This is a genomic window from Microcoleus sp. D3_18_C4, assembly GCF_036702355.1.
Lineage (GTDB): Bacteria > Cyanobacteriota > Cyanobacteriia > Cyanobacteriales > Microcoleaceae > Microcoleus.
Genome location: NZ_JAUBTF010000019.1, coordinates 57672 through 105251, shown reverse-complemented (window position 1 = coordinate 105251; position 47580 = coordinate 57672). Strand labels below are relative to the sequence as shown.

46 protein-coding genes (1 of these 46 cut by a window edge) are annotated in these 47580 nt (G+C 45.3%); 27 read left to right on the top strand and 19 right to left on the bottom strand.

The genetic code is table 11. From position 1 onward, the window contains the following. Nucleotides 1–250 precede the first annotated feature (250 nt). Nucleotides 251–625 carry a hypothetical protein gene (locus tag QUA90_RS12405; RefSeq protein WP_333322675.1) on the top strand — a complete coding sequence of 125 codons (375 nt, stop codon included), beginning with the start codon at nucleotides 251–253 and terminating at the stop codon, nucleotides 623–625. 279 nt (nucleotides 626–904) lie between these two features. After that, a complete protein-coding gene (locus tag QUA90_RS12400; RefSeq protein WP_333445736.1) occupies nucleotides 905–1090 on the top strand; it encodes a hypothetical protein in 186 nt (61 codons plus the stop codon). A gap of 130 nt (nucleotides 1091–1220) precedes the next feature. Here the strand turns inward: QUA90_RS12400 and QUA90_RS12395 are convergent, their stop codons facing one another. Then, entirely contained in the window at nucleotides 1221–1547 is a 327-nt protein-coding gene (locus tag QUA90_RS12395; RefSeq protein ID WP_333445734.1) for a tetratricopeptide repeat protein, read from the bottom strand. 17 nt (nucleotides 1548–1564) lie between these two features. Between QUA90_RS12395 and QUA90_RS12390 the strand changes: the two genes are divergently transcribed. The 3 genes from QUA90_RS12390 (at nucleotide 1565) to QUA90_RS12380 (ending at nucleotide 2781) form a co-directional block, all read left to right on the top strand. Then, nucleotides 1565–1846: a hypothetical protein gene (locus tag QUA90_RS12390; protein ID WP_333322669.1), complete on the top strand. Its 282-nt coding sequence runs from the start codon at nucleotides 1565–1567 to the stop codon at nucleotides 1844–1846. Between the two features lie 393 nt (nucleotides 1847–2239). After that, nucleotides 2240–2461: a hypothetical protein gene (locus tag QUA90_RS12385; RefSeq protein WP_333445732.1), complete on the top strand. Its 222-nt coding sequence runs from the start codon at nucleotides 2240–2242 to the stop codon at nucleotides 2459–2461. Beyond that, nucleotides 2419–2781, top strand: coding sequence for a type II toxin-antitoxin system PemK/MazF family toxin (locus tag QUA90_RS12380; protein WP_333389218.1), 363 nt, complete (start codon nucleotides 2419–2421; stop codon nucleotides 2779–2781). The genes QUA90_RS12385 and QUA90_RS12380 overlap by 43 nt, the downstream gene beginning before the upstream one ends. Before the next feature lie 147 nt (nucleotides 2782–2928). Here the strand turns inward: QUA90_RS12380 and QUA90_RS12375 are convergent, their stop codons facing one another. From QUA90_RS12375 to QUA90_RS12365, 3 genes are all read right to left on the bottom strand, one after another. Beyond that, nucleotides 2929–3273 (bottom strand): type II toxin-antitoxin system PemK/MazF family toxin, encoded by a 345-nt coding sequence (locus QUA90_RS12375; RefSeq protein WP_333445731.1) that lies wholly within the window; start codon nucleotides 3271–3273, stop codon nucleotides 2929–2931. Continuing rightward, nucleotides 3260–3469 (bottom strand): toxin-antitoxin system, antitoxin component, Xre family protein, encoded by a 210-nt coding sequence (locus tag QUA90_RS12370; protein ID WP_333388913.1) that lies wholly within the window; start codon nucleotides 3467–3469, stop codon nucleotides 3260–3262. Before QUA90_RS12370 ends, QUA90_RS12375 begins: the two co-directional genes overlap by 14 nt. 138 nt (nucleotides 3470–3607) lie before the next feature. Continuing rightward, on the bottom strand, nucleotides 3608–3769 hold the full coding sequence (locus tag QUA90_RS12365; RefSeq protein ID WP_333388914.1) for a hypothetical protein: 162 nt from the start codon (nucleotides 3767–3769) through the stop codon (nucleotides 3608–3610). 140 nt (nucleotides 3770–3909) lie between these two features. On the opposite strand from QUA90_RS12365, the gene QUA90_RS12360 reads away from it, so the two are divergent. The 3 genes from QUA90_RS12360 to QUA90_RS12350 all read left to right on the top strand — a co-directional run bounded on the left by QUA90_RS12360 (nucleotide 3910) and on the right by QUA90_RS12350 (nucleotide 6113). Next, nucleotides 3910–4407, top strand: a complete 498-nt coding sequence (locus tag QUA90_RS12360) for a TIGR00725 family protein (RefSeq protein ID WP_333322657.1) — start codon at nucleotides 3910–3912, stop codon at nucleotides 4405–4407. Nucleotides 4408–4415: 8 nt separating this feature from the next. Beyond that, the gene (locus QUA90_RS12355; RefSeq protein WP_333322655.1) at nucleotides 4416–4937 is read left to right on the top strand and encodes a hypothetical protein; all 522 of its coding nucleotides are present in this window, start codon (nucleotides 4416–4418) and stop codon (nucleotides 4935–4937) included. A 288-nt stretch (nucleotides 4938–5225) separates the two neighbouring features. Beyond that, the gene (locus QUA90_RS12350) at nucleotides 5226–6113 is read left to right on the top strand and encodes a TPM domain-containing protein (RefSeq protein WP_333445729.1); all 888 of its coding nucleotides are present in this window, start codon (nucleotides 5226–5228) and stop codon (nucleotides 6111–6113) included. Nucleotides 6114–6222: 109 nt separating this feature from the next. Here the strand turns inward: QUA90_RS12350 and wecB are convergent, their stop codons facing one another. Beyond that, entirely contained in the window at nucleotides 6223–7335 is a 1113-nt protein-coding gene (gene wecB / locus QUA90_RS12345) for a non-hydrolyzing UDP-N-acetylglucosamine 2-epimerase (protein WP_333445727.1), read from the bottom strand. A 213-nt stretch (nucleotides 7336–7548) separates the two neighbouring features. Here wecB and QUA90_RS12340 point away from each other — a divergent pair, with 213 nt between their 5' ends. Beyond that, nucleotides 7549–8118, top strand: coding sequence for a pseudouridine synthase (locus QUA90_RS12340; protein WP_006631347.1), 570 nt, complete (start codon nucleotides 7549–7551; stop codon nucleotides 8116–8118). A 75-nt stretch (nucleotides 8119–8193) separates the two neighbouring features. Here QUA90_RS12340 and QUA90_RS12335 read toward each other — a convergent pair whose 3' ends face one another. Continuing rightward, nucleotides 8194–9039 (bottom strand): hypothetical protein, encoded by an 846-nt coding sequence (locus QUA90_RS12335; protein ID WP_333445726.1) that lies wholly within the window; start codon nucleotides 9037–9039, stop codon nucleotides 8194–8196. A 196-nt stretch (nucleotides 9040–9235) separates the two neighbouring features. On the opposite strand from QUA90_RS12335, the gene ctpB reads away from it, so the two are divergent. Beyond that, nucleotides 9236–10555, top strand: a complete 1320-nt coding sequence (gene ctpB / locus QUA90_RS12330) for a carboxyl-terminal processing protease CtpB (RefSeq protein WP_333322647.1) — start codon at nucleotides 9236–9238, stop codon at nucleotides 10553–10555. Between the two features lie 313 nt (nucleotides 10556–10868). Here the strand turns inward: ctpB and QUA90_RS12325 are convergent, their stop codons facing one another. Together QUA90_RS12325 and QUA90_RS12320 are read right to left on the bottom strand one after the other, a co-directional pair. Next, nucleotides 10869–11306, bottom strand: coding sequence for a VOC family protein (locus tag QUA90_RS12325; protein WP_333445724.1), 438 nt, complete (start codon nucleotides 11304–11306; stop codon nucleotides 10869–10871). Between the two features lie 224 nt (nucleotides 11307–11530). Continuing rightward, nucleotides 11531–12040, bottom strand: a complete 510-nt coding sequence (locus QUA90_RS12320; protein ID WP_333211502.1) for a TIGR02652 family protein — start codon at nucleotides 12038–12040, stop codon at nucleotides 11531–11533. Nucleotides 12041–12146: 106 nt separating this feature from the next. On the opposite strand from QUA90_RS12320, the gene QUA90_RS12315 reads away from it, so the two are divergent. The 3 genes from QUA90_RS12315 to QUA90_RS12305 all read left to right on the top strand — a co-directional run bounded on the left by QUA90_RS12315 (nucleotide 12147) and on the right by QUA90_RS12305 (nucleotide 17273). After that, nucleotides 12147–12704, top strand: a complete 558-nt coding sequence (locus tag QUA90_RS12315; RefSeq protein WP_333445722.1) for a gamma carbonic anhydrase family protein — start codon at nucleotides 12147–12149, stop codon at nucleotides 12702–12704. 333 nt (nucleotides 12705–13037) lie between these two features. After that, a complete protein-coding gene (locus QUA90_RS12310) occupies nucleotides 13038–15560 on the top strand; it encodes a GH116 family glycosyl hydrolase (RefSeq protein ID WP_333445720.1) in 2523 nt (840 codons plus the stop codon). Between the two features lie 285 nt (nucleotides 15561–15845). Further along, the gene (locus tag QUA90_RS12305) at nucleotides 15846–17273 is read left to right on the top strand and encodes a protein adenylyltransferase SelO family protein (RefSeq protein WP_333445718.1); all 1428 of its coding nucleotides are present in this window, start codon (nucleotides 15846–15848) and stop codon (nucleotides 17271–17273) included. Between the two features lie 87 nt (nucleotides 17274–17360). Here the strand turns inward: QUA90_RS12305 and QUA90_RS12300 are convergent, their stop codons facing one another. Next, complete coding sequence (locus QUA90_RS12300) at nucleotides 17361–19775, bottom strand: tetratricopeptide repeat protein (RefSeq protein WP_333307813.1); 2415 nt, start codon at nucleotides 19773–19775, stop codon at nucleotides 17361–17363. Continuing rightward, nucleotides 19732–21930, bottom strand: coding sequence for a tetratricopeptide repeat protein (locus QUA90_RS12295; protein WP_333445716.1), 2199 nt, complete (start codon nucleotides 21928–21930; stop codon nucleotides 19732–19734). The genes QUA90_RS12300 and QUA90_RS12295 overlap by 44 nt, the downstream gene beginning before the upstream one ends. A gap of 473 nt (nucleotides 21931–22403) precedes the next feature. On the opposite strand from QUA90_RS12295, the gene QUA90_RS12290 reads away from it, so the two are divergent. Together QUA90_RS12290 and mnmE are read left to right on the top strand one after the other, a co-directional pair. Next, nucleotides 22404–22649, top strand: a complete 246-nt coding sequence (locus QUA90_RS12290; protein ID WP_333322636.1) for a hypothetical protein — start codon at nucleotides 22404–22406, stop codon at nucleotides 22647–22649. 50 nt (nucleotides 22650–22699) lie between these two features. Then, complete coding sequence (mnmE, locus tag QUA90_RS12285; protein WP_333445714.1) at nucleotides 22700–24085, top strand: tRNA uridine-5-carboxymethylaminomethyl(34) synthesis GTPase MnmE; 1386 nt, start codon at nucleotides 22700–22702, stop codon at nucleotides 24083–24085. A 251-nt stretch (nucleotides 24086–24336) separates the two neighbouring features. Here the strand turns inward: mnmE and QUA90_RS12280 are convergent, their stop codons facing one another. Next, nucleotides 24337–25875 carry a SagB/ThcOx family dehydrogenase gene (locus QUA90_RS12280; RefSeq protein ID WP_333445712.1) on the bottom strand — a complete coding sequence of 513 codons (1539 nt, stop codon included), beginning with the start codon at nucleotides 25873–25875 and terminating at the stop codon, nucleotides 24337–24339. Nucleotides 25876–26102: 227 nt separating this feature from the next. Between QUA90_RS12280 and QUA90_RS12275 the strand changes: the two genes are divergently transcribed. The 4 genes from QUA90_RS12275 to QUA90_RS12260 all read left to right on the top strand — a co-directional run bounded on the left by QUA90_RS12275 (nucleotide 26103) and on the right by QUA90_RS12260 (nucleotide 30948). After that, nucleotides 26103–26624 (top strand): pentapeptide repeat-containing protein, encoded by a 522-nt coding sequence (locus QUA90_RS12275; protein ID WP_333322630.1) that lies wholly within the window; start codon nucleotides 26103–26105, stop codon nucleotides 26622–26624. A gap of 182 nt (nucleotides 26625–26806) precedes the next feature. Next, nucleotides 26807–27139 (top strand): hypothetical protein, encoded by a 333-nt coding sequence (locus tag QUA90_RS12270; protein ID WP_333211487.1) that lies wholly within the window; start codon nucleotides 26807–26809, stop codon nucleotides 27137–27139. 33 nt (nucleotides 27140–27172) lie between these two features. Next, nucleotides 27173–29251: a dynamin family protein gene (locus QUA90_RS12265; RefSeq protein WP_333445710.1), complete on the top strand. Its 2079-nt coding sequence runs from the start codon at nucleotides 27173–27175 to the stop codon at nucleotides 29249–29251. 14 nt (nucleotides 29252–29265) lie between these two features. Then, a complete protein-coding gene (locus QUA90_RS12260; RefSeq protein WP_333445708.1) occupies nucleotides 29266–30948 on the top strand; it encodes a dynamin family protein in 1683 nt (560 codons plus the stop codon). On the opposite strand, the gene QUA90_RS12255 is transcribed toward QUA90_RS12260, so the two are convergent. Together QUA90_RS12255 and gloA2 are read right to left on the bottom strand one after the other, a co-directional pair. Beyond that, nucleotides 30915–32207 (bottom strand): endonuclease/exonuclease/phosphatase family protein, encoded by a 1293-nt coding sequence (locus QUA90_RS12255; protein WP_333445706.1) that lies wholly within the window; start codon nucleotides 32205–32207, stop codon nucleotides 30915–30917. The two genes, QUA90_RS12260 and QUA90_RS12255, sit on opposite strands and share 34 nt — an antisense overlap. 109 nt (nucleotides 32208–32316) lie before the next feature. Beyond that, complete coding sequence (gene gloA2 / locus QUA90_RS12250) at nucleotides 32317–32703, bottom strand: SMU1112c/YaeR family gloxylase I-like metalloprotein (protein ID WP_333259973.1); 387 nt, start codon at nucleotides 32701–32703, stop codon at nucleotides 32317–32319. A 69-nt stretch (nucleotides 32704–32772) separates the two neighbouring features. Between gloA2 and QUA90_RS12245 the strand changes: the two genes are divergently transcribed. Then, a complete protein-coding gene (locus QUA90_RS12245) occupies nucleotides 32773–32949 on the top strand; it encodes a hypothetical protein (protein WP_333445704.1) in 177 nt (58 codons plus the stop codon). Between the two features lie 35 nt (nucleotides 32950–32984). Then, on the top strand, nucleotides 32985–34034 hold the full coding sequence (gene ilvC / locus QUA90_RS12240; protein ID WP_333043995.1) for a ketol-acid reductoisomerase: 1050 nt from the start codon (nucleotides 32985–32987) through the stop codon (nucleotides 34032–34034). A gap of 850 nt (nucleotides 34035–34884) precedes the next feature. On the opposite strand, the gene QUA90_RS12235 is transcribed toward ilvC, so the two are convergent. Continuing rightward, a complete protein-coding gene (locus QUA90_RS12235; protein ID WP_333445702.1) occupies nucleotides 34885–36543 on the bottom strand; it encodes an alpha/beta hydrolase in 1659 nt (552 codons plus the stop codon). Nucleotides 36544–36618: 75 nt separating this feature from the next. Here QUA90_RS12235 and QUA90_RS12230 point away from each other — a divergent pair, with 75 nt between their 5' ends. Beyond that, the gene (locus QUA90_RS12230; RefSeq protein ID WP_333322618.1) at nucleotides 36619–36810 is read left to right on the top strand and encodes a hypothetical protein; all 192 of its coding nucleotides are present in this window, start codon (nucleotides 36619–36621) and stop codon (nucleotides 36808–36810) included. A 366-nt stretch (nucleotides 36811–37176) separates the two neighbouring features. Here QUA90_RS12230 and QUA90_RS12225 read toward each other — a convergent pair whose 3' ends face one another. After that, a complete protein-coding gene (locus QUA90_RS12225; RefSeq protein WP_333445700.1) occupies nucleotides 37177–39120 on the bottom strand; it encodes a cation:proton antiporter domain-containing protein in 1944 nt (647 codons plus the stop codon). On the opposite strand from QUA90_RS12225, the gene QUA90_RS12220 reads away from it, so the two are divergent. Continuing rightward, the gene (locus tag QUA90_RS12220; RefSeq protein ID WP_333388932.1) at nucleotides 39119–39325 is read left to right on the top strand and encodes a hypothetical protein; all 207 of its coding nucleotides are present in this window, start codon (nucleotides 39119–39121) and stop codon (nucleotides 39323–39325) included. The genes QUA90_RS12225 and QUA90_RS12220 overlap by 2 nt on opposite strands. A 122-nt stretch (nucleotides 39326–39447) precedes the next feature. On the opposite strand, the gene QUA90_RS12215 is transcribed toward QUA90_RS12220, so the two are convergent. Then, entirely contained in the window at nucleotides 39448–40845 is a 1398-nt protein-coding gene (locus tag QUA90_RS12215; RefSeq protein ID WP_333211474.1) for an amidase, read from the bottom strand. A 305-nt stretch (nucleotides 40846–41150) separates the two neighbouring features. On the opposite strand from QUA90_RS12215, the gene QUA90_RS12210 reads away from it, so the two are divergent. Next, complete coding sequence (locus QUA90_RS12210; protein ID WP_333322612.1) at nucleotides 41151–42422, top strand: type IV pilus twitching motility protein PilT; 1272 nt, start codon at nucleotides 41151–41153, stop codon at nucleotides 42420–42422. Nucleotides 42423–42490: 68 nt separating this feature from the next. Then, nucleotides 42491–43291: a circadian clock KaiB family protein gene (locus QUA90_RS12205; protein ID WP_333445698.1), complete on the top strand. Its 801-nt coding sequence runs from the start codon at nucleotides 42491–42493 to the stop codon at nucleotides 43289–43291. A 339-nt stretch (nucleotides 43292–43630) separates the two neighbouring features. Here the strand turns inward: QUA90_RS12205 and QUA90_RS12200 are convergent, their stop codons facing one another. Next, nucleotides 43631–45271 (bottom strand): thioredoxin-like domain-containing protein, encoded by a 1641-nt coding sequence (locus tag QUA90_RS12200; protein ID WP_333445696.1) that lies wholly within the window; start codon nucleotides 45269–45271, stop codon nucleotides 43631–43633. A gap of 294 nt (nucleotides 45272–45565) precedes the next feature. On the opposite strand from QUA90_RS12200, the gene QUA90_RS12195 reads away from it, so the two are divergent. Continuing rightward, on the top strand, nucleotides 45566–46252 hold the full coding sequence (locus tag QUA90_RS12195) for a hypothetical protein (RefSeq protein ID WP_333445694.1): 687 nt from the start codon (nucleotides 45566–45568) through the stop codon (nucleotides 46250–46252). Beyond that, nucleotides 46252–46731, top strand: coding sequence for a DUF2726 domain-containing protein (locus tag QUA90_RS12190; RefSeq protein ID WP_333445692.1), 480 nt, complete (start codon nucleotides 46252–46254; stop codon nucleotides 46729–46731). The genes QUA90_RS12195 and QUA90_RS12190 overlap by 1 nt, the downstream gene beginning before the upstream one ends. 39 nt (nucleotides 46732–46770) lie before the next feature. On the opposite strand, the gene QUA90_RS12185 is transcribed toward QUA90_RS12190, so the two are convergent. Both QUA90_RS12185 and rppB read right to left on the bottom strand, forming a co-directional pair. Continuing rightward, nucleotides 46771–46992: a hypothetical protein gene (locus tag QUA90_RS12185; RefSeq protein WP_333445690.1), complete on the bottom strand. Its 222-nt coding sequence runs from the start codon at nucleotides 46990–46992 to the stop codon at nucleotides 46771–46773. Beyond that, nucleotides 46989–47580, bottom strand: partial view of a two-component system sensor histidine kinase RppB gene (rppB, locus tag QUA90_RS12180; RefSeq protein ID WP_333445688.1) — the 3' end only. Its footprint extends 740 nt past the window's final position; only the last 592 of its 1332 coding nucleotides appear in the window; its start codon lies off the right edge, out of view; its stop codon occupies nucleotides 46989–46991. The genes QUA90_RS12185 and rppB overlap by 4 nt, the downstream gene beginning before the upstream one ends.

Here is a 47580-nt window from a genome sequence, read left to right as displayed (position 1 = left end):
TAGAGTCGAACTCATGCACTGGCTAATTTCATAAAGTCCTTTTTTTGTCAACTCCTAATACTGAACCGACGCTCTAGGTGAGTGGAGGATGATTTCTTCCCACCCGGAAATTTTTTGTTCTACTAATTTGATTGCTTTTTCTAGATTATTTTACTTTGGCTAAAGGCGATTAGTAGTTGGTGTCGAGGCAGTTAGTGTCATAATTATATCAGTATATCAAACTGTTAATGTCAGCGAATGAGGTATAATTATGAGCCTGCTTTCACACTTTACTGGAACAATCAAGGATAAGCCAGTAAAATCTGTGAATCAGTGGCAAATTATAGCAATCTCACTGCTACTAACTTGCATCTTAAACGGTTTAGCGCGAGAAACACCAGAACATTTTTCAGCAGCATCTCCTGTTATCTCCGAACCAGTTAACCAGCAAGTTTCCGAAATTGCTAATCTTGTCACAGTCAGAATTTTATCTGATTCTGTCTCCGGTTGCGGCGTAATTCTTCAGCGTCAAGGACAAATTTATACTGTTTTGACTAACAATCATGTGGTAGCTGATAATCAGGACAAAACTTATCAAGTATTGACAGCAGACGGACGGACGCATATTGCTAAATGGCTGCGTTAATCTCAGTTTGGTAACGTAGATTTAGCTTTAGTGCAGTTTACCACTTCTCAATCCTATCGAGTTGCGGAAATCGGAAACTCAAATAAGCTATCGGTGGGAGATGGGGTTTATGCTGCGGGTTTTCCCAATTGGCATTGGATTAATTCAGAGTCTATAGAGAAGACTCGGAATTGAGGGCTAAAATCTTTTAAGTTAACGAGTGGGAAAGTGAGAATATTGCCGGCTCAATCCCTTGAGAGTGGATACCAACTTGGTTAGACTAATGATATTGCCGAGGGTATGAGTAGCGGGCCTGTATTGGATAGTTATGGTAAGTTGGTGGGGATTAATGGTAAATCGAAATATCCTTTGGGGGGAATTGATGTGTTTAAGTTGGCGGATGGGAGTGTGCCTTCTCAGGCTGTTTTTCGGCATATGGAAGCTTTGAGTTGGGCGATTCCGATTGATATTTTCAGGAGTGGGTGAGTCATTTGAAGGCATGATTATTCTCAGTTATTCGCTACTGTTCGGATAGTTTTTTTACTTGGTTGACAGCATATTGCTCATCACTTGTTTTTCCTTGTTGCTTATACAAATCAGCGGCTTTTTGGTAATTTTAGATTGCACTCTGTTTGTCGTCAAGAGTAGATTTGAGATTACCCCGATTGTTGTAGGCATCAGCATAGTTGGGATTAAGTTGAATAGCCCGATCGTAATCTGCGATCGCCTCTTGGTTTCTCCCTAGGGCATATTTGGCATTACCCCGATTGTAGTAGGCTATAGCATGGTTAGAATCAAGCTTAATAGCCCGATCGTAATCTGCGATTGCCTCTTGGTTTCTCCCTAGGGCATATTGGGCAACACCTCGACCGAAGTAGGCTATAGCATGGTTAGAATCAAGCTTAATAGCCCGATCGTAATCTGCGATCAATTTTGTAGTCATTGCCTTTATTGCAGTTATTGAGTTTTAATGAAGCTGCTTCTCCGACGGTTTATAGAAGTACGCCGAATCCGATCCGAGTGTGTGATAATTATCAAAAATATTATCACAACAAAATGATTATTGGCAAAACTATTGGCGGACATTACTACATAATCAGCTCATTGGGTAAAGGTGGATTTGGCGAAACCTACTTAGCACAGGACGAATATCTACTCGACAAGCCCCCGCGCGTGGTTAAGAGATTCAAGCCCCAGTCCAATGATCCCTTCTTGCTGCAAGAAGCCAAACGCCTGTTTTAAAGCGAACCTTAACACCTGTACAAGTTAGGTGGCCACGATCGCATTCCGCAGCTATTCGCCCACTTCGATGAAAATCAAGAATTCTATCTCGTCGTCCACAAGAGATTTTGCAGCGCTATCTGGAATTATAGCGATCGTCCTTTCTAATAATTCAGAAAGGCTCTCGCCCATCATTCATCAATCATGGCGAGCTCCCTTCTTACATCCGCGTTAATCTGCGTCCATCTGCGGTAAAAAAAGAGCGAGATCCCTTTCTCAGCCAAATGCAGAAAAGATCTCACTCATGATTCATCAAAAGAGCGAGATCCCTTATTGTTGCATTCAACTAACAAAAAATTGTCATTTCAGTCAATTGTTGCTAAAATAATTACCAAAAACTATTCTGATTAGCCAATGAGCGACATCTCTATCAGCTTGCCAGATGACTTACTCACATACGTCAATCAAAAATCGCCCAACCCCAGTGCTTTGATAGAATCTCTCTTAAAAAAATGGCGAAAACAACAAGAAAACCAAGCTTTAGCAGAAGCTTGCAAGCTAATTGACGAATTAGATTTAGGATGGGATGAGGAATGGCAAGCTCAAGCGATTACCGACTGGGAAGCATCCCGATAGCTAGATTCGATCCCTCAGTAGGAACAGAAATACGCAAAACGCGGCCTGCGTTAGTCATTTCTGGTACGCTGTTCAACGAGCGACGCAGCAAAGTGACTGTTTTGCCATTTACATCCGCTCGTCCTCACGATCCTCGGATTTCTGCTGCTGTGATATTAGTACCCGCATCTCCACAAAATGGTTTAGATGCAGATAGTTTGCTAGTCTGTGTCGATCCCATGACTTTCGACAAAACAAGATTAGTACAACAAGTCGGCCAATTGGAATCCGAGCTATTTTCCCAAAGTCAAGAGATTTTGCAGCGCTATCTGGAATTATAGCGATCGTCCTTTCTAATAATTCAGAAAGGCTCTCGCCCATCATTCATCAATCATGGCGAGATCCCTTCTTACATCCGCGTTAATCTGCGTCCATCTGCGGTAAAAAAAGAGCGATCGTCCTTTCTAATAATTCAGAAGGGCGATCACTTAACTATTACCTATAATTCCAATCAATCCCTCTTTCAAAGACTGAATATCTACATCTTGAAGCCTTCCCAATTTTTTGAGTATCAGTTGCTTCTCAATTGTCGTAATAACAGGCTTAATCATAGAAGCTTTTAAAAGCCCAGCCGATCGCCAATCTGTTATGATAATATCACCGACTTTCGGCCTACTGCTAACTTGGCTAGTTATACCCATAAGAATGCGATCGGGATATTCTGCATTATAAACGTCAGAACTAATCACAACTGCTGGACGTTTTTTATTGGTACTTTGCTCTGTAAAAGGAAACGGAACTAAAACCACATCACCAAAATTATAACTCGTCATACTCCCCGTCTTCTGGGTTATCCCAAATTTTAGCAAAAGCTGCTTCTGAGAGTTTAGTTGCAGTATAAACGAGCAGACGATCTTCACTTCGCGTTAAAAGGAAATCGATAAAATCTTCTAATAGCGTAATTTTATCGGGCGGTAAACTACGGATTTTTTCCATCAGCTTTGTTTCCGGGTTTTGGGCGACACTCATGTTATCTCTCACTTGTTAATTTTAACTTAGCCTACATTTTATACTCTCTCAATTTAATTGAATTTATTCCTTCGGTCATTCTTCTAAACCTAATTCCGCCAATTCATGTAACTCTGTCTCTTCTGCATAGACTTCCGCCTAGAGCATCGCCGATTCTTTCAACTGCTCGGTTTCTAAGGCTAATTCCCACCGTTGAATCGCTATTATAACCAATTCACTAGAATTTTTCAATCCATAGTTTTGACAGTGTTCTAAAAATTTTATCTGAGATTCATCTAGTTTAAATGTTTGCTCTTTCATAGTAAAAATACTAGGAAGCTTCAGGAAGTTAGTTGTGTCAAAAACTGTTTTTATCAAGCCACTATTTATATGATAACATACATTCGTATATAGTGCAAAAAACTCGCAAGTATTAATAACACCATATTCACCCCAAAACTATGAAAAAAATCGTCATTGGCATCATGGGCCCCGGCGAAAGTGCCACATCAACAGACTTAGAAAACGCCTATCAACTCGGACAACTCATCGCCGAAGCAGGATGGATATTGCTAACTGGCGGCAGAAATGTCGGCGTCATGGATGCCGCCAACAAAGGAGCAAAATCAGCTAACGGTTTAACAGTCGGCATCCTTCCGGGGAATGACACTCGTGGCATTTCTGAAGCTGTAGATATTGCCATTGTCACCGATATGGGCAACGCCAGAAATAACATTAACATTCTTTCTTCAGACGTAATAATTGCCTGCGGTATGGGCACAGGCACAGCTTCGGAAATAGCACTCGCTCTGAAAGCTAACAAACAAGTTATATTGTTAAATCACAGTGGCGAAAGTCAACTTTTTTTTCAAGGTTTAGCACAATTTAACATCTTTGTGGTAAACAATGCTGTAGAGGCTATGAATCAAGCTCGCGAAATCCTAGTAAATTCAAGATGAAATCCAAGATGAGAGTAAGCAAATTCAATTTTTGTGCGATCGGCATTTTCCTGACTTTGGGGATTTTCGTCAGTACCAAAGCAGACGGAAGAATTGCACAGTTCAGTTTCAGCAACAAATCCACTCAAAAATTAGCACAAACCCTCCCTCCTCCTCCCCCTTTCGCACAGCCTGTTACCGAACAAGAAGCCCCACCTATTCGCAGCGAATCCGTGCCGGATCAAATAGCTTTAGCAACCCATTTGCAGACCATCAAAGCTAGAATGTACGGTGCTTACTGGTGTCCTCACTGTCACACGCAACAAGAACTTTTCGGCAAAGAAGCATTTACCGCAATTACTTACATTGAGTGCGATCCCAGAGGCAAAGATGCTCAACCGGATTTGTGCAAAGCTGCCAATATTAAAGCTTATCCCACTTGGGAAATTCGGGGAAAATATTACACGGGCAGGCAATCTTTGGAAAAACTGGCTATTTTATCCGGTTATAAAGGCAGCAGCAATTTTATGCCACCAGTTCCCTCTCCTTAAAAATATCTAAATTAGTTCGCACTCGCACTCGCCCACTAAGAAACCGGGTTTTTGAACCCAGATTAACGGTTTTCAGCAATTATTTTGGTTAAAAACCCGGTTTCTCGCCACCCCTGCCTCCAGGACTATAAATGTAAAGTGTTGATGGCGCACCTAAAATTATGATTTTTATGAACCCAACTTCTGAATAATATGAATTGACATCACCGCGAGCTGGTTATTTAATTGTAATTAGGCGGACAGATATATGTCATTTTCAGACTAGCAGTTATTCAGGAGACTGAAGCAATGCAGTTACAATTTAGCAACAAACAAATAATCTGGAGCAGTTTGCTGTGCTTTTCGGCAATTGCATTTCCCCTAACAAGCCAAGCTATAACATTACAAGAAGTACCGAATCCCCGTCAGCTAAATAATACTTGGGTAACGGACAAGGCAAACATTCTCAGCGACAGCACCGAAACTCAACTCAATCAAATGATTTCGGATTTAGAGGCAAAAAATGGCTCAGAAATCGCTGTTGTGACAGTGCCTGATACTAAACCATCTGCGACACCAAAAGCATTTGCTACAGAATTATTTAACTTTTGGGGGATTGGCAAAAAAGGTAAAAATAACGGAGTTTTATTGTTGATTTCGTCGGGTGAACGCCGCGTTCAAATTGAAACAGGTTCTGGCATTCAAAGCATTTTACCCGATGCACAGGTAGTGGGAATTATTAAAACCGAAATTACGCCCAGATTTAAACAGCAAGACTTTGACGGGGGCACATTAGCCGGGACAAAGGCGTTAGTAAATGTTTTACAAACTCCGACGGTAAATGCTAAATCTCAAACCACACTGCCTTTGGCTCCAATCGTACAATCTCAAGGGGTGAAACCGTCACCAATACCTAGTCAATCGCCAGTTATTAGCAATAGTACATCTATAGGTGAAGATTCATCGAATTTAATCTATGGCTTACTAGGGTTGTTATTCATAGCATTCATAGCATTTATACCTTGTTTCATTATCTTCAGGATATTTCGCAGCTTATTTTCTCGGATATCTCGTTACCGCCACCGCCGTTATCCGCGCAATTACAGCAGTAACAATCGCAATTACGGCAGTCACACTCCCAATTACAGCAGTAGCAGTAGTGACTCTAGTAGTGGGGGTGGCGGTGGGGATTGGTAATTCGGGAAGGGAGGCAAAAACCGAATTTTTTTAACAGGAATTAGTCCCTCTCTGCGGGGACTTTGTTTGTTTAATTGCGGTTTCAACCGCCCAACTCGCGATGGAGTAGTTAACTAAAATACTCCTCAACAATTTTCAAAATCCGCGAAGCCGCCAAACCGTCACCAAAGGGATTAATTGCCATTGCCATTGCGTTGTATGCTTCGGAATTGCTGAGCAATTCTGCCGCTGCTGAGAAAATTGTATCAGAATTAGTACCGACAAGTTTAGCAGTACCCGCAGAAATTGCTTCGGGTCTTTCTGTGGTTTCTCGTAATACCAAAACAGGCTTGCCCAAACTAGGTGCTTCTTCTTGCAAGCCGCCGGAATCTGTTAAAATTAAATGACATCTTTGAATGGCTCCTACTAATTCTGCGTAATCTAAAGGTTCAGTTAAAAAGACTCTCGGATGGTCGCCTAAAAGAGCTTGCAAAGGTTCTCTGACTGTGGGATTTCGGTGTAGAGGTAAGAGCAAGGCTGTATCGGGAAATTTATCTAAGATTTGGAGAAATGCGTGAGCAATTCCTTGTAAGGGTTCTCCCCAATTTTCGCGGCGGTGAACTGTTGCTAAGATAGTGCGATATTTGCTCCAATCTAAATTGGGAATATTGCATTCTGGTTCGCGTTTGGCGACAGAAAGCAAAGCATCGATTACTGTGTTGCCTGTACGGTGAATTTCTCCCAAAACGCCAGATCGCCCTAAATTCTCTTCGGCCAGTGCTGTCGGGGCAAAATGCAGCCGTGTGAGCTGAGAAATCAACCGTCGGTTAGCCTCTTCGGGGTAAGGATTGAACACGTCGTCTGTCCGCAATCCGGCTTCTACGTGACCTACGGGTATTTTCTGGTAAAATGCAGCCAAAGTAGCGGCAAACGCTGTCGTTGTATCGCCCTGAACTAAGACGATGTGGGGCTGCAATTCTTTAAACAATGCTTCCAAACCCTGCAAACTCCGGGATGTAATATCTGTCAAGGTTTGCTGGTGCTGCATAATTGCTAAATCCCGATCGGCTTTTAGATCGAACATTTGCATTACTTGTTCGACCATTTCTCGGTGCTGACCGGTTAAAATTACTTGGGTGTCAAAGGTTGGAGAACTTTTGAACAGTTGAATGACTGGGGCTAGTTTAATCGCTTCTGGGCGAGTTCCTAAGACGATGCAAACGCGGTGTGTGGCTTCGGGCATGGTAAAATTGGGTAGTTGAGATTTGTGAGGGTTTTAAAGGCTCAATATTTTATAGCAGGTTTGAATCTTTGGTTAATAAGATTTATTTTTTTAGGAACCGCAGAGGGCGCAGAGGGCGCAGAGGAGGGAGAAAAGATAGAGAGGAAGGGGTTTATTGAGGGTGTTATATAGTTTTATCTCGCACTGTTGGTACATTTTTATTGTTTAATTGTCATGCCTTATCGCTACATTCTATTTTATAAACCCTACGATGTTTTAACTCAATTCACTGACAACTCCAGCGAAACTAAACGCAGCACTCTCAAAGACTATATTCCTATTCCTAACATTTATGCAGTAGGAAGGCTCGATCGCGATAGTGAAGGTTTGTTGCTGCTAACCGATGATGGACAAATGCAGCACCGCCTCAGTGACCCGAAATTCGCTCATCCCCGCACTTACTGGGTGCAAGTGGAACGAATTCCCGATGCAAGTGCGATCGCCGCTTTGCAGACAGGTGTCACAATTCAAGATTATCGGACTCGATCGGCAAAAGTGCAATTATTGTTAGAAGAACCACCTTTGCCGCCCCGCGAACCGCCGATTAGATTTCGCAAAAACGTGCCGACAGCTTGGCTGGAAATGACTCTCACAGAAGGCCGCAACCGCCAAGTCCGCCGGATGACCGCAGCAGTAGGGTTTCCGACGCTGCGGTTAGTCAGATGCGCGATCGGGCATTTGCGTCTCGAAGGCCTCAAACCCGGTGAATGGCGCGAACTAACTCAAGCTGATTTTAGATTTTAGATTTTAGATTTTAGATTGGGGAATTACAGTAAACAGTCAACTGTCAACAGTCAACCGTTAACAATCAATAATCAACTACTTTCGAGGGGGCAAAATAAAACTCTCCTTTCCATCCTGATCTTTTTGCACCTGAGCTCCCAACTTGACAAGAGCTTGTCTCGCCCTTTGACGCACCAACTTATCAGTTGTTTGAGCATAAACCGTGCTCCAAGCATTAAACCGCACCGGGACGCTATCGGGATCTCGGCGCAAATACTCTGCAGTTGCTCTAAACATCGGCGCCAATTTCTGCCATTCCGGGTTTTTTTCCACCCAATCAGCGGCCATTTCGTGGGAGCGAATTGACTCGGGAATATCCCCCAACAGCAGCAACTCATCAATACCTTTAGTTCGCCACACTATCCAGGATTGGGAATGAAGTTGCGGCGAAAGGGAAAGAGCGCTAGTACCCCGCTCTATAAAGTTAACAGCAGTTTCAGGCTTTCCTTGATAAAAAGAAATAGCTGTGGAAAGAAACAGGTAGATGTCAGCCCACCGCGGGTCGCGCTGCGTAACTATGTCAAAATAATCTTGGCTCATATTGTAGCCCGTCACATCTCGCGCTTCGTCGTCGCCAAAATACTGCAAAAATTTGAGAAATGTCCAATCTGCAATTAAATTGTCAAACCCAAAACTAGGGATAGTTTTGAGCATTTTCAGCCGTAGGGCTTCTTGCTGCGCTTCTTGCTGTGCGGCTTGCTTGAAACTGGCAGCAGACATTGCAGAGGGCGACTTTTGCCCCTGAACACGAACTGGGGACATTCCGCCCAACTGCCCGCTAGACTGCATGGCGACGACCCCCGCCAGCGCTGCTATACCTATAGCTCCATTAACGAGCAGGCTCAACCACTTACGCGAAAATTGTTCGATTTTAGCTTCCACGGCACTTTATAAATCCAAGTTTTAAATTAAGTTTATTGAAAGAGAGTAATAATTGGTTGGCGATCGACAATAAATCTCGTTAAACTGTCCAAAGGGATGGTGGAGCCTCCACACAATAGTTTAAGTAGTAGTGTGAGATTTTTTAGCAATATAAAATCTCAAATCAAAAATCTAAAATCGAATTGAGCCAAATTCAATGAATCAAGCCCGCAGACGCTTTTCTAAATTACAGGCAGCCCTGTTCAGTGGGGCGATGGCAACAACCGCTTCGATATCTTTACTCGTTCCCGGCCTGAGTCAATCAGTCCGCGCCGAGCTTCAAGATAGCCCCAAAGCTGTCTTAGACGAAGCTTGGCAAATTGTGAACCGAGACTATGTTGATGGCAGCTTTAACAAGACTGACTGGCAAGTGACCCGCCAAGAGCTGCTGAGCAAAAATTATACCTCTCGCGAAGCTGCCTACACCGCCCTCCGCAAAGCTCTAGAGAAATTAAACGACCCCTACACGCGCTTCATGGACCCGAAGCAGTACGAAGCGCTGACGAATCAAACCTCTGGGGAACTGACAGGGGTGGGGATGAGGCTGGAAGAAAACGAGAAAACCAAAGCGATTACCGTAGTCGAGCCGATGGAAAATTCCCCGGCCCTGAAGGCAGGGATTCAAGCGGGCGATACGATTCTGGTGATTGACGGCAAAACTACCAAAGGCATGACTGTCTCGGATGCGGCTCAGATAATTCGGGGCGAGGAAGGCACGAAAGTCACGCTGCGGATTGCTCGTGAGGGCAAAAGCGAGTTTGATATCACTCTGACGAGGGCGAGAATTGAGGTAGCAGCGGTTCGCTACAGCCTCAAGAATGAAGGCGGTAAGAATGTCGGTTACATCCGTTTGCAAGAGTTTAGCTCCCACGCGGGCGAACAAATGGAGGCGGCAATTAAAAAGCTCTCGGCTCAGAAAGCTGACGCTTTTGTTTTGGATTTGCGGGGGAATCCCGGCGGGTTGCTGCGAGTGAGCATTGATATCGCTCGGATGTGGATGGATACAGGGGCGATCGTCCGCACAGTCGATCGCGCGGGCGATTCTCAGGAAATGAAGGCAAATCGCACTGCGCTCACTGACAAGCCTTTGGTGGTGCTCGTGGACGACAACTCGGCCAGCGCCAGCGAGATTTTGGCCGGTGCTCTGAAGGATAATAAGCGCGCAACTGTGATGGGCGGCCAAACTTTTGGCAAAGCTTTGGTGCAGTCGGTGCATTCTTTGGCTGACGGTTCGGGATTGGCGGTGACGATCGCTCACTACTATACTCCTAACGGTACGGATATCAGCCACAAGGGGGTTACTCCTGATGTTAAGGTGGAAATCACCGACGAACAAAAGCTGAAATTAGCTAACAAACCGATGTTGGTTGCGACTAAGGATGATCCTTGCTACGCGCAGGCGATCGCACTTTTGAAAACTACTACTTCCTCGGCGCGTCCCGTGGCCGCTAATGAGGTTCTTGTTCCTAAAAAGTAAGTAGTTGAAACAGTAATTTATTAACAATAAGCATGAAGATGAAACCCGCTGGTGCGGGTTTTATTTTTATTGATTAGTTATTGGTAATTAAGTAAATCTCCTTAATCCAAACGAAAGATGCAGATGGCTAAAAAGTTGGCTATATGAGCATTATTCCTGCTTCCTGTTTCGTTTTTTTTCTATTTAGTTATTGGTTAATTGATATCCGGATTAAAGCAGATTAGTCGGATTGGGATTTTTTAACCGCAGATATCAACTTCGGAACACAGATGGAGGCTGATGGGATTTCTGAAGTGTTTCAACTCTGACTTAATTAGCTATTCATCCGTCGGATAAATTCTAAGGGCAAACCGTCGGTATCGGCAATAAAAGCTACTTCGTAAACATTTTGCCCGATCGCCTGTTGAGTCGGTTCTAACAAAACTTTCAAAGGTTGAAACTGATTGGGTTGCTCTTTAACTGCTTCCTCAAACCGCTGTTTCAGAGACTCCAACCAGCTAGGCAAGTCAGTTGTCGCCTCAGTTAAATCGAAAGATAAATGATAATATCCAACATAATGCTCGTCTCCGAAAGCATCCGGTGCGGGTTTTGGTTCCGGGATTTGAATTAGTTCGATGCGTCCGTTGAGACCTTCCATCCAACAGGCTAGGGTGTAACCTGTGGTAAAGCGATCGCTCACAGTAAATCCCAACTGTTCGTAAAAGGCGATCGCCCGGTGTATGTTAGCAGTGCGAATCGAGGCGTGGTGCATTAGATTTTGGCAGTTGGCAGTTGATAGTTGGCAGTTGATAATTGTCAGTTGATAGTTGTCAGTTGATAGTTGTTATTAATCGGCTTTATGATTTGTTAATCATTAGTTACTTTATTTACTTATTACTGATAATTCCAGACTCAGGAATAAATTTAGTCAGTTAATTTCCTAATGACAACGGACAACTGCCAACTGTCAACGGACAACTGCCAACTGTCAACTGACTATTCAAACAATCGAAAATAGGGATATCTAATCGGCTGTCCCGGCTCTTTTTCCAAATCAAAATTAATCACTTCCCAACAAGGGTCGTCTTGAGGATCGGGGCTAAAATCCACAGGCAAACCGTACAGTCTCGGTCGGGGCGATTCCGCTTGGCCGCGCCAAGGCGTGCTGCGTTCCAAATAAGCGCTGATTAAGTCGCGATAGCGTTGAGCAACGATCACGCGAGTTGCTCGGTAGCCTTGAGTATAAAGTCGATCGAGCGCTTCGTGAATTTCAAACCGAATTCCGTCCGGGTGCGTGTGCTGGCGATACCATTCATTCTCCCAGCGGCGCCAGTGCCGCCCAGACTGAAGGTGAACCAGTTCCCCCGTTTTTGGATCTGCCTCAAATGCCCCGTGACGCGGACACAAATAGGTATCCGTTAGCGTTAGAGCCGGAATTGTTTGGCGACAGTGGGGACACTGAATTTCCGGGCCAAACATCGGGTATTGCAAGGCAACTTCAATCATTTATTTGCGTCCCAGCATATTTTCTCTGCAAAAGTCCCAAATACTTTTATTATATCCCGTATCAACAACCAGCTAATCTGCTAGAAGTATAACGATCGACCAACAAATGAGCAATCTCAACGAACCTCTGTCTGCACTTCCTTCCTATTGGCCCAGGCCAGATCTGTCCCAAGCGGCTTTTGTCGCTGAAGGCGCTGTTGTCATCGGCAGGGTAGAGGTGGCTGCGGGCGCTAGTATCTGGTACGGGGCGGTGGTGCGGGCGGATATAGAGCGAATTGCGATCGGCTCAAGTACCAATATCCAAGATGGAGCAATTCTGCACGGAGATCCGGGGAAACCGACGGTTTTGGAAGATTTCGTTACAGTCGGACACCGAGCTGTGATTCACTCAGCTTACATTGAACGGGGCTGCCTGATCGGGATTGGGGCGATCGTCCTGGACGGAGTGAGGGTGGGAACAGGCTCGATCGTCGGTGCAGGGGCTGTTGTCACCAAGGACGTTCCCCCTCACACGCTTGTTGCGGGAGTGCCTGCCAAGCGAATGCGGGATGTCTCTGAGGAAGAAGCTGCGGAGTTGGTGGAACACGCTAAGCGTTACGAAAAGTTGGCTTTGGTACACGCGGGGAAAGGTTCTGATTTGGGATTTGGTGAGTTGAAGGAATAAAGTTTTCAGGATAGTCCTGGACGCCTAAAAACCTTCTGAACCTGGTTTTTTGCGGTTTTTGCGGGCTGTAACGAAGTATTCTGAAAAAAACCTGGTTTCCGATCGCCCGTGCGTCCAGGATTATAAGACTCACTCTTAATGAGTTTTGTTGAGGTACAATAATGACAAATTTCAGGGCAAATCTGTCATTATAAGCGTAGCGAACACTCTCATAAATGCTAAACTACAGTAAGGAAAATTAAGCAAAAAATTATTTATTTATAATTGCTTACACAGCCAAAAAACTCCTAAGCTTTGAAACATTCCTATATCGATAATCTAAAATCAATTGACATGAATAACGATCGCACATCCAATCCAAACATTCCCCCACACACCTGGAAACGTCCCATCGGTCTCGGTTGGGAGAATCCCTATACAGTCCGCTACGCAAGCAATCTCGACGACGGGCCCTGGCACGGAATGCCTCTGGGCGGGTTCGGTGCCGGCTGCATCGGGCGATCGCCCCGCGGCGACTTCAACCTCTGGCACATTGACGGCGGCGAACACATTTTTCGCAGTTTGCCCGCTTGTCAGTTTAGCATTTTTGAAGAAACTCAAGGCAATAAACAAGCTTTTGCACTGTCCACTGAACCGCCTACCGATGGTAGTTTATCTAGTTGGAAATGGTATCCATCGGAAGGAAGAAGGAAGAAGGAAGAAGGAAGTTCGGCAGCGGATTTTGTAACGGATGTAACGGATAGAATACACCAGGATGAAGGGCGAGGGGTAAAGTCTAATTCTGGGACTTATCATGCTTTGTATCCGCGCAGTTGGTTTGTATACGAAAATGTGTTTCAGGCTCAATTAAGCTGCGAGCAATTTTCGCCAATTTTGCCGAACAATTATCAGGAAAGCAGTTACCCAGTTGCCATGTTTGAATGGGTGGCGCACAATCCTACAGATGCGCCGATAACTCTTAGCATCATGCTGACTTGGGAGAATATTGTCGGTTGGTTTACTAATGCCAATAAGTCTCCGGAAGTGATGGTGCGAGATGATGGCAGTCCATTTTATGATTATAAACCCCGGTGGGGAGAAAGTGCCGGAAATTTGAATTTGTTGGTGGAAGATTTTCACCGCATCGGTTGCGTGATGACGCGGTTGACTGCTGAGGACGAACCGCAAGAGGGGGATGGACAATGGGCGATCGCAACTATTACTAATCCGGCGGTAGAAGTATTCTATCAAACTCGCTGGAACCCGGCGGGGAACGGTGACGATATTTGGCGCAACTTTTCGGCTGAAGGTTTCTTGTTGGATGACAAAGACGAAACAGCAGCAGCAGCCGGAGAACAGTTGGCTTGTGCGATCGCAGTTCGCTTTACTATTCGACCGGGAAAAACTCGCAAAATCCCCTTTATTATAGCTTGGGACTTGCCAGTTACTGAGTTTGCATCGGGAGTTTGGTACTACCGTCGCTACACAGATTTCTTCGGCCGCAACGGCAAAAATGCTTGGCCGATTATTCGCACTGCAATGAAGCATTCTGATACTTGGCGCGAAAATATTGAAGCTTGGCAAAAACCGATTTTAGAACGGACAGATTTGTCAGATAGTTTTAAAATGGCGCTGTTTAACGAGTTATACGCCCTGACAGACGGCGGTACTCTTTGGAGTGCGGCTGACGAACGCGATCCCAAGGGCCAATTTGCGGTTTTGGAGTGCATTGATTACCGCTGGTACGAAAGTTTGGACGTGCGGCTTTACGGTTCTTTTGCTTTGTTGATGCTGTGGCCGGATTTGGAAAAGTCGGTGGTTTTAGCGTTTGCTAGGGCAATTTCTGCGGGAGATGATACGCCGAGAATTATTGGCTGGAATCAAGCTTCGGCTATTAGAAAAGCTGTCGGTGCGACGCCCCACGATTTGGGTGCTCCTAATGAACATCCTTGGGAGAAAACGAATTATACTAGCTATCAAGATTGCAATTTGTGGAAGGATTTGCCTTGCGATTTTGTGTTGCAGGTTTATCGTGACTTTTTGTTGACTGGTGGCACAGATTGTGACTTTTTGCAAGAGTGTTGGCCGGCAATTGTTGAGGCTTTGGCTTATCTGAAAACTTTTGATGAGGATGGGGACGGAATTCCTGAGAATTCTGGAGCACCGGATCAGACGTTTGATGATTGGCAAATGCGAGGAATCAGTGCGTATTGCGGGGGTTTGTGGTTGGCGGCACTGGAGGCTGCGATCGCGATCGGCGAAATCTTGGAAGATGCAGCACCGGAGATAATTCCTAACCCTCAAGCAAAGATTGCATTATATCACAGTTGGCTGCTACAAGCAAGACCGAGCTATCAAGAAAAACTGTGGAACGGTCAATATTACCGTTTGGACAGTGAGAGTAACTCGGAAGTGGTGATGGCTGACCAACTGTGCGGTCAATTTTATGCGAAACTCTTAGGATTGCCGGATATTGTGCCGCCAGAATGTGCAGTCAGCGCTTTAGAAACTGTGTACGATTCTTGCTTTTTGAAGTTCAACGATGGCGAGTTCGGTGCGGCCAATGGGGTGATGCTGAATGGTTCGCCGGAAAATCCGAATGCAACTCATCCTTTGGAAGTTTGGACGGGGATTAATTTTGGGTTGGCGGCTTTTTTGGTACAGATGGGGATGGAGGAGAAAGCATTTAAATTGACGGATGCGGTGGTGAAGCAGATTTATGAAAATGGGTTGCAGTTTCGGACGCCGGAAGCGATTACGGCGGGGGGAACTTTTCGGGCTAGTCACTATTTGCGGGCGATGGCTATTTGGGCAATTTACGGGGTGTTGACCAATTTTAAAGAGGGAATTGGTATATTAGCTGGTGAATCCGACTAAAATTCAAGCCTTAAAGTCGCTTTTTAGCAAGGAAAACGGTTAATTCAACTATCAATAAAATTGACTGTAAAAACTTTTTCCCTTCGAGGAAAACATTAATTTTTCATGCTCAAACTTCAGCTTGGCTAAAATTTGAGCATGAAAAAGCCCGGAGATGGGAGGGTATCGAACTCGGCTATAAATGAGAGAGAAAAAGGGTCTGAGGCAATTGTTGAGACCAATGCAGTCCGCACCTTAGTTGTATATAATTTGGAGCGATCGCCAATTTCAAGATAAAATATAAAAATGTCAAATCCCTTACTTTCCCTCAACTACGAACCCGCCCTCGAATCCCTCGGTGGCGACTATTTTGATGAAGTCCCTGCAGCCGATTTTCCGCAGCATATTCTCCGCTTCCGCAATGACCAATTATTGCCAACATTGGGTTTAGATCCCGCGCAAGTAACCGACCAACATTTCATCGAAGCGTTCGGCAAATTTCACTGCGTCCGTCCCTTTCTCGCACTCCGCTATCACGGCTATCAATTCAACGCATATAACCCCAATTTAGGTGACGGTAGAGGCTTCTTATACGGCCAAGTTCGCGGCACTGACGGCAGACTTTACGACTTCGGCACTAAAGGTTCTGGCCGCACTCCGTACTCGCGGGGCGGTGACGGTAGACTTACTCTCAAAGGGGGAATTCGCGAAGTTTTAGCGGCCGAAGCTTTGCACCGATTGGGAGTGCGGACATCTCGCTGTTTTAGTTTAGTTGAAACTGGGGATGCTTTGTGGCGGGGCGACGAACCATCTCCGACGCGATCGTCCGTAATGGTGCGTTTCAGTCATTCTCACATTCGGTTTGGAACTTTTGAAAGATTGTACTATATCCGCCGCCCGGATTTAACTAAAAAACTTTTAGATTTTGTTATTGAATATTACTATCCAGAACTGCATTTAGAAGCAAGCAAGGCTGGTTTTTCGGCCCCGGAAAAGTATGCGCTATTTTATGCAGATTTAGTCCAGCGAGTCGCTGAATTAGTCGCTCAGTGGATGGCAGCAGGATTTTGCCACGCCGTGCTAAATACTGATAATATGTCGATTACGGGAGAAAGTTTCGATTACGGGCCTTTCGCTTTTATTCCAACTTACAAGCCGCAATTTACAGCAGCTTATTTTGACTATTCGGGTCTTTATTGTTACGGCAATCAACCGTTGATTTGTAGGGACAATTTAGAGAAACTCCAGGAACCGCTAGCAGCGGCGATTCCTCAAGCTGATATGGATGCGGGTTTGGCAAAGTTTGGCGATTATTATAATGCAGCATATCGGCGGTTGATGCTCAATAGATTGGGATTTGAGGATTTGCCAGAAGCTGATGGAGATGAGTTGTTGAAGGTGACAATTAAAATGCTGGCGGAGTCTCAAGTTGAGTATCACGATTTCTTTTTTGAATTGCGAAGACAGTTCGATCGCACTTGGCGAGATGATGCTAGTCTAATTTTTGCTGAGGCGGAACCGGCGGACTTGATAGCACCTTGGCGGCAGTTTTATTATCACGTTTTGCAAAGTTTGTCTACGGATGATATGGATCAAATGGCGGACAGGTTGCGGAAGCACAATCCCGAACAATCGCTCTTGAGACCGACAATTGAGGCTGTTTGGGAGCCCATTGCTATTGAGGATAATTGGGAACCGTTTTATGAGTTGGTGAAGAGACTTCAAAACTCTTAAAGGGAATTGGGCAGGGGGCATTGTTGACTGTTAACTGTTGACTGTTAACTGTTAACTGTTGACTAACAACTAACAACTAACAACTGACTACTTGAGCTTTTCAATCTCAAATTGTGTATCTTTGTAACCCCCAGTAAGTCCTTGATCGAGAAACATTTTGCCGGCTTTTTCTAAATCGCTAATTGCTCCTGCTTTGTCTCCCAATGAGCGGCGAACCATGCCTCTACCGTAGTAAGCAGCAGCATAATTCGGACTGATCCGAATAGCTTGCACGTAATCTGCGATCGCACTATTGTAATTCTTTAACTCGTGATAAATCTTAGCCCGATTGGCGTAAGCTTCCGCATTGTTGGGATTGAAGCCGATTGCTGCTGTAAAATCTGCGATCGCCCCCTGGGCGTCACCCCCGGCACTGCGAGCTAAACCACGATTGTTAAAAGCATTAAAATCATTCGGATTTACTGTTAGCGCTTGAGTGCAATCGGCAATTGCTTTCGGATAATCCTTCAAATTTAAATAAGCAATGCAGCGATTGTTGTAAGGAACCCCATCCTCCTCACTCAGCGAAATTGCCTGAGTGCAATCGTCAATTGCCGCTTGATGTGCTCCCAAATTCAACTGCGTGCTGCAACGATTAGCGTAAGCATCTTCACTCTTGGGATCGATCGCAATTACCTGAGAATAATCCGCCAAAGCTCCCTGATAATCTCCTAGGTGAAAGCGAGCTCTCCCGCGACTGTAAAAAGCATCAACATTCTTAGGATCAAGTTTAATTGCCTCAGTATAATCTCCAATTCCCCCCTGCAAATCGCCACTCCCAGCACGAGCCAACCCCCGCGAATGATAAGCTTTAACAAGGTTCGGCTGCAGCCGAATTACTCCGGTAAAATCCTGAATAGCGGCCTTGTAATCTTGCAGTTCTAAATAAGCAACTCCTCTTTCGTAATATGTATCAACATCGTTTGGCTGGAGATTCAAAGCTTGAGTGTAATCCTCAATCGCTCCCCGTGTATCGTTAAAATCGTGACGGGCTAGGCCGCGGTTAAAATAAGCCTGAACATATTTAGGATTGAGAGCGATCGCCTGAGAATAATCCGCAATTGCTTCTTGATACTTTTTTAAATCATAATTAGCATTACCGCGCTGGTAAAAACTCTCAGCATTTTTAGGATTCAATTGAATTGACTTATTAAAAGCCTGCAAAGCTGCATCCGCATCTTGATTGCGAGACTTTTCCACTCCCTGTTCGTAATATTCCTTAGCTTTAATCGGATTCGGCCGGCTCCAATAACTAAACAGAAATATCAGAACTATCGCTGCCCCGACGCCCGCCAAAATCAGCAACCAAAATCGACTTCCCAAACGTGAATAAAAACTATCAGAAGACACTAAGCTGGGAGCAATACTTTTCTTGTTAGCCGTATTCACAGGCTCTTGGCGGTGTCTCAACTTGCTGAGAGCTACCAAAACTTCCTCCGCAGATTGATAGCGCTTGGCAAATTGGTGACAGACCATTTTGTCAATTATATTGGCTAATCCCACAGAACATTGAGATCGGTTTCGCCAAACAATTTCCCCCGTATGAGAAGGACTCGGATCTTGCAATTTGGGCAAATCCGTACCGGGTAAACCAGTGATAGCTTGGACTGCCATCATCCCGACTGCATAGAGGTCGCTGCTAAATTGCGGGTTGCCTTGAAATTGTTCGATCGGCATATAAGCCGGAGTTCCAGTAGCAATGGTGCGCGGAAACTCTGTATCGTGATCGCTGACGTGACTCGCAACTTCTTTAACCGAACCAAAGTCAATTAAAACTAATTTGCCGTCGGGTTTGCGGCGGATTAAGTTGGAGGGATTAACATCGCGGTGAATCACTCCTTGAGAGTGTACGAAGGCGAGAACTTGTAACACTTCTTGCAACAGATCCAGCACTCGTTCTTCTCGCCAAGGTTGACCGGCCACAATTTCCCTATTTAGGGCGTGTCCGGGCACAAACTCTTCGACGAGGTAGAATTGATTTGCTTCTTCAAAATAAGCTAGTAAAAATGGAATTTGATCGTGTTTTCCCAGCTTTTCTAATATTTCTGCTTCTTGTTTAAATAAGCGATAAGCTGTTTTGAGAACTGTGGAAGTGTTGCTGGGAGGGCGCAGTTGTTTGACTACACATTGAGGATGGCCCGGCCGGCGAGTATCGACAGCTAAATAAGTTTGTCCAAAAGCTCCTGAACTGAGGATTTGCACTACGCGATAACGCCTGTCTAAAAGTTGACCAACCATGTTCATATCTATAATTGAGAATTGGTAACGGGGAGTTGGTAATTGGGAATTTGTAAGGGGGAGTTGGTAAGGGGGAGTTGGTAAGGGGAAGTTGGTAATTTGAGCTTCTTCCTTTTTCCTTCTTCCTTCTTCCTTCTTCCTTTTTTCTGGTTTTTTTAACATCTGAATGGAAACTAAGAGTTTATTTAGGGTCGTTGATTTGTGATTGTGCGTTTTGGAAACCATCGGCTCTTCCTTGTTCTAGAAACAAGGTTGCAGCTTTCTGAAAATCTTCGATCGCCCCAGCACGGTCTTTGAGTTGGCGGCGGACGAGGCCTCGGCTGTAAAAAGCGCTAGCATTGTTGGGGTTGAGCCGTAGCGAGTGAGCGAAATCCTCAACCGCTAAAGGGTAATTTTTTAGTTCTGAGTAAATAGTACCGCGATTGCTGTAAGCTACTGCATCGCTGGGATTGAGTCGAATTGCTTGAGTAAAATCTTCTAAAGCTCCCTGCTTGTCTCCCGAAGCCGATCGAGCTAATCCTCGATTGCTGTATGCTTTGGGATTGTTGCCGTTGAGTCCGATCGTCAAACTGCAATCTTCGCTGGCCTTTTGATATTGTTTTAAATTCAGATAAGCAATGCAGCGGTTGTTGTAAGCTGCTTCATCTTTTGGATCGAGGCGCATTCCTTCGGTGCAATCTGCAATCGCTTTATCGTAGGTGGCCAAATTCAAGTAAGCGCTGCACCGATTGGTATAAGCATCAGCGAGATCTGGTTGCAATTCGATCGCCTTAGTATAATCTTCCATCGCTCCTTGATAATCTGCCAGATTAAACCGCGATCGACCACGACTGTAGTATACGCCAGCTTGTTTGGGGCTAATTTGAAGGGCTTGAGTAAAATCTGCCATTGCTCCTGTTTTGTCGCCTGCAGCCGATCGAGCTAAACCGCGATTGCTGTAAGCTGTAGCATCGTTGGGACTGAGCCGAATTGCCTGAGTGTAGTCTTCAATTGCTGTGCGGTAGTCGCCCAAATCGTAGTAGGCTAAACCCCGCTGAGAGTATGCCTCACCGTCGCTGGGATGCAGTCGCACTACTTGGGTGAAATCTTCCACGGCCCCCCGCTTGTCCCCGATGTCGAGGCGGGCCATACCTCGATTGTAGAGAGCTTTGGTGTGGCTAGGATTGACTTTAATTGCTTGCGTGTAATCCTGTATTGCTTGCTCGGTTGCGCCCATGTCGTAGCGAGCGTTTGCCCGCTTGTAGTAAGTTTCCGCATCGCTGGCATTCAGGGCGATCGCTTGAGTATAATCGGCGATCGCGCCTGTTGTGTCACCTTGCTGCGCCTTGGTAACACCACGGGCTAACAATTCTTTTGCCCTCGCCGGATTTTTACTCTGCCAAAAGTAAATTATCAGTGCCGTGAGGATTAAAGCTGCCGCTGTTGCAGCCAACAGCAGCAGTTTGGTTTGGCTTTTTCTTCGCGGTTGACTCATAGCGTCCGTGATGATTGTGGCGGGGGGCGGCTCAACCTCAAATTTTACGGCGATTTGTTTGAGGTCTGCTAAAACTTCGGCGGCATCCTGATAGCGTTCCTCGCAGTCAGGGCGCACCATTCGATCGATAATATCTGCTAGGGCTGCCGAACAAGTTGCCCGGTTTCGCCAGGAAATTTCGTTTTTGTTGTTTTTTAAGGCACTCAGTTCGTTGGGTGAGAGTCCCGTGACGGCAAGCTGGCCGATCGTACCTAGAGCGTAGATGTCGCTATTGTAGCGGGGGTTGCCGCTCGATTGCTCGATCGGCACGTATAACTCCTGGGCCGCCAAATCCTGTTTTTTTGCCACAGGCCGTTTAACAGAGTTCGGGGAAGTTTGCGACAACAAATGACAGTTAGCAAGTTCCGGGTTAATTTCTTTGTCTAAGCTAAAGTCTACCAATACAAATTTGCCGTCTGACTCGCGCCGGATCGCTCTGTCTGGTTGAATTCTGCGGTGAATGAAACCTTTGTCGTGTATGAACACCAAAATTTCTAATATTTCTGATAGCAGACCAATTACTTGGTCTTCATCCCAAGGTTCACCGGGTATTAGTTCTTGACTTAAAGGTGATCCGGCAATAAATTCTTCAATTAAGTATAAACTTTGATTTTCCTCAAAATATGCCAATAATTCGGGAATTTTGTCGTGTTTCCCCAATTTTTCAATTATTTCTGCGTTTCGTTGAAATATAACTTTGACTAATTCTGGAGTTTGCGAACTTGTGCCGGGTAGCCGCATTTCTCTAACCGTGCATTGCGGATACCCGGGACGGTGAGTATCTGCTGCTAGATAAGTTTTTCCCACCTCACTTGAGTCTGTGACTTTAATGATGCGGTAACGTCTGTCTAGAAGTTGACCAATCATGCTTTGCCCTCTACCCTGTCTATCGATTTTAGATTTTAGATTAAAGAATTGAAGCATTGACCCCACAGATAAATTCGGGGGGCAAGTTTCATCGGATACAGGTTTTTTATTTCTCCACGGATGAATCCGGGGGCTTGTATCCTGGATGCTTTCGGTCAATTTTCCATTATCGCATGAAATCAGAATAGCCAAAATATGTGGCTGAGTAATTTAAGTTCGATCGAGCCGTGACTCCTACCCAAAAACGGATAGTTGCTTTCCCACAGGAGTCGTTAGCATCCCAAAATTTTAGACCCTAGTTAAAGCTCCCCGATTCATCTGTGGAGTTAATCTAAAATCTAAAATCTAAAATCTAAAATCGACTGACTGGACAAACGGGCGATCGGATTGGCTCGCTAAGTCCCTCCCTGTTGTCACGCTCTTCTAATATTTTAGAAAAAAAATGCTGAAATTGTTTATCCTGTCAATGAGATATGTATAATTTAACAACCAAGCCGGAGGTCAGTCACATGAACGTACAACTGGTTGAATCCCTAATTCAAGTTATCTGGTCTCTCGCAGCCGACGAGCAATTAGCGATTCTAGGGAAAATATTACCAAATATCTCCTACGCTTCGACCCGGAAACTGGTGCATTTTGCCCTAAAGGGCGGCTATTTTAATTTTTTGAATGACGAACTAGAGATTTATACTCTCAAATACCGACCAGCAATTGCCTGATACTCAAAAACAGGAGATTGAGAGAACTTTTGAATGTGTGAATAATAAATATGTCTGAATCACTAACAAAAGGAGGAACGATCGCAGCGATCGCTACTGCCATAGTTCCCCAACAAGGCAGCGTCGGCATTGTGCGAGTTTCCGGTTCCGCAGCCTTAAAAATTGCCGAAACTCTGTTTTGCGCCCCAGGACGGCAAATTTGGGAGTCTCACCGCATTCTTTACGGTCACATCCGCCGCCCCAAAACTGAAGAATTAGTCGATGAAGCTTTGCTGTTAATCATGAAAGCACCGCGTTCTTTTACTCGCGAAGATGTGGTGGAATTTCACTGTCACGGCGGTATTATAGCCGTGCAGCAAGTCTTGCAGTTGTGTTTGGAAAACGGGGCAAGATTGGCACAGCCGGGAGAGTTTTCGCTGCGGGCTTTTTTGAACGGGAGGCTCGATTTAACTCAAGCTGAAAGTATTGCAGATTTGGTGGGAGCAAAATCGCCCGCTGCTGCACAAAGTGCTTTGGCTGGTTTGCAAGGAAAATTAGCGCAGCCAATTCGCAAATTGAGAACAACTTGTTTGGACGTACTGGCAGAAATTGAGGCAAGAATTGATTTTGAGGAAGATTTGCCGCCTTTAGATGAAGCTAAAACATCTTTGGAAATCAATCATGTTTTGGAGGAATTGTCAACAATTTTGGCAACGGCAGATCGCGGAGAATTGTTGAGAACTGGTTTGAAAGTAGCGATTGTCGGGCGGCCGAATGTGGGAAAATCGAGTTTGTTGAATGCGTGGAGTAAGAGCGATCGGGCGATCGTCACGGATTTGCCCGGTACGACGCGGGATGTGGTAGAATCGCAGCTAGTTGTGGGCGGCATTCCGGTGCAGGTGCTCGATACTGCGGGCATTCGAGAAACCGAAGACAAGGTAGAAAAAATTGGTGTTGAGCGATCGCACGCAGCAGCAAAACAAGCCGATTTAGTGTTGTTGACAATTGATGCGGAATCTGGCTGGACAGAGGAAGATTCGGAAATTTACAAACAAGTAAAGCACCGCCAGCTAATTATAATTATCAACAAAATCGACCTAGTAAAAACAATCCCCGAACTACCTTTTTCCTCTGAAATTCACCCAATAGTTGCCGCAGCAGCAGCCCTGGAGCGAGGCATAGAAGACTTAGAAACAGCAATTTTAGATGCCGTCAGCGGGGGGAATTTGCAAGCAGCAAACTCAGATTTAGCAATCAACCAGCGGCAAGCAGCGGCGTTAACCAGAGCTAAAATTTCTCTGGGACAATGCACGGATACTATCAGCAACAAATTGCCTTTAGATTTTTGGACAATAGATTTGCGCGGGGCAATTCAAGCATTAGGAGAAGTTACGGGAGAAGAAGTGACAGAATCAGTGCTCGACAGAATATTTAGCAGGTTTTGCATTGGCAAATAGTCATAGGAAAAGAGTAAATTAAATAGGTAAGCTGTCTCGCATTTAAGTTGTATTTTTAGGGCGGGCGGGACGCCCACCCCACAATAATTTCACTCTTTGTGGAACACCGACTTTCACTCTTTGGGGAACAGGCATCTTGCCTGTTCTTGAGAATGGTGTAAGATGTTAATTTCATCAAACTTGACTGTAAAATTTAGATGGGCCTGGGCTTAGTGAAGCCATACTACTGACAAATAACAACTAACTTATTGTCACGATCGAGGTCTTCCCAGACTTGTAATATAAAGCACAGCCTCACCCGCAGGAATACCGAGAACGTCATTGACGCGATCGTCAAAAAAGCCCCCGATACCGCTGACACCCAAACGCAGTTGCATAGCTGCTAAATTCAACCGCTGGCCCAAATGACCCGCGTCCATGTGCAAATAGCGGTAAACTCGATCGCCATATTTTGCTACAGCCCTGTTCAAATCCGCCGTGTGAAATAACAGCGCCCCCGCATCTCTGCCCAAGTCTTGCCCCAAGCACAAAAAATGCAACTCCCTGCGGAAATTTTTAAACCGAATTTGCCGCAATTCTTGAGCTTTCGGAGCGTAATAGTAACACCCTTCTTCTAACCCATTCACTCCCGAAACAGCAATAAAAGTCTCGATCAAACTTAGATCAAAATAGTCTGGATTACCGTCTAATCCTTGGTCGATATAGTGCTGCGGCTGGTAAGTAAAATCGAGCATAGCTAGCAGTTCGCCCAAGCTCAAAGAAGCACCTGTATAAGCACGGGTCGAACGCCTTTTGAGCATAGTGTTTTCTAAAGTTTCCAGGTTCACTCCCCAAGGAATCGAAGGAGTGACCGTCGAAACTTTAGTACAAAATGGAAAGTTGTATTTATCCTCTAATTCCCCTTCACTTTCATCAATTTTCCAGCCATCAGCTCCGGTAGGGTCTGATTCTAAATGCGTCGCTTTGTGAAGGTATTTTAACAGTTGACCTTCGGAAATTTTCGGGTAATCAGTGGTGGTGTTTCCGGGCAAAGCTGTTTTAAATTTAGGCAAGTTTTGGTCAATATCTAGCAAGTCGGCTAAAGCAACTATACAAATCGCTCCTTCTTGCTCCGAGTCAATGTAAAGTAATTCATTGACAGCTTCGTCGGCGAATCCTCCAATCAGGTGAGGTCGGTAATCGTTGACGGCGCAAGCTAACTCGATATTACTCAATAAATGGCCAGTGTCTAGAAAAATTCGCCGATAAGCTCGGTCTTCATAACGCCAAGAAGAACGGAAAAAAACAGTGGTAATGGCGATCGCCAATTGGGTATTTTCTAGCGCTGGCGACTGGAAACAAGCTGCTTGCAATGTCGGCCAAACTTGACTGTCCCAAAAATGAACAAGTGAATGAGTTCTGCACTGATAGTTGTAGAGTCCGGCCGGCAACTGGGCAGTCCCACGGGAGATTAAATAAACCTCTGCTGGGTAGAGTCCACCCGCCGACGGTGCAGAGCGCAAATACAGGTAGCTGTCGTCTACCGTCTGCACTTTCGCCGTCAACCCGTAGCTGCACAGCAACAAGCTAGATAACCGATGCCACCAAGCGGCATCGGGATCGGCATCGGCATCCTCCGAGGGGTCTTTTAGATAAGGCTTGAGGTCAAAATACGCTCCAATTTTATATTCTTTGAAAGGCACAGGTTGCTCTGTCCAATCTAGCTGTTTGCTTTTAGCAGCAATGGTTTCAGGGTCGTATTTGGTGCGTTCGTGGTAGTGCTGAGCAATGGAGAGAGGAAGTTCTGGCATATTTCAGTAGAGGATTGGCTTTGGTTTCTCGATCGATCTTGACATTACTAACCGCTTACTGGTCGAGCAAGGCAGAAATTTACAAATATAAAAAAAATCTTAGAAAAAATGCGACTGTTGTTACACAAGCTTAACATAAGAATATGCCTAAGTATAAATACGCAGAATAATAACCATTAATTACTGTTATGGATTGGCTGCAGTAGCTGTCGTCATGAGGAGTGAAAATGCAAAAGCTAAGCGCTGAGGAATTGCTTGCTCAGTATGCTAAGGGCCAGCGAAACTTTAACGCCGTTGACTTAAGTGAAAATAACTTGTTTCAAGCAGATTTGACAGAAATAAATCTTTCTGGTAGCGTTCTGAGGCGAGCTTATCTGCCCTACGGAAATTTGACGCAAGCTAATCTTTATAAAACTGATTTGCAAGAGGCTGAATTGGGCGACATTCAACTTTATCAAGCTAACTTGTCGGAAGCAAGTTTATCAAGAGCAAACTTATCAAGAGCAAATTTGCGTCACGCCAATTTGCAAGGTGCTAATTTGCAGAAAGCTAATTTGCAAGGTGCGGATTTGTACAATGCAGATTTGACGAATGCCGATTTGAGATATGCGGATTTGAGTCGAGCTAATTTGGAGAAAGCAAAGTTAAGCAAAGCTCAATTAGCGGGCTGCAACTTATTTCGATCGCGCTTGGGTGATTTGTCCGAAGCCGAGTGCGATCGCACTACTATCGGCCCCGAAGGATATTGAGGATTTGCAGCGGCTAGTCTAGGGCGTAGGGCGAGTGGCTTAATTAGTCGCTCGCCATTTTTAAAATTTCTTAACATTTCTCGACATGGGGGAAAAGGTGAGTTACAGTCGTAGAGAACTTATCGATCCGCAACATTGACAATAAATAACACATTTTTCCCGCGAAAAACAGGCTAAAATTTATGAATTCTCCTGACAACAAATCCCGAGAACTCCGGCGCAAAGAACAAGAACTGCGGAAGCGAGAACAAGAAATTCGGCTCCGCGAACTAGAAGCCGAAATCGACCGCTCAGTACCCGAACATCTAACAAGCAAGTACCAAGAACCAGACAGCCAAGTTAACGGCAAACTCAAACAGTGGCGCCGAAAAATTATAGCAGCCGCTCAATTTACAGGCATTGTCATTGCTGTTATCGTTGCAGTTCGCATAGCATCTTGGCTGGCAGCCGCGCTGATAGTGGGAGGCATTGCTTTCATAGCTTACAAAATGTTTATTGAAGAAGACAGAAGTTGAAAAGCTCAAGCACGAAACTATCAGGAAACACCCATGAACCTTAAAGTAGAAACTAGCAACTTTCTCAACGATTTAGAGCGCGTAGCCGCCGTCCGCCGAGAAATTGCCGATCGCCTCAGCAACATCGCCACAGCCATCAACCAATCAGAATTAGCAGCAGGAGAAGCATCGGGAAAACTCGGTTTAGAAACAGACAACGCTGACATTGATGTCGCCAGTAAAAACTTGCGCCAAGGAGTCTTTCGCCTGTTAGTGCTAGGTGACATGAAACGCGGAAAAAGCACTTTTCTCAATGCGTTAATCGGCGAAAACTTACTGCCCAGCGATGTAAATCCCTGTACAGCTTTGTTGACGATTTTGCGCTATGGTTCAGAAAAAAAAGTTACTGTTTATTTCAATGACGGCAAAAGCCCAAAACAGCTAGATTTTAAAAGCTTTAAACAGAACTACACAATTGACCCCGCTGAGGCAAAACGTTTAGAAGAAGAAAAGAAACCAGCATTTCCAGATATCGATTGTGCCGTAGTAGAATATCCCTTACCTTTGCTGGAAAAAGGCATAGAAATAGTAGACAGTCCCGGACTAAACGATACAGAAGCCCGCAACGAATTATCTCTCGGTTACATCAACAACTGCCACGCTATTTTGTTTGTACTCAGGGCAACTCAGCCTTGCACAATGGGTGAAAGACGCTATCTAGAAAATTACATCAAAAATCGCGGATTGAGCATTTTCTTCCTGATAAATGCTTGGGATCAAGTGGGGGAAAGTTTGATTGACCCGGATGATCCTGAAGAATTGGCAGAAGCAGAAGGGAAACTGCGACGGGTTTTTCAAGCTAATTTGGCTGAATATTGTTTAACCGAAGGACATGATATTTACGACGAGCGAGTGTTTGCAATTACCTCCATTAAGGCGCTCAGGTTGCGGATGAAAAACCCGGATGCGGATTTGGCAGGAACAGGTTTTCCCGAGTTTATGGCGGCACTGAATACATTTTTGACCCAGGAAAGGGCGATTTCGGAATTGCGTCCGGCGAGGACTTTGGCGCGTCAAATTTCTGCTCGTGTCCGCGAAGCTGTTGGGCGCAGATTACCATTACTAGATCGCGATGTCAATGAGTTGAAGGAAAAGATTAATTCAGTTGAGCCGGAGTTTAAAAAACTGACTCACATTCGCGATGAGTTTCAACAAGAAATTATCGAAGTTAGAGATAGTAAATCGCGGGCGATCGCAGATTCTTTCCGCGCCTACGTTCTCAACTTAGAAAATACCTTTGAAACAGACTTTTTGCGGTATCAACCGGATCTAAAATTTCTGGATTTCTTCAGCCAAGGCAAGCGAGAAGCCTTTGAAGCATCGCTCAAACGAGCATTAGAGCAGTACATCAACGACAAATTAGCAGCTTGGACTCTCACAGCAGAACAAGAGATGAATTCAGCATTTTCGCAGCTATCGAAAAGTGCGGCAAATTACGGAGCATCTTACACGAAAGTGACTGAAAAAATCACCGAAAAACTGACCGGGCAAAAAATACCAGCAGCAGTCAGCAACTCGAACGAAGATACCTCGCCAGCTTGGGCAAAATGGGCGATGGGATTGTTCTCGTTAACGACCGGAAATCTGGCGGGCGTAGCAATGGCAGGAGCTGGTTTTGACTGGAAAAATATCCTGCTGAATTTAATCACTGTGTTAAGCGTTAGTACGATTATTGCTAGTTTGACGGGGATTGTTTTAGGGCCGCTGTACTTGGCTTTGTTGGGGTTGGGTGTTGGGGTTTTGCAAGCAGACGGAGCTCGCAAAGAGTTGGTGAAAGCTGCGAAAAAAGAGTTGGTGAAATATCTGCCGCAAGTGGCTCAGGAACAGTGGCAGCCGATTCACGATGCTGTGAAAGAGTGTTTTGATGTTTACGGGCGAGAAGTGGGCGATCGCATGAATGCGGATATTAATTCTCGGAAAGCTGAGTTAGATAATTTGCTGGAGCAAAAGGAATCTCGCGAGATTAATTGTCAGGCTGAATCTGAGCGGTTGAAAAAATTGGAGGCTGATGTTTCTGCCGAGTCGCAGAGTATTGAATCGCTATATCAAGCTTTCCTAGCATCAGCTAGATGAAATAAAACAACAATATGCAACAAACCGAAATTTATCAAGACCTGACCGACTATCTCAAATCAGCACTGGGTATTCTCGAACTTGACAAAAACTCCCAACTGTATCGAGATACCACCTCAATCTGCGACTATCTAGCCAAACCAACTTTTCAAGTTGCTGTCTTTGGCCCGTTTAATTATGGCAAGTCAACTTTGCTCAATGCAATGCTTGGAAATCGGGCTTTGCCGATCGACCTCGTGCCCACTACAGGTGCTGCCATTTATGTCAACTACGGCGAGGAATTGCACGCAAAAATAACCCTGAAAGACGGCACGGAAATTAGCGAACCGGGGACTGATGTTCTGAAACGCTACGCCATCCTTGACGACGCGAGACAAATGCGGGATGATGTCGCGGCCGTGAATGTTTACTGTCCCCATCCATTCCTGCAAACCGGTGTGGAATTGCTGGATTTACCGGGAACCAACGATCGGGAAGAACAGGATAATTTGGTTCGGGATAAATTGCTAACGGCTGATTTAGTTGTGCAGGTTTTAGATGCTCGCAAATTGATGACTTTAGGCGAACGGGAAAACTTGAGAGATTGGTTGAGCGATCGCAACATCAACACTGTACTCTTTGTTGCCAATTTTCTCAATCTACTCGAACCAGACGACCAAAAACAAGTGTACAATCGGTTGTTGTTTGTTGCCGAAAGTTTTCGCTCCAATTTGCCGAACAATATCAGCAATATCTACCGCGTCGATGCTTTGCCGGCTTTGAGGGCGAGGCTGAAAGGAGATGTGGCGGCCGCCCAAACTACAGGAATTGCCACCTTTGAATCGGCTTTGCAAAGTATTGTAGTTGCTCAACAGGAACAACTAGCAGTTAAGTTGCCCAGAATTGAAGCTATAGCTACTAAAATTTGCCAATCTCTCCGAGCCAAAGCTGAAACTGTCACCGCAGAAATAGCTGCTGCTCAACAAAAGCACAAAGACAAAATTGAAATTAAACAAAAAGCTGAAAAATTGATATCAAAAGGCTTTCAAGCCAGCGTTTCTGACTTCGAGATTTGGCTTTACCAGCCCACACTTTTGCAGCGCTATCAATCGGAAATGGCGCTGTCGCTCCAGGAAGGAAGTTTTGATGCGTGGAAGCTAAAATTTCAGCGAGAGGTCTTACATCAGCAGCAAACCATCGCAGAATGGGTAAATAAAGCTTGCGAATTCTTTGAGAAAGAACAGCCGATCGCCCTTTTGATTTCGTTTCCCCCAGCCCCACAAGTCAGCTTACCCGAACCGCCGCCACCTCCACCGCAAAAGTCGATCGAGGGCGAAGTGGCTCCAGTGGCGATCGCCACCGGCTTAGGTTGGCTATTGGGCGGGCCTGTGGGAGCCGCAGTAGTCGGCGGTGCTAGCTATATTTTGAATAAAAGAACAGGGTATGAAAAGCCGCCTGAATCGTCTGAAGCTTATCTAAATCAAGTAAAGGAAATTTGCAGCGAGGCTGCTAAAAACTATCTCGCTCGCTTCAGCACCGATACTTTTTCCATGCTGCAACACTACAAGGAAATCGCCGGAAAAGTTATCAGTTTTCAAGACAGCAAAGAACCGCTACAGACAAATATTCAGCAATACCAGATACAGTTAATCAATAATTTGTTAGAAAATATCGAATCCTGCCTTCAAATGACCAAATCTGTAATTAACGGCAAATGATCCGAACCGACATTTCGGCCAGTACGAATCTTTAAAACACCAATTTCTTTGCTGACTAGAAAGTGATCGATCGGAATATAAGCCAGCGGCATAAAAGTCGGCCAAGTCGGTAAAATGCCAAACCCCGATCGCGCATTTCGCAAATTTCCGGTTTTTACCATATTTTTGTAGAACGGCGACCACATTGTGGTATTTAAATCCCCAACCACAATCAGCGGATTTTTTATTTGGGCTGCATACTCGCCGATGGCTGCTAGCTGTTTATTGCGATTGATAAAACTCTCCTGTTTGACTGGCACAGTCGGATGAGCAAGAATCAGAGAAATGATTTTACCTTGAAATTTAACATCCGCCGACAAGCTCTTTCTTCGCGTTGAAAAGGCTTTAACCGAAGAATTTTCTAAAGGCAGCTTGCTGTATATTGCACTGCCAAATCTCTCAGATTCTTGCTGGGTAGAAGAGTAAGGAAAAATCTCGCTTAAAACCGATAACTGTTTTGCCCAAGTTGAGTTGACTTCCACAAAAACCGCGATATCAGGTTGTTCTGCTTTAACCAGCGATATCACCTCAGAATATCGCCGATTAGCCCTTAAAACATTTGAATGCAACATCCGCAAGTTGTGTCCGGGAGTTGCTCCGGCAACTGCTGGCGCTGGAAAATACCAAGGAACAATTTCCGCCAAATTAATAATAATGCAAAATGCGCTCACCAACAACCATATTTTTTTTGAGCGCACCAGAGCGAAGAATATAAAAGTAGAGAAACCCAGCAGCAGATATTGTAGTTTAAAATGAGAACTCAATTCAAAAAAAATGTTGAATTGTCCTAAATAACCGACTATTGACAATACGGCATTGACAGTTGCTGCGATAATAAACCATTTTAAAATTATGTGCTTCAAGCTAATATTTTTGTTGGGCGTGCTGTGCATCACTGCCCATTTGAGCTTAATTTTAAGGTCGTTGGTAATCGGCAATTTATCAATTTCTATTACCAGTTGTTCTGGCTGTTCCAACTGGCACCGCTTTTGATAAAACCTCACTAGCAAGCTATCTACCACAAAATAACTAACAGAATTGGCAACAAATCCTACAAATACCAACACACCTAAACCGATCAGCATACCAAAGGAACCGCCGACTTTGACCAAACCCGACCAAACGGCTGCATCACCTGTTTTTCCTGTAGCTAATATGGCGATAAAGAGCATTAAAGTCGGCAATCCGATGGTGATTGTGTTTCTGATTAATCTGTCCATTATACAATTTTATATTTTATATTTTAGAGGGAAATGAATGATGCAATTTCTATAGTCAGCACTACGGACTGGTTGACTTAATAACGGCTTGACAAAATAAATAGACTCCTTAATTCTCATATATTTCTAATGGTAAGTTGTCGGGGTCTCGGAAAAATGTAAACCTTTTTTCGGTAATTTCGTCAAGGCGAATTTCTTCTACTTCTACTTGTTGGGATTTTAAGTAAGCAACTGATGCTTCTATGTCCTCAACTGCAAAAGCTAAATGTCTCAAACCGCAGGCTTCAGGATTGTTAATTCTTTCAGGAGGATGGGGAAAGGAAAAAAGCTCGATGGTGTCGCCGTTTCCGACTCGCAAATCTAGTTTGTAAGAATTCCTCTCGGTTCGGAAAGTTTCTTTGATAATGGAACATCCCAATACTTCTACATAAAATTTTTTCGAGGCTTCGTAATCCGAGCAAATAATCGCCACATGATGTATTGCTTTTATTTTCATCTGAAAAAAGTTAGTTATAGCTGAAGGAAGAAGGAAGAAGGAAGGAAGAAGGAAGAAGCAGTAACAGCAATGGTTTCAGCCATTAAGAATGTCAATAGCGTCGGGCGTGGTTGCTATAGTTGGGTTTTTTTTCAACAGCACAGCACGCTATTGACAATTATATTTGACGATCGCAGACTCTGCGAGAAACCCTGCGAAATTCAGGGCGATCGCCCTTTATTTTCCCCCTTCCAAATCTTAATCTAAAAATTTCTGCAAAAAAAGTACCCTACTTTGATAAAATGAGAGTTTTGCAGTCAATCACCCAATTTGCATCTCAGGAGACAAGGATTATGGCCCGTATGTATTACGACACCGACGCGAACCTAGACCTCTTAGCCAACAAAACGATTGCTATCATCGGCTACGGTTCCCAAGGACACGCCCACGCGCTTAACCTCAAAGACAGTGGCATGAATGTGGTTGTCGGTTTGTATCCCGGTAGCAAATCTGCAGCCAAAGCAACCGACGCGGGTTTAACAGTTCACCCGGTAGACAAAGCAGCCGCCGCCGCTGACTTCATCATGATTTTATTGCCCGATGAAGTTCAAAAAACTATTTACAAAGAACAAATCGAACCGAACCTTTCTGAAGGAAATGTTTTAGCATTTGCTCACGGTTTTAACATTCACTTCGGCCAAGTTGTTCCCCCTGCCAATGTAGACGTAGTAATGGTTGCCCCCAAAGGCCCTGGACACTTGGTGCGACGGACTTACGAACAAGGGGAAGGTGTTCCGAGTTTGTTTGCAGTATATCAAGATGCTTCCGGTCAAGCGCGCGATCGGGCAATGGCCTATGCTAAAGGTATCGGTGGCACCAGAGCTGGCATCCTGGAAACCACTTTCCGCGAAGAAACAGAAACGGATCTTTTTGGCGAACAAGTAGTTTTGTGCGGCGGTTTGAGCGCATTAATTAAAGCTGGATTTGAAACTTTAGTTGACGCCGGATACCAACCGGAATTAGCTTATTTTGAATGTTTGCACGAAGTTAAACTTATCGTTGACTTAATAGTAGAAGGAGGCCTCGCCAAAATGCGCGACAGCATCTCCAATACCGCAGAATACGGCGATTTAACTCGCGGCCCCCGCATCGTTACGGATCAAACCCGCGCCGAAATGCGGAAAATTCTCAGCGAAATTCAATCCGGTCAATTTGCCCGCGAATTCGTTCTGGAAAACCAAGCTGGCAAACCAGGTTTTACCTCCATGCGCCGTCAGGAAGCAGAACATCCTATTGAAGAAGTTGGTAAAGATTTGCGAGCTATGTTTAGCTGGTTGAAAAAGCAAGCCTAATCAATTTTAGATTTTAGATTTTAGATTTTAGATGGGAAGACCAATCTAAAACAGCCCTGGAGGCATAACCTCTATCTGTAGGGTGTGCAATGCACACCTTACCGCTGGGAGGAAAATCTAAAATCTTAAGTTTAATCGATTACAGATTAGAGAGTGGATAAAAAATCTCTAATCTACAATCCAAAATCTAAAATCGTACTGTTGGGTTTCGCTTCGCTTAACCCAACCTACAATACTACAAGAAAATGGCTAGGTATTGTTAGAGAAACCGGGTTTGTCGTTGGTAGCTCAAAACTATCGACTCGGGCTAGGACTTTTTTGCAATTTATCAATATCCTGTTGCCTTTTCTCGTTGAAATCTCTCGGCCTCAACCAATCTGGCCACAACCCGACGAAGAACTTTCGGCTTGCCACGCTAGTATCTCTTACAGGTTTGGGGAGAAAAGTTAAAGTGTCACCGTAAAGGGTAAATAGGGCTGCCAACAGAAGCAATAACGGGATAAGATTTTTTTTAGGCATCGCAGTTTGGGAGTAGAGTTTGTGGAAGCAGTTTGTTATATTTTGCCCTTGCACGGAAAAAATATATCAGAAACAGCTTAAGAAAAAAATACACCCTTCGGGGCTAAGCGGCCGCCCATACAAAAGGAAAAGCTGCTAGTCGTAATATCGTTTCCGCTGACATCGGAATCATAATTTTCCGAGTGCCGTGGGAGCTTCCCGTGTGGCTCCGTGCTCTCAGGAGCGACCGAGAAGACGCACTCAATTATAATTTCCATATCACCTTATTTGATATTACTACAACTCTTAAGAATTAGTTATTAGCTGAGGACTAATGATTAATTACTAATCACTACTTATTCCCTTTAAGAAAAGTTTGCACTACTGCATTAGTTTCAGAGGAAATTTCTGTTACTAGCCGCACCGGGATTGCCGATGTGGAAGCAAATTGCGCGTATTCTGGTGTTAGAAAAACTGCATATTTATCAGCTTCAGCAGTTAGTTGCGCGGCGGTAGCCAAACTTACAGCTTTAATATAATTGCGTATGCTAACAGCTTGGTCGCCGACTACTTCATCCCCGGTAATTACTGTACTCGGTCTACGAATCTGGTTTAAAGTTGTACTGGGATCTTTGACACTTAAATGGGTTCCTCCTACCAAACCAACTAGCCATTTAGGAGATGGAATTTTCGGAAAGCCTGCAATTTGTTCGGCTAAGGCGGGAGTTGTTTTGTCGGCAGAAGATGCTACTATTAAGGTGGGAATTTGAATTGCACTTAAACCTGTTTCTCCAAATAATAATGATGTGATCGGATTCATGGCGATCGCCCTTTTAATCCTCCCATCCCGCAACTGATACCGTTCTTCGGGCAATCCGGCCGCCGCGCACTGAATGCCTTCGCCTAAGCTGAACCCAATCAAATCCCCCTGACACCTTTGTTTGAGTCCGCTCAATTGCAGTTCGGCGCCGGCCAAGGACAAGGCTGTAGCGCCCCCAAATGAATAGCCAATTATTACCGATCGGTCGATCGCCATTCTCCCCTGCAAGTTATCATCAGTTTGGTTCAATTTTGTCAGTTCGTCGAGTACAAAACTGATGTCTTTGGGACGGTCTAAAAACTCTTGAGGAGCTAGCAAGGGACACTTCCCCGCCATCGCAGCATTGGTATTCGTCTCGTTGCTGCCCGGATGTTCTAAAGCTGCTACTACATAGCCGTGAGACGCCAAATGCTCGGCTAAGTAGCGCAAATCCGTGCGGACGGAACCCAACCCGTGAGAAAAGACGATCGTCGGTTTGTCGGCTGTCGCAGCTTCCGACCAATACACATCAACTGGAATAAGTCGATTGCGGGCACTATCGTTCAAATCTAGCGCCCGTACCTGCACCAAATTAGGGCCGGGCTGGGTTGGATCGAAAGGCAGCTTAAACGCCGGTTTAACCGCTGCTAACTGAGGTGCGATCGCCGCCATAAAGCGCTGAGTTTGCCAAAAACTGGCATTCATATTTCCCAAAACTGTGAAAGCTCGATCGAGATCCACCACTACTCGCGAGCTCGGATAAGATTCAATGAAACTCAATACCGATAAGCCTTCCGGCGCGTTTGCTCCCTGCACCAAAGCCGCTCGCAGCGCTTCCACACCGGCACCGTCGCGCCTGGGTATCACTGTAGTCAAATCCGTCAGGATGGCAGTCCCGATGCCCGTATTTAGCAAGTTGCTCAGACCTACTACATTGAGGGGAATTTTCGCTTGCAGCGCCCGAAAAATTTTACTCCGCTGTTCCTCAGACAGGAGATTGGCATAAGCTTGCAGTCTGGCGGGGACTTTTCCTGTTTCTGCGAGTTCGCGCAAATCCGCCACCGATATTGACGATTCTAAAATACCTTTGCGGACAACAACCGTTTCTGCTGCTTTTACAGAGGATGTCGCGCCACTCAAAGGGCTGATCGAAATCGAACCCAAAACACTCGCCACTGAAGAAAACCATCTGAAATTTGGTCTGATGCTCATTTTTACCTTATTGAACTAGAGGGGGTAGATCACCATATTCTCAAAATTCTCCCAGATACCGAGATATTGTTCTAGATGCCGAGAAATTGCCTCCATCGGGGTGCGATCGGCAAAGCCTCTACGCATATTTACTGGCCGATCGCACATTCCGTACCTAAGTGCACTTCTTGTGCGGGTGCTAATGATGATGAGTTGAAGGATTTTTTAATCGGCAGCCCAAAAAATACCAACTTCGCGAGTGAAAAGAGCGATGTAGTGTATTTCTGAACCGCGCAAGGGTGCGGAAATTTTGCTAGCAATTCCGTTGGATTAGGATTAAATATAAGACTTACACAATTGTCAGAAATAGGGCTTAAATTTTAGGTATGTAGTTGCGCTTGTGCGCTCTTTCTTAGCTTAGGAAAGAGCGAGTCTCTCGCAACTCTAGCGGTTCTCAAGCGTGGTGAGGTATGGGGGCGAACCCTATGCCCTATGCCCTATGCCCTATGCCTATGCCCTATGCCCGCCAGATCACCTCATGTTACTGAGAAAGGCTATACATACCTTTGTTTAATTTGCCCGTTGGCTTTAGTCCTAAAATATTAACCGCAGATGAATGCAGATTCATAACATAATCTGCGGTTAAACTCTTCCTCAAGATACAGGAAAATAAACAACAAGCATCGAAATGTTTTGGTGAGTGCGGGCGATCGCTTCCGGTTCTTTGAGAGTTCCCGGTTTTTCCCACAAATTTTGTTGCTGAGAAATTGTTGTTAAAATCAGCAAATCGTGTTCTAACAAATTCTGCGAAACTAACTTGATAAAATTTCCCCGAACCCGATTTACTGGTATCTCAGAGAGAATTCCCACCTCCGCCGCACTTTGGTTGCTTTGTTCCCGTTTTGTCGCCACCAACAACACTTGCAAACTCGCCTTGAGTTCCTCGGCCAAACTCTTAGCAATATCCACGGTTTCCTGAAATCCAAACCGAGTCAACTCGCTGTCAGTTACCGCCAAAATAACTCTGGCTGTATTCTGGAGAGGATCGGGAAATCGAGCAATCAGTACGGGTACGGACGATCGCCTTACCACATTGTCAATGATGCTGCCAAAAAAATTGTCGCGAGTCGTAGAAAATCCCTTCCAACCGCAAACAATTAAACTAGCCTCGCGTTCGGTTGCACTCCGTAGGATTCCGCGATCGATCGCATCATCTATCCTTGCGATCGGTTCAACCGCACAAGCAGCGGCATGGGCGACAGTTTCCGCAGCCGTCAAAAGTTGAGTTTGCTGCATTTTATCTGCCGGTGAAATTGCTTCCCCGCGATCGGACAAAATATGCAGCGGTAGCAAAGTTCCCTGAGATGTTTTTGCTAAAATCAAAGCCAAACGCAGCAAATTATCTTCCGTATTCGGATTAGCAACAGGCACTAAAACTCGGTCTCCCCAGGAATGCTTTCCTGAAGTAGCAGTCGGTAAACTTGACCCCGGCTGCTGCATTTCTTGACCCCACCGAGATACAATCCAAGGAGAAGCGACACAAGTTACTAAAATCATGGCAATGATGCCGTTCACCGTTTCAGTATCGACCAATTTAATGTCAAAAGCAACCGTAATCGCAGCCAAAGTAGAAGCAGCTTGAGCAACAGAAAGACCGAACATTACCATAATGTTGGGAAACTCAAAACGAAATAATTTCCCCGGTAGCCAAGCTGCCAAAAACTTGCTCACCACCTCTGCTAAAATCATCACTGCCGCCACCAACAAAGACTGCGGCTGCTTCACCAAAATTAGCGGGTCAATTAACATCCCCACAGAAATCAGAAAAAACGGCACAAACAGCGTATTGCCAATAAACTCAATCCGATTCATCAGCGGACTCATTTTGGGAATAATTTGAGTAATGGCAATTCCCGATAAAAATGCACCAATAATTGCCTCAATCTCAATTAGTTCTGCTGCGTAAGAAACTAGAAATAGGGTAGCCAGTACAAATATAAATTCGGCATTCTCGTCGTGGCCGAATTTCTTAAAGAACCAGCGACCGATTTTGGGGACTCCCCACAAAGTAGCAAAAGTATAGATAGCAAGAGATGGAATGAGAACCAGCCAAAAATCGAGCGTGAGATTTCCTTTGTAAGCTTTGACAACAATTGCCAGCACCAACAGTCCCAACACATTGGTAATTAAAGTTCCGCCCAAAGTCGCAGTAATAGTCTGAGTTCGCATCAATCCCAATTTGGTGAGAATTGGCAGCGCTAAAAGCGTGTGCGTAGCAAAACAAGAAGCGACTAAAATTGCAGCCAGCCAGCTATATCCCAACAGCAGCATTGCTCCTGTCCCCAATATCATCGGTAGCGAAAAAGTAGCCAGCCCAAATATGACCGCTTTGTCCGCATTGAGTTTGAGGTCGTCGAGGCTAGTTTCCAGTCCCGCTAGGAACATTAAAAACAGCAATCCTACAGTACCTAACAAAACAATAGTAGCGTCCCGTTGCAGCAAATTGAGACCGTTTGGCCCTACAATTACGCCAGCAATAATTAAACCGACTATTCCCGGCAGTCGCAAGCGCTCAAATACCAGCGGTGCGATTAGCATGATTGCTAAAAGAACCAGGAAAACGGGAACGGGAGCGGTAATCGGGCCGGAAGTTAACATGAATGTCACCCTAAATATTGGCAGCGAACTGCTACCATATTTAAAAGGAAATAATCAAAATGTCTATCAATCTAAAGAGGTATTATCAATAAATTACAGCGTAATTGGTAATAAGTATGACTGGGCGATCAACTCGGTTTATTAGTCAAATATGGGATGGCTGACTAGAAAATTATGCAATAAACCGGATTTTTTGTTCGCCGCACACAAGTCCTGATTTGGCATACCCATAAAAAAGGGAAACGTGCTTTTATTTCTTGCTCTTCCCTATTTAAAATCTAAAACGGGGAAAGGTTTCGCCGCTTCCATCTGCGCCGCTAAAGCAATTAAAGTAGCTTCCGCCGCAGGCCGCCCGATAATTTGAATTCCCACGGGCAAACCATTGTTATCTAAAATGGCAGGAAGTGCGATCGCAGGCAAACCACTAGCATTAAACGGCGGACAAGGAGCAACCCAATTAATAATTCGCTGCAAAGTTTCTTCAAAGCTCAAATCCGCCCACTCCCCAACCCGGATTGGCGAGTGCATATAAGTCGGCAAAACTAACACATCAAATTTTTCAAAGAATCCCACAATCCGCCGTGAAATCACCTGCATTTGATTCACCGCCCGCAAATATTCCCCAGCGGAAATAGTTCTTTCTAACAGCCAGCGATTCATCGGTTCCAAAGCAGGGCCTGGAATGCCGCTTGCCGCCGCCCCAGACTGCCAAATTGCGATAAACGGTTCGATTAAACCCGTAAAATCAGGACATCCCGGTTCGACATCGTGACCCAAATCTGTCAGTAACTTGACGGTTTCGAGTACCGCTTGCTGACAGATAGCCGAAGCCTCGCCCACAGGGGAAATACTGGTAGAAAAAGCAATTCGTAGCTTGCCTAACTCTTGAGTGGAAGCTTCTAAAAACGTCGGATTTGAATCTGGTAGCCAGTACGGATCGCCTGTTGTGTAGCCTGACATTACATCCAAAAGTGCGGCGGCGTCAGCTACAGTGCGCGCCAGGGGGCCGTTGGCAGAAATGCCGCTGAGGTAATCTCCGACGGGGGCCCAGGAAACTCGCCCCCGGGATGGTTTAATGCCCACTAAACCGCAGCAGGAAGCTGGGCCTCGGATCGAACCGCCACCGTCTGAACCTTGGGCGATCGCGCATAAACCCGCCGCTACAGCCGCCGCTGAGCCGCCGCTGGAACCTCCGGGCGTATACTCTAAATTCCAGGGATTGCGCGCCCGCAGGAAACCTGGGGGTTCGGTGTAAGGCAATGAGCCAATTTGAGAGGTTGCTGTTTTGCCCAGAATGTTAAATCCCGCTGCTTCGATCCGCCATACCACTGACTCGCTGTAGTTAGATATGTTATTCACCAAAGCTTGAGTGCCATAGGTACAGGGAACGCCGGCAACTGGTGTCAAGTCTTTAATCGCAATTGGTACTCCGAAAAAAGGTGGCAATTCCTGTGGCTTGTTTAAGCCAGCTAGTTGCTCGGTTTGAGATTTAGCCAGGGCGATCGCCCGATCGGCGGTTACTGTAAAATAACTGCCAAGCTGAGGGTTTAATCGATCGATCCGTTCCAAGTAAAGATTGACAATTTCTAAAGGCGACACTTCCAGGGCGCGAATCGACTTCGCCAACTCCAGAGCAGGAGTAAAAGCCCGATCGACAGAATTCATCCGTTTAACTCCTTAATAGTTGGGCAAAGTATAATTTAATACTGTTGAGTTGCTGCAAACTCTTTTCCTTAAGAAATTTATCCAAAAAAGTCAAAAGTCCATATGTGATCATATATCGAGAGTGATGGCATCCTCCAATTGGCAGAATATTTCCTTAGTAGTGCAGCACTACGACCCTATCTTGGGATAGACTGAGAACAACAGTTAAGCTTTTGTGCAAGACGCGCACAATGGCGATCGGCATTGTTCAACTCCCACAAATCATCTGTTCGAGTCAGCCTTCTCACCAACTTAAGGTAGCGCATATGACACAACAGCATCCGCCAGCTCCTCGCCCGCCCGTACCCGGAGCTCCCCCACCGCCAGGAATGCCCCGCCCTCCAGCTCCAGGGATGCCCCCCAGAGCAGCAGGAATGCCGCCAGCACCGCCGCCTGCCGCACCAGCACCAGCAGCGCCACCCGCACCAGCGCCGCAATCCTTCGCCACACCTAAAAGCCACAGCTCTAGCAGCGGCGGAGTTCCGAGTTTGAAAGAGCTAGTAATCCGAGCCAAAGATGAAGGAGTATCCGACCTTCACCTCGGAGTAAACGAAGTTCCCCGCTTCCGCACCCGGGGCGAGATTGCCGACATCGGCTATCCACCGACCGATTTAGATACGTTTTTTGGCTGGTTGCGGGAGTGCATGAGCGATGAAGAAATTGAAATTTTCCAAAAAACTCTAGACTTTGACGGCGCTTTCGACTTCGGGTTCGTCCGCATTCGGATTAGTTGCATGGACTCCTTGGCCGGCCCGGCAATGGTGCTGCGGCTAATTCCTGCCAAAATAATGACACTGGAGGAATTGAAACTGCCGGAGGTCTTTAGAAAAATATGTGGCTACCACAAAGGGCTGATTTTGGTAACAGGCCCGACAGGTTCGGGTAAGTCTACCACCTTGGCCGCGATGATCGACTACATCAATAAGAATAAAGCCTACAACATCATCACGATCGAAGACCCCGTAGAATTCGTACACGAAAGCAAAAAATCCTTGATTAAGCACCGGGAAGTCGGCAGGCACACCCTCAAGTTTATGAGCGCTCTCAAAGGCGCTCTGCGACAAGACCCGGATATGCTGCTAGTAGGAGAAATTCGGGACAGAGAGACGGTGGAAATCGCCCTCAAAGCCTCTCAAACCGGTCACTTAGTTGCAGGAACCCTGCACACCAACAGTGCGGTTAAGACCCTGAACCGGATTCTTGATATGTTCGGGGCGGAAGAACAGGATGCCATACGGGTTTCAATTTCCGAATCCCTAGTGGCGATTATTGCTCAACTGCTGTGCAAAACCACAGACGGAAAGCGGGCTGCTTTCCACGACGTTATGATCAATACCGACGTGGTTAAGGAATACATTCTGAAGGGCCAGAATGAGGAAATCAATCAAATCATGATCAAAGATACTTATGAAGGCATGACGACGATGAATAAGTCGCTCTACGGCCTTTATCAAGAAGGTCGGATTACTGAAGAACTTTGTGTAGAGAACTCGCCGTTTCCGAACGAAATGGCTCAGATGCTCCGAGGTCGAGTCTAAAGGTCGAGTGTTAACAGTTAACTGTTAACAGTTAACTGTTAACTGTTAACAGTTATTGGTGTACTGAATTGAAAGTCGATCGCCCGATTTTGCCAGAAATTTTTAAAGGCATTGCGCTGTTTACACCAGGGGGAGACTTAATCTATTGCATAGACCCGCACAAGCAAACTCGCTGGCATTTGCAGTTGTGCGTAGCTCTACAGGAGCTCCTCGGTTTGTCGGAACCCCCGCATTTTCTGATACCTTGCTACACGGCAACCGTTGACTCCTGGCTCGATCCAGGCGATCGGCAGGTGCGGGTTGTTGCCGAGGCTTACCCCCCCGTGCTGCGACATCAAACGCTGCTGAACGCCATTTTTGGGACTGGCGACTTAGTGTGGCATCCCCGGAGCGAAGAAATGTGCGAACCGATGGCGATTGCTACTTATCACGAAGAATTCCCCGAACTTTGGGAAAATCACGACTTAGTTGTACAGTATGCCAGCCCCGAAGCTCGATCGGACTGGAGCAGTTCCATAGTAACTCCCTTGGGCTTTCCGCAAGCGCAGCAAACTCGGCTTCCCAAACCAACAGCACTCACCCCACCGCCACAAACTCAAGGGTACGTTTTGCGTCTGTTTGTTTCCGGCAGCAACCCCAGCACCGAACGCACCCTAGAAACTTTACACCAGTTCTTAGAGAAATGCCTCGATCGTCCCTACACTTTAAAAGTAATTGATGTTTTGAAACATCCAGACCAAGCTGAGGCAGATCAGATTTCAGCAACTCCTACTTTGATTAAAATCTGGCCGAAACCCGTGCGACGAATTGTCGGCGAATTGAACGATGATGAAAAAATAGTACGGCTGCTGAGCTATTCGGAATTTTAGATGGGGGCGAGGATTTTTGCGATTATTTAATACGGGCGATCGCGGTGTTAGTAGCGATGGAATTCACAACATTTAATAATTCAGTCCTGGACGCAAAAAGTGGTTTGGCGTTCTACTTATATCGGTTAGGTGTTCTTTGGCCGTACACCCTAAATATAGAGGTTCTCCATCTAGGAGTGAATTGCGGGTAAGGCACTACACTCACCGCGAATAATTAGAGTAACTTACTTGGCTGGAAAATTGTGGTAAGGTGCGCCGAAGAGCACCCTACTTTACCACAATCAATCGGGCAATCAGGAGAATTGAGAACCGTGCCTGATGTCAAAAAGATCGATCGACTTAATCAGGAAAACAAACCTCCGGAGGACACAAACTCGGGAAATCCAAAGTTGTGACTTCCAGCGTATCCAACTCAACTCGCCGAATCACATGATTGTTCGTATCAGCAACAAACAAATGAGGCCCGATCGCACTCAACCCTGAAGGTTCAAAAAATCGAGCCTTGAGACCTTTAGCATCAACCAAACCTGCTGTACCATCTCCAATCATTGTTCTGCACGTACCGCCCCGGTGGTCGATCCGCTTAATTTTGTGATTGTAAGTATCAGCCACCCAGAGGTAATTTTGAGCGTATTCAACACCCAAACAGTGCTGCAACCTTACCTCCTCAGCGCGACCATCTTTATCCCCAAAACCAAACAATTCACCGCTACCGCAAACTGTACGCACCTTCGGGTCTTCATCTATACCCACAGCACGAATCGAACTAATTTCGCTGTCGGCAACAAACAACTCCGATCGATCCGTAGACAGGCCGCTGGGCTGAGAAAAAGCAGATTCTGCAAGATTCCCGTCCACACAGGATTCTCGACCGATACCCGCATAAGTGGCGATCGTGCCAGTGTCTAACTGCATTTCCCAAATTTGGTGGGAACCCGCCATTGCAATAAAAAGCCTATTTCCAACTCTTTCTAAATCCCAAGGCGAATTCAATTGCGTTTCTAAAGCCTTGCCACTGCGGGGTGAAATTTCGTGACTTTGTTCGCCCGTACCAGCAACAGTTTCTACCCGTTGAGTCGTAAAATCAATCTTTCTGAGAGCATGATTTTCCGTATCAGCAACATATAGAATTTGACTTTCTGCATCAAAAGCCATACCTTGAGGTGCAAAAAACTCAGCCTCTTCAAAGTCCCCATCAGTTAAACCCGGTTGGCCACTACCGATGACGTGCAGCACCTCACCTTCGAGGGTGCTGACAACAATCCTATTGTGGCCGGAATCGGCAATAAATAAGCAAGAACCGACTAAGTTTTGTATGACTGAATTAGCAGGCCCTGGCAATACAGTTTCATCTACAGATTCATTTTCCTGACTCATTTCCCCCAAAAGCGCAACCTGTTGGTGGAAATGTTTGGCCTCCGTTGCAGCGATCGCAAATGCCAGCACTTTTCCGGGAAAAGCCAATGGTGTTGATACAGGTTTGCGCTGTTTTTCTAAGCTAAAACGCAGTTCTTTAAAGTTAAGTGCATTTTTATCTTTGTATTCAGCAATTAACTTGCCAACTAACTCGTCAAGTGCTTCTCTATTGCCTTCGCCGGAAACAAAGCCAACGACATAACTTTCAGGATCGATAACCATTAAAGTCGGCCAAGCGCGAACCGCGTAGCTTTGCCAAACTTTCATGCCGCTGTCAACGATTACAGGATGTTCGATATCGTAGCGGAGGATAGCTTGGCGGATGTTTTCTACTTCTTTTTCGTTTTCAAATTTAGCCGAGTGAACGCCGATAACCGTGAGGGAATCTTTATATTTTTGTTCGAGGTATTTTAAGTCTGGGAGGACGTGCAAGCAATTGATGCAGCAGTACGTCCAGAAGTCGAGGAGGACGACCCGACCTTTTAAGGATTCAATGGATAAAGGTTTCTCGGTGTTTAGCCAGGGGTAGTTTCCGGGGAATTCTGGTGCTCTGACGCGAGGCATGGCATCTCCTGGGTAGGACGTGAATGATTTTTTTACTTCTTTAATTTAGCGGGAAGTTTAGCGGCATGGGGAAAAAGCGGGTTAAACAATGGCTTGTGGTACAGGTCGGAGTGCCTGTACCACAAGAGGGGGCGAGGGGTGCGATCGGGCTTCACTGTCCTTCCTGCGTATAAATACTCAAAAAAGCCCTATAGAATTAACTTCTAAAAATCTTAGCCAAGATGCTTGACATCCCTGGCTGGTCAGTTTAAGCTATCTCTAGGAACCTTAGCCAAGGTTTTTAGGAATCAGCCTATGTCTAAAATTATCTACGATGTCATCCAGCGTTTTGAGATAGAAAACGGCGTACCCCGCCTGATTTCAACCAATATTCAAGTGATTGAAGGCGGCGAAGATTTGATGTCTTTAGCTGTGAGTTTACTCAAGCAACTTGGTTTCTATGACAAGTTTGAGGAAAAGCGAACCTCTCAATATATAGGATACAGACTTAAAAACCCGAGGAAAGGAGATAAGCGCTATCAACTTGTTTTAGCTCAGCGGAAAGAGGGTTTATGTATTTCTATTCCCCAAGACATATTAGAACCATATCTACTCACAATTAAGTGTTATGTTGACTTGGAAGAAGAACAGGTTATAGATGAAACACTAATAGCCCGTTATTGGATATTACCTAGTAAGAGAGACATTTTTTTTAATTACATGACCGAAAAGGTTGGGCCTCTGCCTCTTTTCGAGTCATATAGACTAAAAATGGAATACCAGACTAAAGGAGATATTTACCGAAATTCTTACGATCCAACGCTTTTTCCAATCGAAATCATGGGTGAATTTAAAGCAGATACTTTAAGCGATGACCAATCTTCTCTAATAGTTAATTCCGATAAACTCTTTCCCTACGCATGGCAGGTTTCTATCAGTTCAACTGAAGTTCTAGAAGAGTTCCTGGGTCACTTTGCAAAAATTCTCATGGAGGCACAATAATGTCTGTCAAAGCCAAAAGACTGGTCAACCCTTACGAAGAAAGAATGCTTGAGTTTCTTCATACCTGTGTAGATAACAACTATAAAATCCATACACAGGTGGGCTTATCCCAAATTTGCGAACAAGTTAGCAACCTTGACTGGGAACTAAAAAAGTTTTTATGTAGCCCCAGTGCTGTGGATGCTCTAATCACAGACTTGAACTACAATCCTTGCCTAGTAGTAGAGTTTCAGTCTCAATACCACGATAGCGCAGAAGCGAGAGAGCGCGATCGCAAAAAAGCTACTTTACTTGAGTTTGCCAAAGTTCCCTTAATTTACTCGCGGGTAAAAAAGTGTGGTTTGTTATATCTCTCGTCTCCAGATAAAGAAGTAGTTTTAAATTTATTCACAGGAGAAGACAGGGAAGAGGCCCAAGCGCTAATCAGGCGGTATTGTATGGAATCAGTCGCGCCTCAAGTTCAGCTTATAGCTTGGTAAGTAGGAATAGTTAGGTTATGTCCGAAAATACCAAGCTAATTAATATATGGCTTCCACGCCGGGTTCACCAACAATATAGTCTTCTTGTTTATTCCAAATTTTATCCTTGGTTTTCCCTGCTGTTATTTTCCAAAATAACCAATACACCGTTAATTTTTTTCTGGTCGATCGCACTTGCGATCGAGTTAACCCAGAGATTGATATTCTGCGGTTCTCCTTGCAAAGGCAATCTTGACGCGATCGCAGTAATATTGTTCTCATTTGAGTGGTAGACGGATTGTAAATGTACTGCCTTTTCCTAACTCACTCTGGACTTGAATGGTGCCTTGATGAGCCACTGCGATCGCATTTGCAATCGATAGCCCTAATCCAGCACCACCCGTGGCTCTAGAACGATCGCTCTGCACTCGGTAGAAACGATCAAAAATTCGCGTTTGTTCGGCTGGGTTGATACCAACACCTGTATCTTGAACTTGAATTATGGCTTCCGTGTCGGTGCAATCGAGGATGGCAAGGATTAGCCCTCCTGGGGGAGTGTAGTTAATAGCGTTGGTAATTAAATTCGTCACCATTCGGTAAAGTTGGGCTTCATCCCCAAGAATTACAACGGCTCGCGAAGCACGAATTTCTAACTTCAATTCCACCTCAGCCACCATTGCTAAACCTGCAAGTTCTTCTACTAAATCGCCGATCAGATAGTTGAAACAGCAATGCTGCAATTGAGTCGGAATCTGTTGTTGCTCAAGTCTACAAATAAACAATAAATCTTTTACTAACCTAGAAAGGCGGATGTTTTGTCGTTCGATAATATCCAGGTTTTGACTAACCTCGGGTAAATCTTCAGCCAGA

What these genes read in the sequence shown, in the direction of transcription:
- QUA90_RS12405 (WP_333322675.1), top strand. Translation starts at nt 251, where the DNA reads ATGAGCCTGCTTTCACACTTTACTGGAACAATCAAGGATAAGCCAGTA.
- QUA90_RS12400 (WP_333445736.1), top strand. Translation starts at nt 905, where the DNA reads ATGAGTAGCGGGCCTGTATTGGATAGTTATGGTAAGTTGGTGGGGATT.
- QUA90_RS12395 (WP_333445734.1), bottom strand. Translation starts at nt 1,547, where the DNA reads ATGACTACAAAATTGATCGCAGATTACGATCGGGCTATTAAGCTTGAT.
- QUA90_RS12385 (WP_333445732.1), top strand. Translation starts at nt 2,240, where the DNA reads ATGAGCGACATCTCTATCAGCTTGCCAGATGACTTACTCACATACGTC.
- QUA90_RS12380 (WP_333389218.1), top strand. Translation starts at nt 2,419, where the DNA reads ATGGCAAGCTCAAGCGATTACCGACTGGGAAGCATCCCGATAGCTAGA.
- QUA90_RS12375 (WP_333445731.1), bottom strand. Translation starts at nt 3,273, where the DNA reads ATGACGAGTTATAATTTTGGTGATGTGGTTTTAGTTCCGTTTCCTTTT.
- QUA90_RS12370 (WP_333388913.1), bottom strand. Translation starts at nt 3,469, where the DNA reads ATGAGTGTCGCCCAAAACCCGGAAACAAAGCTGATGGAAAAAATCCGT.
- QUA90_RS12365 (WP_333388914.1), bottom strand. Translation starts at nt 3,769, where the DNA reads ATGAAAGAGCAAACATTTAAACTAGATGAATCTCAGATAAAATTTTTA.
- QUA90_RS12360 (WP_333322657.1), top strand. Translation starts at nt 3,910, where the DNA reads ATGAAAAAAATCGTCATTGGCATCATGGGCCCCGGCGAAAGTGCCACA.
- QUA90_RS12355 (WP_333322655.1), top strand. Translation starts at nt 4,416, where the DNA reads ATGAGAGTAAGCAAATTCAATTTTTGTGCGATCGGCATTTTCCTGACT.
- QUA90_RS12350 (WP_333445729.1), top strand. Translation starts at nt 5,226, where the DNA reads ATGCAGTTACAATTTAGCAACAAACAAATAATCTGGAGCAGTTTGCTG.
- wecB (WP_333445727.1), bottom strand. Translation starts at nt 7,335, where the DNA reads ATGCCCGAAGCCACACACCGCGTTTGCATCGTCTTAGGAACTCGCCCA.
- QUA90_RS12340 (WP_006631347.1), top strand. Translation starts at nt 7,549, where the DNA reads ATGCCTTATCGCTACATTCTATTTTATAAACCCTACGATGTTTTAACT.
- ctpB (WP_333322647.1), top strand. Translation starts at nt 9,236, where the DNA reads ATGAATCAAGCCCGCAGACGCTTTTCTAAATTACAGGCAGCCCTGTTC.
- QUA90_RS12325 (WP_333445724.1), bottom strand. Translation starts at nt 11,306, where the DNA reads ATGCACCACGCCTCGATTCGCACTGCTAACATACACCGGGCGATCGCC.
- QUA90_RS12320 (WP_333211502.1), bottom strand. Translation starts at nt 12,040, where the DNA reads ATGATTGAAGTTGCCTTGCAATACCCGATGTTTGGCCCGGAAATTCAG.
- QUA90_RS12315 (WP_333445722.1), top strand. Translation starts at nt 12,147, where the DNA reads ATGAGCAATCTCAACGAACCTCTGTCTGCACTTCCTTCCTATTGGCCC.
- QUA90_RS12310 (WP_333445720.1), top strand. Translation starts at nt 13,038, where the DNA reads ATGAATAACGATCGCACATCCAATCCAAACATTCCCCCACACACCTGG.
- QUA90_RS12305 (WP_333445718.1), top strand. Translation starts at nt 15,846, where the DNA reads ATGTCAAATCCCTTACTTTCCCTCAACTACGAACCCGCCCTCGAATCC.
- QUA90_RS12300 (WP_333307813.1), bottom strand. Translation starts at nt 19,775, where the DNA reads ATGGTTTCCAAAACGCACAATCACAAATCAACGACCCTAAATAAACTC.
- QUA90_RS12295 (WP_333445716.1), bottom strand. Translation starts at nt 21,930, where the DNA reads ATGATTGGTCAACTTCTAGACAGACGTTACCGCATCATTAAAGTCACA.
- QUA90_RS12290 (WP_333322636.1), top strand. Translation starts at nt 22,404, where the DNA reads ATGTATAATTTAACAACCAAGCCGGAGGTCAGTCACATGAACGTACAA.
- mnmE (WP_333445714.1), top strand. Translation starts at nt 22,700, where the DNA reads ATGTCTGAATCACTAACAAAAGGAGGAACGATCGCAGCGATCGCTACT.
- QUA90_RS12280 (WP_333445712.1), bottom strand. Translation starts at nt 25,875, where the DNA reads ATGCCAGAACTTCCTCTCTCCATTGCTCAGCACTACCACGAACGCACC.
- QUA90_RS12275 (WP_333322630.1), top strand. Translation starts at nt 26,103, where the DNA reads ATGCAAAAGCTAAGCGCTGAGGAATTGCTTGCTCAGTATGCTAAGGGC.
- QUA90_RS12270 (WP_333211487.1), top strand. Translation starts at nt 26,807, where the DNA reads ATGAATTCTCCTGACAACAAATCCCGAGAACTCCGGCGCAAAGAACAA.
- QUA90_RS12265 (WP_333445710.1), top strand. Translation starts at nt 27,173, where the DNA reads ATGAACCTTAAAGTAGAAACTAGCAACTTTCTCAACGATTTAGAGCGC.
- QUA90_RS12260 (WP_333445708.1), top strand. Translation starts at nt 29,266, where the DNA reads ATGCAACAAACCGAAATTTATCAAGACCTGACCGACTATCTCAAATCA.
- QUA90_RS12255 (WP_333445706.1), bottom strand. Translation starts at nt 32,207, where the DNA reads ATGGACAGATTAATCAGAAACACAATCACCATCGGATTGCCGACTTTA.
- gloA2 (WP_333259973.1), bottom strand. Translation starts at nt 32,703, where the DNA reads ATGAAAATAAAAGCAATACATCATGTGGCGATTATTTGCTCGGATTAC.
- QUA90_RS12245 (WP_333445704.1), top strand. Translation starts at nt 32,773, where the DNA reads ATGGTTTCAGCCATTAAGAATGTCAATAGCGTCGGGCGTGGTTGCTAT.
- ilvC (WP_333043995.1), top strand. Translation starts at nt 32,985, where the DNA reads ATGAGAGTTTTGCAGTCAATCACCCAATTTGCATCTCAGGAGACAAGG.
- QUA90_RS12235 (WP_333445702.1), bottom strand. Translation starts at nt 36,543, where the DNA reads ATGAGCATCAGACCAAATTTCAGATGGTTTTCTTCAGTGGCGAGTGTT.
- QUA90_RS12230 (WP_333322618.1), top strand. Translation starts at nt 36,619, where the DNA reads ATGCCGAGAAATTGCCTCCATCGGGGTGCGATCGGCAAAGCCTCTACG.
- QUA90_RS12220 (WP_333388932.1), top strand. Translation starts at nt 39,119, where the DNA reads ATGATTGCTAAAAGAACCAGGAAAACGGGAACGGGAGCGGTAATCGGG.
- QUA90_RS12225 (WP_333445700.1), bottom strand. Translation starts at nt 39,120, where the DNA reads ATGCTAATCGCACCGCTGGTATTTGAGCGCTTGCGACTGCCGGGAATA.
- QUA90_RS12215 (WP_333211474.1), bottom strand. Translation starts at nt 40,845, where the DNA reads ATGAATTCTGTCGATCGGGCTTTTACTCCTGCTCTGGAGTTGGCGAAG.
- QUA90_RS12210 (WP_333322612.1), top strand. Translation starts at nt 41,151, where the DNA reads ATGACACAACAGCATCCGCCAGCTCCTCGCCCGCCCGTACCCGGAGCT.
- QUA90_RS12200 (WP_333445696.1), bottom strand. Translation starts at nt 45,271, where the DNA reads ATGCCTCGCGTCAGAGCACCAGAATTCCCCGGAAACTACCCCTGGCTA.
- QUA90_RS12195 (WP_333445694.1), top strand. Translation starts at nt 45,566, where the DNA reads ATGTCTAAAATTATCTACGATGTCATCCAGCGTTTTGAGATAGAAAAC.
- QUA90_RS12190 (WP_333445692.1), top strand. Translation starts at nt 46,252, where the DNA reads ATGTCTGTCAAAGCCAAAAGACTGGTCAACCCTTACGAAGAAAGAATG.
- QUA90_RS12185 (WP_333445690.1), bottom strand. Translation starts at nt 46,992, where the DNA reads ATGAGAACAATATTACTGCGATCGCGTCAAGATTGCCTTTGCAAGGAG.